Below are 42826 nucleotides of genomic sequence, written 5' to 3'. Positions count from 1 at the left end.
CCCAGCCGCGGCTCTCGGAGCCGTAGGTCGCCCACACGGTCGCGCGGTACTCGCCGAACTCGCCGAGGTCGGCGGCCGCCGGCGCCGCGCCCGTCCAGGAGCCGTCGGCCTGGCGGTAGAGCTGGTACCAGCGCTCGGCGCCGGAGGGCGCCACGACCTGCAGGCAGGCGTTGGAGGGGGCGGGCTTGAGGCCGGACGCGGCGGCGGACAGGGAGCCGCCCTCGTCGGAGAGGGACAGGCTCACGTCCGGGCGCGCGACGGAGGCCTTGGCGGTGGCCCAGCCGCGGCTCTCGGAGCCGTAGGTCGCCCACACGGTCGCGCGGTACTCGCCGAACTCGCCGAGGTCGGCGGCCGCCGGCGCCGCGCCCGTCCAGGAGCCGTCGGCCTGGCGGTAGAGCTGGTACCAGCGCTCGGCGCCGGAGGGCGCCACGACCTGCAGGCAGGCGTTGGAGGGGGCGGGCTTGAGGCCGGACGCGGCGGCGGACAGGGAGCCGCCCTCGTCGGAGAGGGACAGGCTCACGTCCGGGCGTTCAAACTCATAATTTGTAGAACCACATGGAAATGCTGAAGCGCCATTAAGCGTGCACCACGGTCGGACGGCCGTCTTGCCAAACAATGAATCTATATCATCAAGGTTAAACTGGCAGCCCCATTCATTTCCAGACTTACTACCCGAGAACCAGTAAGACGTGCCAGAAGGCGAAATGACCTCATAGGACACATAGGCCGGATCAACTGCCCAATTTGATGAAGTTATGTCAACAATGTTTCCGCTAATAGCAGCATTCGTAGAGGCACGATTATCTCCGAACGACTTTGAATCCACTCGAAAGGTCTCGCCATCACAGGTGACATATGCTTCGACTTGGAATACGCCGTATTCTTCATCAAGATCGAAAGATCCAGTCCAGCTATTATTGTGCTGATCGTATCCTTGAACCCAATCGACACGCCCGCTAGAAGACTTGACCATATAGCAGGCGTTAGTCGGATTACCCCCTGAAAACTTTGTAGCCAAATCAATATGCCTGGCATTCTTCTTGACCGTTAAAGAGCCCGAATACCAGCTGGATTTAGGAAACTGCGCAATAATAGCAGCGGCATCAGCCTCGCCAAGACGACGACAGCCGTCATCGGAAAAGTAGTTAGCGACATCGCCGGAATTCGAAATAAAGCCATGCTCAATTAAGATGCCAGGAATCCCCTGCTCGCGGGCGCATCGGATTACCGCAAACTCATCTCCCACTTGCATCTGGAAAACGCCGCGGTACGTAAGACCCATAGCGGCAAGGTTATTCATAACCTTATTGGCAAGCTCAACAGAAACCTGTGTATAGTCTGATCCATTTGCGGTGGGAGCGTAAACCTCAGCACCATGAGCAGCAGAGGAGCCAGAATTAATATGGAAGCTCACGAAAGCCTGCGCGCCCTGATCGATGCAGCGCTGAACGCGATAAAGAAAATCATTACCGGAATAATTGCCGTATTGCTCGCGGGCAAGAACAACCTTAAAACCATATGCCTCAAGCTTATTCTTGCATGCCGTCACAATCTTCCAGTTAAGATCGGCCTCGCTTTTGCCATTGCCCTGTGCACCGGGGTCAGATCCACCGTGACCAGCATCGAGAGCGATTACGCTAACGTTGCGAGCAGAGCGAGCTGCATAAGTAGAGACACCATCCGGAGAATCGGCGCACTCCAACGCCTGCTGAATAGACTGTGCCTCAACAGCATTTCCGTCCCCATCTGCATAATAAACAGATGTGCCCTCGGAGTTCATAGAGCTATCTACGACTGTGAACGAATAATCTCGATCAGAAAGATCGATCTTATGTTCAGTCCCATCTCCCTCTAGATAATACGAAATCGAAGTGAGGAAATAAGTATTAGCTTCGAGTTTTGCGCCAAAGGTAAAGGCGGCAGAATTATCAGCCGTAGCAGACGCGTCAACAGAGCCCTTTACGCCGTTGACACTCACATAGCCAAGCGTAGCAGAGGAAAGAACTTCGCCGTCATTTGGCGTAGCAAAAGCAATGACCTGATCAGCTCCAGAGGGAAGACTTGGGTAGGCCAGGTAAACGTATTGGAAGGTCGACTCGACCGAATCGACCTGTTGATCGGTCTTGACATCGCTTTCAGTTGCGCCCTGGCTCAACGAGTCGATAGCCTCACTATCCCCTTCAACCGGAGATTGGTCGACGGTGGCCTCGCTGCCTTCAACATCGTCACCGCGTGCAGCCACTCCGTCATCGCCTGCAGAAGCCACATTCGTCATAGCTTCAGCGGGCTGTGCCTCGTTCAACCCGTAAGCAGCAACTACAGGACTCATCAATGACGAAAACGTCAGAAGAGCGGTCAAAGAAAAAGAAGTTGCAGCACGTAAAACCTTTTTCATATTGAATCCCCAGTCAAAATGAATATCCATGTTGCAACATTATCCATCAATTATCTCTTCTTTTGAACAATTGTCATAGAAAGGAATCGTGTTGAATCAAGATGGCACGAACGGAGAGTCCCGGCTCGTTTGGTCACCTGCTAAATAAGCAACCCTTACCGTTGCCTTCACCCAAACGCAACTAAAACCGTTGCAAACGCAATTAGGTATAATCCTCTCAAATCGCCTAGAGAAAGTGTTTGAATGCTGACCGTAATCGTGCCTACTTACAATGCCGAGCCGTATCTTTCTCAGGCTATAGGCAGCCTATTAAAGGAAAAGAAAATTGAGCTGGAAATCCTCGCCATCAACGACGGATCCACCGACAACTCGCTCGCCATTATGCAAGATTTCGCTGCGCGCGACTCACGCGTTCGAGTGATCGATAAGGCAAACCAGGGTTACGGCGCAACCTGCAATCTGGGCGTTCGCGAGGCAAAGGGCGACTGGATTGCCATCCTCGAGCCCGATGACTGGATCGAGCCCGGAATGTACTCCGACGTGTTTGCCTTTGCCAAGCGCGAATTTGGCGATCCGAACAAGCTCGATATTATCGAGACCCCATATTGGATCATTCGCAACCCCGATACCCCCCAAGAGGTCAAACTACATTGCGCATATCGCGGTCGCATTAAACCACCTCGACAACCGTTCACCATTCACGACGCTCCACACCTGCTGGCCCACCATCCGTCCATTTGGTCGGCAATCTATCGTCGCAATTTCCTGATGCAAAACAATATCTGGTTTAAGGAAATCCCCGGCGCAGGCTGGGCCGACAATCCATTCCTTGTCGAAACGCTCTGCCAGGCAAAGGCGATCGCTTACTGGCCCAAGCCGTATTACTGCTATCGCGAGGAAACGCCCGAAAAGGCGGCCGCTCTGGCAAAGCGTGACCCCTTGATGCCGTTTAATCGCTGGAATGACATGGTCGATGTTCTTGAGCGGCTCAACGTCACCGACCCTGCCGTTTGGACACCGCAAATCACACGCGGTTTCACCTATATGGGCATCATGATTGAGCACACCGGAATTGAAGGGCACCCCGAAATCGAGCAGGCCATCCACAGGATGTTCGAACGCATGCCGCAAGAACTGGTATTTGCCAATCCTCGCGTTACTCCCGCGGCCAAAAAGCTCTATGCTGAGTATATGGGCATCGCCAATCCAAAAATCAGCTACTGCGCATACGCCAAGGACCTCGTGGGCGAAGGCTTGTATAACGTATGGAACAAGGGCCCCAAGCAGACTCTAAAAATGATCACATCGCACTTTGGTTCATACAACGCACGCGCTGGAAAATAGTCTGATGGGCAGCAAAGCAAGCAGAAATACCTCCATCGAGGCGCTGCGCTTGGTAGCGGTCGCCGGTATCGCGGTGTTCCATACCTTTCAGTGGACCTTCCAAGCCGTCTGCACCAGCCTACCGGAATACGCGCCGCTCGCTGTCTTCCCTTACTCCGGCGCGCTCGGCTTTATCAACCTGCTGGGCTGCTGGGCCAACGAGGTCTTCTTTATGATCTCGGGATACTTCCTTATTCCCTCGGCGGTACGCGCCCTCCAAAACGGTTCATCCGCGCAGGGTCTCACGCTTAAATCGCTTGATCGCCTCAAAAAGATCGTCTTGCCCACGCTCTTTTATTGCACAGCTTGCCTGCTTGTCTCGATGTACGTCTATCCCCTACCCGAAATCTCGCTACACGAGATTGGCTGGCTCACGATGGGCATCGAGTTTATCTGGGTCTACGCCGTCTCCGTATTGCTTGTCCCAGTGATTGCGCTGATACGACAGCGAATCAACAGCATAAGGGCCCCGTTTGTCGTAGCGCTCCTCGTGCTCACAACATTTGGAATCAATTGCTACATCGCGGCGACGACAAACGAAGCGGCCGGTATCGTTTTGTGGCGCAAGCTCATGAGCGCCGTTACCTACCTGGTCGCGTTTATTGCAGCTGGAGAAATGCGGTTTGCCCTCGAATACCACGGAAACGCATCTGGCGCTCAAAAATCCAAGATCGTACTCATCGGACTCGTTGCCGCCACCATCGCACTCGAGCTTCTGCTATCGGCAAATAGCCAGTACGACGCGCTCTGGAAGCTCTCCTACAAGTCCACTTCCGTCATATCCTTTATCTTGGCCACCGCATCCGTTGCCGCCGCAGCGCTCCATCAGCCGCGCCACGAAACCTCAGCCGCAGATAAGACAATCGTGTCTCTCGCCGCAGGAACACTCGCTTTCTACGCCGTACAATCGTTTACCTGCAATGTCTGGCGCCCCATCTTCGACAAGGCAATCTACACCATGGCGACAGGCATCCAAACGGGAGAGCCCCGTCCAGCCGCCGCCATTTTGCTCGGAATCCTTATGAGCCTTTGCCTCGCGCTTGCCCTACTCCTCGTGGATATCGTACGCAGGGCCGTAGTCGAGGCCATCAAGGCCCACATGAACAGCTAGACGTCCTTCTGACTCCTCAGACCACGAAGCGCGCTTACACCTGAAACAAATAAAATCGCGAAGACAATCGCCCAATTCTTGCAGCCAAATACCGGAATATGAACGATCGCATGGTCATGCATAACAACGAAATAACCCAGAACAACAACCAGAGGCAGTGCCATGAGCAGCGACTGGATCAACACCTTTCGACGACGACCGCCTTGCGCGCCGCCCCGTATCGAGCAAACGAGCACGGCAACCCAAATCGCCAATACGGCAGCAAACGAAACAAGACAAACGACGTTCGAGACCATCGCATAACCAGCTGTTGAGCAAATGGCAAACAGCTGCGGGCTCATGTAATAAAACGCCTTCAAAATCTGAGGCCAGTCAGCCTGGGGCAACAGTGACGAAGTCCCATGCGCAGACCAAAGGCCCATCTCGCCCAGAACGTTCGAAAAGACCTCGTCCCAGCCCAGCACAAATGCCGCGACAACCCATTTCATCGCCCAGGTAAACACAAACGAAAGCCCAAACCCAAAGAGCGCCTGCAGCATCGTGACGACGCAACGCTTGGGGCGCACACCCTTGGGGAGCGCAATGAAGGCGAAAAAGCAATGCAGGGCGACAACTGCGGCAGGAATCGTTAAAAAGTCAAGAAACGAAAAAACGGCGCCCGTCGCTATCGACCAAAGGACAAGGCGGCTTGTGAAAACCCGTGCGTTCGGGGCCAAGCCCAAACGAAGGCTCATGCAAGACATCATGATGAGCGCCACGAAGAACGAGATGCACAGCAGCAGATCACCGATAAAATTGAAAAACAGATTGGTCGAGAACAGCAGGATTGTAAGAAACCCCAACGTCAATGGCTTTGAAAATCGCTTCCGTAAGGCAACGTAAGCGCAAGCGGAGCCGGCAATCGCCAGAGCGGCCGCAGGCACCACGACAACGTCGATACCACCAATAAACAGGCAGACATTCGTAAGTAGCTGCCATCCATGCCAATACCGGTAGTACTGCTGATGCGTAATCCCGCCGGCTTTCGTAACGTCATCAATCTCGGCAACAGTCATCGTCTTAAACGGAGAACCTTGGTCCTTTTGCTGTGCGACTTCAATGATAAAGCGATTGTTATCAAAGCAAACAGGACCAGCTGCAACACGGTGGTCGTAGACATACATGTCAGACAACAGGGCAGAGGACTCCGAACCCTGCGCATGTGACTCGACAACGGGCCTCGGCAGGCAATTCGCCGCGGTATTGCTCAGGACAAATGCGACCTGAAAAACCAAAAACAGCAACATGACCTTGACGGGAAGGCTATCGGCAAAGGAAGCTAAACGAGTTTTATTCACAGGGCATCCAAACAGAAAGATCGCGTCCACAGGAATCGGCACCTACGTAATACCACAATGCGCGCTTGAAATCTCGCCACACGTCAACCAGGCTTGTAGCAAACGTTCTTGGTGATTAGCGGAACATTACCCGCGGGCGCCCGCCTACGCTTACAATAGTCGTGTCCCATGGGACACGTTGTTTATTCCGCAGGGCCGATATGCTGCCCACGCGAAAGGATATTCTCGTTCATGACTTCTACCCTCCCCGCTCCCATCGACAAGCTCGCCATCGTCGTCGTCACGTACAAGCGTCAGGAACTCCTGGCCAACCTGTTCGACTCTATGACCGAGCTCACGGCCGCGCCGTGGCGTATCGTGATCGTCGACAACGAGAATTCGTGCGAGACCAAGGCCATGTGTGCCGCATTCAACGAGCGCCTCGCCAACCTGTGGGGCATCGACGCCGATCAGCCCGACGCGCAGGGCGGCACCGACCGCGTCATCTACGCCCCGCAGCTCGAAAACGGCGGCGGTGCGGGCGGCTTCTCCGCCGGCACCAAGTGCGCCTATGACCTGGGCGCCCAGTGGTTTTGGGTGATGGACGACGACGTGCTCGTCATCCCGGAGGGCATCGAGCGCCTGGCCAAGTGGACCGACCGCTACGACGTCATCCAGGGTTCGCGCCTGGACTTTGACGGCGGCGCCTTCTTTTGGCAGTACCAGCTCATCCTTTCGCTTGGTATCCCCAACCCCATCGCTAAGTGGGACCTGGGCCCCGAGGGCTACCGCGCCATGAACCAGCTGTGCTTTGAGGGAGGCCTGTTCTCACGCCGTGTTGTCGACAAGATCGGCCTGCCCGACGCTCGTTTCTTTATCTACGGCGATGACGCCTGCTATGGCTATGTCGCCAGCCAACACTTCCCTGCCGTCGTAGTCGCTGATGTGGTGCTTAAGCGCGCCCGCGCCGTCTCTAACTGGGATATCGCCGGTAAGCGTCAGCTCAATTCCACCAGTGACACCAATCGCTACTACATCATGCGTAACCGCGGCTATTTGGCCCGCTACATGCAGATCTACGGTGATTACCACCCCATTTTGTTCCGCTTGGGCAATGTGGCGACCTTCTGCAAGGAGTTCATCCGCCTTGCCGCCGTCGACAAGTGCTTTAAGACCGGCATTCCGGCGCTGCGCCGTGGCATGAAGGATGCCCGCAAGATCGTACGCGACCCCAACTGGAAGCCCATGCCGCCCATGAAGGAAACCGAGTAAAGCCGGCCCTCCTATAACTTCTGACATGCGACGGCAACTCGTTGTCCATCAAAGCCAAACCCCCAGCGCATGCGGCCCACGGCAGGACGTGGCACGCGAATGTCGTCGAGACCGCTCCGCTCGATATCGAGCAATGCCTGTACCGACAGAAGCTCTAGGCCCAACGCATCGACATCGGGGTCGTACAGCATGCTGACCGAGATCAGCGGGCGGCTATCCAATATGCCAAGTGTATCCACCGCATCAAAGGTATTGGCAGTTGGAAATACTTGGAAACCCCCAAACTCCGAACCGTGCGCTCGTTTTGTAACGGGGTCGGCATACCCAGGCAACCCAAAACAAAGACCCTGCAGTGCCAAACGAAAAGCCAGCAGCAAATCCGACTCGTCTCCATCGACGCCCAAGTCATTAATAATTGCGTCCAAAGCTCGCCTAACTGCACGCTCGTCTCCGCGGCAAAGACCCTCTTGGAAATCGTCGATAGTCTCGGCACTCTCGGCAGCGCACTCGAACCATTCGATAATCACAAGACGCATCGCATACCGGAGCTCGTTATTGGGAAGGCGCAGGGCACGGGGCAGACTGCCGTCCGCCTGGCGATCAGTCGCATCTGTCGTCAGGAGTCCACTCAGATACAAATCGGTCCAAATACCTTCCGCTGTCCCGGCATCAGGCTTCACGGCGTCTATGCACAGCGGCGCCTCAACACAGCCATACGGATTAAGCAAATCAAACATTGCCGCAAGCCATCTTAAATCCCAGGCGCCCACAGTCTCGTTCAGACAATCGGCATAGCAACATGCATCAAAGCGCGTTGGCGGCAGGCAGCCCCGAGCCAAGAACTCAACCACACGAGCCGGGTTCGAACAATAGAACCCGCCAAACCGGTAGCCTTCGAACCATTCACGCGCGCAAGCCAGTCTGTCGCTCTGGCCAGTGTAATCTAGCAGAGCCCTGTTTTCGGCATCCGAAAAACCAAAGCGGCGATCGCACCAGCTCGACAAGGGCGAAGCTAAACAATACGGGCAGTTGCGATGCGCAAATGCCGCCTGTGCGGGGCCGGGTCGCTCCCCCATCAAGCAAACCAGCCGCAAAGAATCGACCGAGGAGACAATGCCCTCAAAGAGCAGGCGGTCAAGCAACTCGACAAAGCACGAGCCATAGGCGCCCTTCGCCTGCATATGATTCGTAAACGCCGCGTCATACCCATCAACCAGCAGCACAACCTGTTCATCACATGCCATACGGAGGAGCTCGATTAACACGCCAAGAGCCGAATCGATTTCATCAGAACCGGCAACACCGCGCGCTACGCGCTCGATATGGCGCACGTCGCTGCGCGCTAAATCGGGAACGTCCAGCAGCGGCAACAGACGAGCGCACTCACGAGCGACGACATCGCGCATGGCGGCCTCGGCATCGGCGCCTCGATAGGAGGAAGTAGAAAAATCCAAAGCAATGATCGGGTAGCGTGCATACTCATCACGATAGATGCCATCTTCTGCGTCCCATATTTGGCTACCGATGAACAGATTCACGCTCGACGAGCCGGGCACAGGACGCTCCAGATAACATTTGAGCATGGAGAGGTTCATACTCTTGCCAAAACCATGAGGCCGACAACAGAGCGCCACAGTCGATTCGCAATCTAAGATATCGGCAATAAACATGGTCTTATCAACTAAAACACAATGATCGGCGGCGTCGGCAAAATCATGAATATCAATCGGCAGAACAGCATTTCCACCGGGATTGAGCAACTTCACGTCAAAGGTGTTATCAATATCATACATTGCCTGTTCAGACACCGTTTTATCTCCCCTTTTAGAATAACGATGCCATTTTAGCGACCATCTTGATAACAATTTTATTGTTCAACAAATGATTCGGGTAACGGTAGAAATGACTCCATAAGGGGGCATAACAAAACGATTCGCAACAAATAGGGGTCCGGTGCTATCGCATCGGGCCCCTATTCGAATCGCGAAGGCAAAACGCTCGCTGAGAGCCTACTTTTGGGTGTCTTCCTCCGCAGCGTCTTTGTTTTGCTGGTCAAGTTTATGCTTACCGCTCACAATAGACGTAGCGCCCAATGTGGCCAAGCTCGCGCTGGCAAGGCTCGCCATCAAAATCAAGTCACCCGTCTTGGGCATGCTGCCCTTAGAGGACTCAGTCGTCGTGGCTGAAGCAGTCACAACCTTGGTCTTACCCTGGTTCTGGTCGGCGGCATCATCAACCAGGACCTTGGACCCATTGTCGTCCGTGTGCTTGCCATCCTTATCAAGGCGGGAATCCTTCGATTCCGCACCGTCTGATTCCGCGCCTTGGTCGGAATCAGACCCCTTAGACCCCTCGTCCTTCGAATCGCCCTTAGCGTCCTCGGTCTTTTCCGTAGCGCCCTGGTCGGAGCCATCCTTCTCGGAAGACGAGCTGCTGTTGATGCCAACCATCAGCGAGGAGCCAAACATGGAGCCAAGCTGTTCGCTCGCAGAGGGTTTGTCATTCGTCGACGAGTCGCTCGAACCGGCAGTCGATCCACCGGCGGAAGAACCAGACCCTGCCGTAGCATCTGCGGAATTCGAAGGCGAGGCAGACCCCGCGCTGCCGGCCGAAGCGACATCGCCGTTGCCATCGCTTGCTCCGGCATCGTTCGAAGGAGCATCGACGGTATCCTCGTCAGCACCATTGGTATCGGCACTAGACCCAGAGGGAGCAACGGGAGCGGCGGGCGCCGGAGTCACGGGTTCGGGCTCAGGCTCGACCGGCGGCGTCGCCGCGGCCTCGTCCTCGGTAATATAGACCAGGCAATCCTTAAGCTCGTTCTTGTAACGGTTCTTCCAGCCCTCGTGATATTGCGGCTGGCTCGAGTACTTACGGGCAACGTTATTGACCACGCTGCTGGAAAGCGCCGTCACAAACTCGCGGTCCGTCATGCTGTTAGAAAGGTTTGCCCAGCGGAAAAAGTCCTGGCAGCCATAGGTGCCGCACATGTTGGTGATGCTCCACACCATACCCTTGACGCAATCGGCGCGGCCAGAGATATCAATACCAAGCGCGCTCTTGAGCCAGGCCTCGGTCACCGCGTAATAGGAGTTGTATGCATATGAATCTTGCAGCGCCGAGAACTCAGCCGGATCGGCGTTATAGGCGCCCTGGAAGGCCTCCTGTGCAATGCGGCCCAGATCCGTCAGCTGACCGTTCGAATACATGGGGTTGCTTGCGTTGGAGATATCGCCCCCGCGGTCAATTGCAGACTTAAGCATGCCGTACTTGGCAGGATTGTAGTTATAGACCTGCTTCATAAACGGGACGAGCGACCAGCGTCGATCGAACTGGTAATAGCCCAGCGCGTTATAGCCGTCGCCATACGAAAAGCCCTGGTTATAGTTGCCGTGGCTCTCATACTTGGTAAAGTACTTCATCTCGCTGGTCACATTGACAAACGAGACGCCTTGGACCGACCTCAGCACGCCCGAGAAAGACTGCTGGGTATAAAGGCCCTTATCGATATCGGTGGCATCCGAGGCAACGCCCGGCGTGGGCTCATCCGCAGCAGCGGGCGCGGGCGCGGCAACGGCGCCAAACGAAAGAGCCAGCGTCAATCCGGCAACAATCGCAGAATGCTTGGGCTGCATAAGATCCTCCTTGCATTGGTGTAGTTAAAGTGCAGTTTGCAAAGATAGATTTAAGTATCGCAGCAAGACCGATGTCGTACAACAGCAACTCGACAAACGATAACGCCCTCCGCGAAATCTTAAGGAATTGCGCTCGAGTTACAGCTTGATATCGAAGTTAATCTCGGGCACGGCCGCCAGGTCGGCCAACGTCACGCCGTCGACGTACTTTTCAATCACGTCGTCCAGACCGCGCCAGAACTTCACAGTAGAGCACAGATCGCTGCGAGTGCAGTTGTTATCGATGCCATCGCATGCGACGGGCGCCGTGCTGCCCTCGACGGCGCGCAGTATATCGCCGGCTCGCACCTCGGCCGGGTCCACGGCCATCATGTAGCCGCCGCCCTTGCCGCGCACACTCTTGAGCAGGCCCGCCTTCATAAGCGGACGGACCAGCTGCTCCAAATACTTTTGCGAAATATGCTCGCGGTCGGCAATCTCGCGCAGGGCGATTTTGCCCTCGGCGTCACCGAGCGCCGCGATATAAATCATCAAACGGAGGGCATAGCGGCCCTTAGAAGAAATGAGCATACCTACCCTCCCGGTGCGCTTGAGACAAAATTATCAGCAGAGTTTGCCCCAGATGCCAAGCGTGTGGGACAGACGATCCCGATTATTATGTCCCACATCTGAAAAGTCGAGTGGATTAGTCGGGTTTTCCCTTGACTAACGCCGAACCCATAGTAACTTTATTCCGAGAAGATTCCTAGGGTTTAGTACACCCATGAGTACACCATAAACAGAGAGGGACAGCATGAGCGCAAATCCGCTGCTTTCCATCGAAGGTCTGACCGCCTCCGTGGACGAGAAGACCATCCTCCACAACGTCAACCTCAACGTCGCCGCCGGCGAGACCCATGTGCTGATGGGGCCCAACGGCGCCGGCAAGTCCACCCTCGGCCACCTGGTCATGGGCGACCCCGTCTACACCGTGCAGAACGGCCGCATCGCCTTTGACGGCCAGGACATCACCGAGCTCACCACCGACAAGCGTTCGCGCGCCGGCCTGTTCCTGAGCTTCCAGGCTCCGGTCGAGATCCCGGGCGTGCCGCTGTCGAGCTTTTTGCGCGCCAGCATCGCCGGCCGCCCCGGCCTGGAGATGAAGGGCAAGGAATTCCGCCGTCGCGTCAAGGAGCTCGCGGCCGAGCTCAACATGGATACCGCCTACCTCAACCGCGAGCTGGGCGTGGGCTTCTCGGGCGGCGAGAAAAAGAAGGTCGAGATGCTCCAGCTTCTGCTGCTGCAGCCCAAACTCGCCATCCTGGACGAGACCGACTCCGGCCTGGACGTCGACGCCCTGTCCACCGTCAGCCACGGCATGGACGCCTACCGCAAGAGCTGTAACGGTTCCATGCTCATCATCACGCACAACACGCGCATCCTGGAGCACCTGGATGTCGATCGCGTCCACGTTATGGTCAAGGGCCACATCGTGCGCGAGGACGACGCCTCGCTGATCCCCTGGATCGACAAGAACGGCTTTGAGACCTTCGAGCGCGAGGCCGCCGAGCAGCGCGCCCAGGCCGAGGCCGTCGCTGCCGAGCAGCAGGCGTAAAGGGGCGACGCAATGACCAAGAACCGCACCGAGGTCGCGGACATCGACCGCAGCCTCTACGACTTCACCTATGGCGAGGAGGGATTCGAGCGCCTCGACGCCGGCATCACGCCCGACATCGTGCGCGAGATCAGCGCCAAAAAGGACGAGCCACAGTGGATGCTCGACCTGCGCTTAAAGTCCCTCGAGATCTTCAATCGATTTCCCGACCCAACGTGGGGTCCCTCCATCGAGGGTCTGGACATGGACAACATCGTCACCTACGTCAAGCCCAACACCGACCAAAAGCACGACTGGGAGTCGGTGCCCGACGACATCAAGAACACCTTTGAGCGCCTGGGCATCCCCGAGGCCGAGCGCAGCTACCTGGCGGGCGTCGGCGCGCAGTACGACTCCGAGCTCGTCTACCACAACATGCAGGACACGGCGTCCAAGATGGGCATCGTCTACTCCGGCATCGAGGAGGCCCTGCACGACCCGCGGTGGGAGCCGCTCATCCACGAGAAGTTTATGACGCTCATCCCGCCCACCGACCACAAGTTTGCGGCCCTGCACGGCGCCGTATGGTCGGGCGGCTCGTTTGTCTACGTGCCCAAGGGCACCAAGCTCGATTTTCCGCTGCAGAGCTACTTCCGCCTCAACGCCAAGGGCGCCGGCCAGTTTGAGCACACGCTCATCATCGTCGAGGACGATGCCGACCTGCACTTTATCGAGGGCTGCTCCGCGCCCAAGTACAACGTGGCCAACCTCCACGCCGGCGCTGTGGAGCTCTTTGTGGGCAAGCGTGCGCACCTGCGCTACTCGACCATCGAGAACTGGTCCAAGAACATGTACAACCTCAACACCAAGCGTGCGCGCGTGGACGAGGACGGCGACATCGAGTGGATCAGCGGCTCCTTCGGCAGCCACGTGGGCTACCTCTACCCCATGAGTGTGCTCAACGGCCGCCGCGCTCGCTCGAGCTTTACCGGCATCACCTTTGCCGGCGCCGGCCAGAACCTCGATACCGGCTGCAAGGTCGTGCTCAACGCGCCCGACACCTCGGCAACCGTCGAGACCAAGGGCATCTCCAAGAGCGGTGGCATCCAGACCTTCCGCAGCTCCATCGTGGCCACGCCCAAGGCCGAGGGCTCCAAGGCAACCGTGAGCTGCCAGTCGCTGATGCTCGACGACCAAAGCCGCTCCGATACCATCCCCGCCATGGACATCCGCGCCAAAAACGTCGACATCGGCCACGAGGCCACCATCGGCCGCATCGGCGACGACAAGGTGTTCTATCTGATGAGCCGCGGCATCTCGGAGGAAGAGGCCCGCACCATGATCGTCAACGGCTTTGCCAACCCGGTCTCCAAGGAGCTGCCGCTTGAGTACGCCGTCGAGATGAACAACCTGATCAAGCTCGAGATGGAAGGAGCGATCGGATAATGAAACAGACCACGAACACGCCGAACGCATTTACGTCATCCGAGCTTCTGCAGTGCGACGTATCGGGAGCGACGAGCCCGACGACGCGTACTAAAGGTACGCGAGGAGGGTCGGAGCCCCGAGACGGCGTGCTGCAGGAGATCGGGGGCGTCAACGCGATGCCGGCCGCCACATGGGGTTGGCTCAAGATGAACCAGACCAAGCTTGAGCTTTCGGACGAACTTGCTGCCGCTCCCGCCGAGGCCGTTGAGGTCGAGGGTCTGGACGAGCAGATCCATGGCGCGGCCGACGCCTTCGACGCCGCCATGGAGGCCATGGCCGAGCGCTTCCCCGAGCGCCGCGCCTCTGCCCCCGGCGACGCCGCCGACCGCGCCCGCATCACACCCGAGACCGAGCTCGACGTGCCTGCCACTTCCGTCTACCAGGCCGGCGCTATCAAGCTCGAGGAGGAGCTCTCCCCCGCCGAGGCCTTCGAGACCGGCATGGGCGAGGCCGCCTACACCTATCTGGCCGACCACGCCACCAAGCGCATCGTCATCGATGTGCCCGCCTACGGCCGTGCCACGGTCACCGTGCGCGTGAGCGGCGTCGACACTGCCGCGGCCATCGCCGCCATCGACGTCGTTGTCCGTCCGCAGGCAACGCTCGACCTGCAGATCGCCCTGGACTCCCCCGTTGCCGGCGAAGGCGTCGTGGGCTCCGTGCTGCGGGTGTGCGCCCACGAGTACGCCACCGTCAACGTTGCCTGTACGCAGACGCTCGACGACAGCTGGATCGCACTCGACGACACCGGTCTGTTCCTGGACGAGGGCGCGCGCGTCAACGTGCAGCACACCGTACTGGGTGCCGGCGCCAGCGCCACCGGCCTTGCCGGCGACCTGCTGGGCGACACCGCCAAGGTGACGATCGATACCGATTACCTGGGTGCCCGCCAGCAGGTGCGCGACTTTAACTACGAGCTTCGTCACCGCGGCCGCAAGACCGAGTGCGAAATCGATGCCAACGGCGTTCTGACCGGCACGTCCAAGAAGGTCTACCGCGGCACCATCGATCTCGTGCACGGCTGCAAGGGTGCCGTCGGCACCGAGCGCGAGACGGTGCTCTTGGCCAACAAGGGCGTCGACAACAAGACCGTTCCCGTCATCCTCTGCGACGAGGACGACGTCGCCGGCAACCACGGCGCCACCATCGGCCACGTCCGCGACGAGCAGCTGTTCTACCTCGCCTGCCGCGGTCTTGACCAAAACGCCGCCGAGGACCTGTTCATCCGCGCCAAGCTGGAGGACGCCGCACTTTCCGCCGCCGACGAGCGCATCCGCGCCGCCGTCGTCCGCTTGGGCAACAACCTGATCGATAACTTTGAGGAGGAGCTCGCATGATCGACACCGAGCACGTTAAATGCGATACCTGTACTGCCCCCGAGCCCATGGAGTTCGACGCCAGCGATGAGGCCTCGCGCGGCTGGCCTACCGTCGACATCGAGACCAATCCCTACAAGGCGCAGTTCCCGCTGTTCCAGCAGCACCCCGAGATCGCCTTCCTCGATAGCGCCGCCACCGCGCAGCGCCCCGCCTGCGTGCTCGACGCCGAGCGTGACTTCTACCAGCGTATGAACGCCAACCCCCTGCGCGGCCTGTACTCGCTGTCCGTCGAGGCCACCGAGGCCATCGCGAAGGTGCGCCAGCAGATCGCCGACCTCATCGGCGCCTCCCAGGCTAATGAGATCGTCTTCACCCGCAACACGAGCGAGTCGCTCAACCTGGTCGCCAAGAGCTTTGCGCCCACGGTGCTCGAACCCGGCGACGAGGTCGTCATCACCATCATGGAGCACCACTCCAACCTGATTCCGTGGCAGCAGGTCTGCCGCGAGACCGGCGCCAAGCTCGTCTACCTCTACCCCACCAAGACCGGTCAGCTCACGACCGAGGAAGTGCTTGCCAAGGTTGGCCCCAAGACCAAGATTCTGGCCGTGGGTCAGATCTCTAACGTGCTGGGCGTCGAGAACCCGGTCAAGAATCTCGGCAAGCTCGTGCACAAGTACGGCGGCTATCTGGTCGTCGACGGCGCGCAGTCGCTGCCGCACATGCCGGTCGATGTGGCCGATCTGGGAGCCGACTTCTTTGCCTTTAGCGCGCACAAGGCCATGGGCCCCATGGGCATCGGCGTGCTGTGGGGCAAGATGGATCTGCTCAACGCCATGCCGCCCATGCTTACCGGTGGCGAGATGATCGATTCGGTCACCGAGCAGGACGCCGCCTGGGCGCCCGTCCCCGAGAAGTTCGAGGCCGGCACGCAGGACGCCGCCGGTATCTTCGCCACGGGCGCGGCGCTTGATTACCTGGTCAACACGGTGGGCTACGAAAACATCCAGGCCCGTGAGCAGGCACTCGTCCACTACCTGATGGGCGAGCTCATGCAGCTCGACTTTGTCCAGATCATCGGCTCCATCTATTGGGACAACCACCACGGGGTCGTGAGCTTTAACGTCAAGGGCATCCACCCTCACGACGTCGCGAGCATCATGGACATGGACGGCGTCTGCATCCGTGCCGGCCACCACTGCGCGCAGCCGCTGCTCACCTGGCTGGGCGTCGAGAACCTTGCCTGCTGCCGCGCCAGCGTGGCCTTCTACAACGACAAGGCCGATATCGATAAGTTCATCGCCGGCCTGTATCACGTTTGGAGCACGTTCAATGGGTAATCTGTACACCTCCACCACGTTTATGGAGCACAACTCCCACCCCGACTACAAGTACGAGATGGATGCCCCCACGCACGAGCACGACGGCATCAACCCCAGCTGCGGCGATGAACTCACCCTGCAGCTGCGTGTCGAGAACGATGTAATCGAGGAGGCCTCGTTTACCGGGCACGGCTGCGCCATCAGCCAGGCCAGCGCCGACATCATGGCCGACCTCATCACGGGCGAAACGGTCGAGGAGGCTCGTCGTCTGGCAGGGCTTTTCCTCGCCATGATCCGTGGCGAGGAGCTCTCCGAGGAAGACTTGGAAGACCTAGACGAGGCCGCTCAGCTCCAGGACATCTCACACATGCCCGCCCGCGTCAAATGCGCCGAGCTCGCCTGGCGCACCCTCGACGGCATGCTCAAGGGTCAGGCTAACCAGTAACGGATGCCCCGAATCCAAGGTTTTTGATTGCCGAGCCGCCCGATACGGGCGGCTCGGCTTTTTCATAACGAGCGCACGCGCAGCCACGCTTCCGGCGCCCAATCTGTCATTTATCGCACGGCCAACCGCAAGCACAAGCGTTTTTCACAGTACCAAAGGCTTGCCACAGGGCCACGGGGCACGCCGAGCAAAGCGCCAGGCACCGTCCTACTAGGCTCCGGCTCGCCTCCTGCCTGCCGCAGACGGGTCCCATAGGGTGCGGCGTGCATTTTTGCGAGTTTTCAGCACGCCAAGCTATGTGCATACAAATCACGAGCATAAATTAGCGCCTTCGGGCGCGTATATATTGCGTTTTAGAACAGGCATTACGGTCTACGGGGACGCAAACGCGTGCTTCGGGGCGTATCGGCAGACAAATAATTGTCTCGGGGCCCGCAAGTTGCAACGTTATAGTAGTTCCGACAGCACTACGATGCTGAAAACTCCGCTTTTTGCACGGCGTGGACGGGGGTAGGCACGGGCAAAACCGGACTGAGCTATTGTTTTATGCAAGACGGCAATCATTCTATGCATATTTAGAAGTGTAGTTAACGTCCAAGCATTTAGAATGATGGTCCCAGTGGGCAGACAGCCCTATCCCAGGCTGTCATCAGTCCGCACCGCCGTTCGAGCACGGGCGCGCACAATACGAGAAGCGGTACTTTTGCTTATCCCCGTATACCGCTCAATCTGGCGCACCGTAAAACCAGCATCGTGCAAGCCAAGAATAACGATATTGCGCTGCGCCGGCGGCGCCGCTTTAACCCTCTGGAGCGCAACCCCGCATCCCTTCGCCAACTCATCGGCAAAGGCGCGCCGCTCCAACTCCATCTCTACCAAATCGCGCATCGCCGGATCGCCGCCGTCGGGCGTCGAAAGCGAATAGGCAATAAAGGCTTTGGCAGAACCAAAAAGCTCAAGCACGCAAGAAGGATCGGAAAATACCCTCGTAGCATCTGCCTCGTCACCGTCGTAAACGCGCAGATGTTCCGCAAAGCTGCTCCAGGGATACCGCTCAGTTAGGTTGATGCCCGCATCCTGCGGATTGGCGTGAACGGAGCGAACAGCCTCCATCACCTGCCGATCGGTATCGAGCGAGCGGCGCTCAAAACGTTCCCGGAACAGGCAGCCCGAACGCCCGGTACGCCTATTGAACCGACGAGCATACGTCAACAGCAACCGTTGCATGGCTGCACTCATATTGTCCTCATAATCCAGAAGTACCAGATCCACATGGTCGCCCATGAGGCACCACGCCACAATCGTTACCTGGGCATCGCGGCAGCAGTCGCGCATCAGCTCCAAAAACTCCCACCGGTCCTCGTCGCTCTCAAAGATCAGCTGACTGCCCATACCGCGGGCACAGACATGGTAAAAACCGGTGATCGTTTTCCAAACACGCTGCATGGCGCTCCCTTCGCCGGGACCTGCTTACCATCCAATACATCACGATTGAAACGTGCCATCAAAACATTCACGCAAAATGGCACCCGTCGACGGTAAAAGGCGGCAAACCAACGGCGAAAGGCATCATAACCACAGGCTAGACACCGCAACATGGGCAAGAACTAACCAATAACTTGACCAGAACTGACCCCCTATAACGTATCGCATAACCGCAACCAAGCTTGTTAAATCGTTTCAATTGAAAGTTCCGCGCTTCTCGTTACGAAAACTGCGCCGTTCGCCGAATATTCCGTGCATTTCGCGGTATTATAGGGGCTGCATGTCATGTCCCTTTCGAAGGGTCGCCCGGCAATCACCAGCCACGACCTCCAGACGGGACGCCAACACGATAGAGAGGAGAGGCATGCAGTACTCACAGGAAGTGGAGAACATGTGCCCCGTTGCCAAGGGTGCATACCACGGCCCCGCACCCATCCCCGAGGAGGGCAAGTGGGTCCAGGCTAAGGAGATTTCCGACATCTCCGGTCTTACGCACGGTGTGGGTTGGTGCGCACCTCAGCAGGGCGCCTGCAAGCTCACGCTGAACGTCAAGGACGGCATCATCGAGGAGGCCCTCGTTGAGACCATCGGCTGCTCGGGCATGACCCACTCTGCTGCCATGGCTTCCGAGATCCTTCCCGGCAAGACCATCCTCGAGGCCCTCAACACCGACCTCGTCTGCGACGCCATCAACGTTGCTATGCGCGAGATCTTCCTGCAGATCGTTTACGGCCGCAGCCAGACCGCGTTCTCCGAGGGCGGCCTGCCCGTGGGCGCCTCCCTCGACGACCTCGGCAAGGGCCTTCGCTCTCAGGTCGGCACCATGTTCGGCACCAAGGCCAAGGGCGCTCGTTACCTCGAGCTCGCTCAGGGCTACGTCACCCGCATGGCTCTCAACGACAAGAACGAGATCATCGCGTTCGAGTTCCTGAACCTCGGTAAGTTCACCGACGCCGTCAAGGCCGGCAAGACCCCCGAGGAGGCCATCGCTGGCGCCATGGGCCACTATGGTCAGTGGGAGAACGCTGCCAAGTACATCGACCCGCGCACCGACGAGGAGACTCACTCCGTCGCCAGCGTGTTCCCGGTTCACGAGTAGAAAGGGAGGGAAATAACTATGACTGTTACGTTCGAAGGTTACGAGCGCCGCGCTGACAAGATCAACAAGTGCCTGGCCGACAACGGCATCGCCTCCCTCGAGGAAGCTCTGCAGATCTGCACCGACAAGGGCTTCAACCCGCGTGAGATCGTCAACAACACCCAGTCCATCGCCTTCCAGAACGCCGAGTGGGCCTACACCCTCGGCTGCGCTCTCGCTGTCAAGCGTGGCGCCAAGAACGCTTCTGAGGCTGCCGCCATCATCGGCGAGGGCATCCAGGCCTTCACCGTTCCCGGCTCCGTCGCCGAGGACCGCAAGGTCGGTCTGGGCCACGGCAACCTGGGCGCTATGCTGCTCTCCGACGACACCGAGTGCTTCGCCTTCCTGGCCGGCCACGAGTCCTTCGCTGCCGCTGAGGGCGCTATCGGCCTGGCTCTGAACGCCAACAAGGCTCGTAAGAAGCCGCTGCGCGTTATCCTCAACGGTCTGGGCAAGGACGCCGCCCAGATCATCGCCCGCATCAACGGCTTCACCTATGTGAAGACCCAGTTCGACTACTACACGGGCGAGCTCAAGGTCGTCGAGACCATCCCCTACTCCGATGGTCCCCGTGCTGCCGTTAACTGCTACGGCTCCGACGACGTCCGCGAGGGCGTTGCCATCATGTGGCACGAGAACGTCGACATCTCGATCACCGGTAACTCCACCAACCCCACGCGCTTCCAGCACCCCGTCGCTGGCACCTACAAGAAGGAGCGCATCGAGGCTGGCAAGAAGTACTTCTCCGTCGCTTCTGGTGGCGGCACTGGCCGTACCCTGCACCCGGACAACATGGGCGCCGGCCCTGCCTCTTACGGCATGACCGACACCATGGGCCGTATGCACTCCGACGCCCAGTTCGCCGGTTCTTCCTCCGTGCCTGCGCACGTCGACATGATGGGTCTCATCGGCATGGGCAACAACCCCATGGTCGGTGCCACCGTCGCCTGCGCTGTCGCCGTCGAGGAGGCCCTCAAGGCCTAATCGCGCCCGCGCGATGCTCATATAGTTGAGCTTCGGAGCCGCTATCCACCCGGGTAGCGGCTCTTTTTTATTCCAAAACAGCCAATCGCTTTGGATTGCTCCACGAAAACGGCCCATCTACTACGTTTAACCCGCGCAGGTCGACCATAGCTGGGTTTTTTGAAAATCAATAAGCCGTCTACCTGCGGTTTTAATTTTGTAATTCTCGGTATGGTTGGGGGTGACCGCTCAAACGTAGTAGATAGGCCCATTTCGTGGCGAGCGGATCGACCCGAGGCGCAGGACAGCTCGTAAAGCCCCGTCTCAAATTGACTACTCCAAAATAAATGTCCGATATATCAGTTGCAGCGAAATATGAGATGCCCGAAGACGAAGCCAGCGAATGCGTATGACGTCCACCTGCCATATTCGCCCTTTACCGAATAGCGCGGCCTTTGCATCGCATTAGTCGATCACCCATGCGAAAATGCGCCGGACGAGAAAGGAATCCGATGGAATCGACTGATGTACTGGTAATAGGATCTGGCATTGCGGGCCTTTGTGCCGCCATAGAAGCGGCACGCGCGGGCGCAACCGTTGCCGTCGCAAGCGCCGGCAAGACCATGAGCGGATCGAGCTTCTTCCCGGGCACCTGGGGCCTTGGCCTTATTGGCCCCATCGACGAAGACGACGAACAGGATCTCATCGACACCATCCAAGCCGTCGGCGGCGGTGTCGCCGACCCTACGCTCGTCCAGACGTTCGTCCACGGCATTCCCCAGGCCATCCAATGGCTCGAGCAGAATCTAGGTGTTGAGCTCCAGCGTCCGCAAAGCGCCGAGAGCGCCCAGCAAAAGCAATTTATCCCCTGCTTTGACCATAAGACACGCAATTGGCGCGGCCTTACCCGCAAGCCCCTTGAGGACGCGTGTGCGGCCCAGATCGAGTCTCTCGGCATTCGCCTGTTCCCCCGCCACGAGCTTATCGACCTTGTTGAGGACACAACCGGGAAGATTATCGGCGCCGTACTCTACGACCGCACAAACGAGCATCTCGTGCCTATGGCAGCCAAGGCCACCATCATCGCTGCGGGCGGCACGGGTGGCCTGTTCGAGCGAAGCCTCACTTCCGCCGACGTGCTCAGCTCCTCGCAGGCCATCGCGCTGGCACACGGCGCAACGCTCACTAATATAGAGTTCATGCAGATGATGCCGGGCTTCATCGAGCCCAAGCGCAACCTTGTCTTTAACGAGAAGACCTGGCGCTACGTACATGTAGACCAGCCGGTCGATATCGCCGACGACAAGCTGGACGATCTGCTTGAGCAACGCTCCGGATATGGTCCCTTCACCTCGCGCTTGGCCTCCCGCGCCATCGATCTTGCCATCGATCAAGCGGGTACCGAAGGTCTGGCGCTCCACTACGATTTCCCCCGCGAGGACGTCCCCGAGTTTGTGCAGACCTTTGCCACCTGGCTACAAGACGAGCACGGCATCGCGCCGACCGACGAGATGCGTGTGGCGATGTATGCCCACGCCGCCAATGGCGGCATCAAAATCGACAAGACCGCATACACGGGCGTTGAGGGCCTCTATGCCTGCGGCGAGGCGACAGGCGGCATGCACGGGGCCGATCGCATTGGTGGCCTGTCAAGCGCCAACGGCATCGTGTTTGGGCGCATCGCGGGCGCCTCGGCAGCCCAAGCAGCACAGAATGCACCTGAGATGGCCCCAAAGGCGGATGTCGCCCTCCCCCAGCATGGCATTGCCACAACAGACGCCGAGCGCCTGACCCGCGGCCTTAAGCACACGATGAGTACCTATTGCATGATCAACCGCACCGAAGGGGGCCTATCCAAGGCACTACACGAGCTTGAGGGCTTGAAGACGGAGGCAACGACCTTGAGCACACAGAAAGCTCAGGACAGCGAAATCGCAGCCCTCGCCCGCCTGCAATCGCAGATTCAACTAGCACAGGAAATGGTCAAAGCCATGCGCAAACGGACCGTAAGCCTCGGATCGCACTATCGAGCGGACTAAACTGGACACCCATCTAAAGCAGAACACAACTAATCGACATCTATGGGCCCCGTGAGCTCGAGGTGGCACGGGGTCCATTCGTGTCCGCACGGCAGCGTATCCTTATTCTGAATACAGAGCAGGCAAAGCCCGCACAGTCAATAGACCAGCGGGGAGGAGATATGGACAGTCGTGATATCGAGAAGTGGCGTGTCAAACTTGATAGCTCCGCCAATGTGGAAGACGGCGTTGAGTATTGGCTCGCACGCGATTTAATGGAACCCCTTGGATACGCCCAATGGCGCAATTTTGAGACTGCAATTAAGAGGGCAATGGCATCGTGCGAAGTCAATGAAATGCCTGTTGCTTCCTATTTTGTTGAAACCAGCAAAATAGTACCTACAGGAATAGGACAAAAAGCAGTCAAAGACTATAAGTTAACGCGCTACGCATGCTATTTAATCGCCCAAAACGGAGACCCAAACAAGCCGGAGATCGCACTCGCACAGGCGTACTTCGCCGTACAGACACGCCGTCAGGAGCTCATAGAGCAGCGCTTCGCAGAGATTCAGCGCTTACAGGCGCGCCACTCTCTAACCGATTCAGAGAAACAGCTCTCGAGTATTGCGTTCAAACGCGGCGTGGACCCCAAAGGATTCGCGATCATCAAGTCGAAGGGCGATGAAGCGTTATTCGGCGGCAGAAGCACGGCGGAAATGAAGCAGCAGCTCGGCGTACCCAAGAGCGCGGCATTGGCGGACAGATTAGCCGATGTCCTCATCAAAGCAAAGGACCTTACGAACTCGATGACGGCCTTCAACGCCGAGGAACACGACCTGTACGGTCTGGACCAGATCAAGCAAGAGCACGTCGAGAACAACACAAGCGTACGTGGCAGCCTCATCGACCGTGGAATTGTCCCCGAGAATCTACCGCCTGCCGAGGATACAAAGAAGCTCGAACGTCGCGTGAAAGCAGACGAGAAAAAACTCAAGGAGGGCACAGACGGATTCACCGACCCCCAGGGCAGGCTCGACTTGTAAAGCGTCTGTGCCCTTTCGGGTTCGACCCATGTATGGTTAACAAAAAAAGCAACCAGCCTAAGCCAGTCGCTTTAACATGCTTTGGTGGGCCGTCAGGGGGTCAGCCTGCTGCGCAGGCGGCCGCTGCGGCGCTTCGCGCCTTGCGCGCTGCGCTGGTAAATGCTCACGCATTTCCTCAGCTCCGCGCCCTTTCGGGTTCGACCCATGTATGGTTAACAAAAAAGCGACCAGCCTAGGCCAGTCGCTTTAACATGCTTTGGTGGGCCGTCAGGGGGTCGAACCCTGGACCTTGGGATTAAGAGTCCCCTGCTCTACCAACTGAGCTAACGACCCAAAGCTAAAGTCCGTAGTGGCGGACTTTAGAGGAGATATCGTGTGGTGGGCCGTCAGGGGGTCGAACCCTGGACCTTGGGATTAAGAGTCCCCTGCTCTACCAACTGAGCTAACGACCCGATATCAACACGAAGCAAGAACTGGGGTGGGTAAAGGGACTCGAACCCTCGACCTACGGGACCACAACCCGTCGCTCTAGCCAACTGAGCTACACCCACCGTGTCCTGTGCGCTTCGCGCTCGACTATTATTGCAAGGAACGCCACGCGACGCAAGCCCCAATTTTCAAGAATTTTGAAAAGAGTTTTTCGGATCCATTTCGAGCAAATCCCACCGGTTCCATAGGAGTAAACTTGCCCCACCCCGATGTTCGAAAGGACAAGCATGAAAGAACTCTCCAATCGCACGGCAACGTTTACCGATTCGGTCATACGCCGCATGACGCGCATCTCCGATATGTACGGCGCCGTCAACCTCTCGCAGGGCTTCCCCGACTTTGATCCCCCAGCGCAGCTGCTCAAGAGCCTGAGCACCATCGCCACCGACCCTAAGCCGCTCTACCACCAGTACTCCATCACCTGGGGCTCCCAGGCCATGCGCGAGGCGCTTGCCGCCAAACAGGAGCACTTTATGGGCATGCCGATCGACCCCAACCAGAACATCGTGGTCACTTGCGGCTCCACCGAGGCCATGATGGCTGCCATGATGACGGTCACCAACCCCGGCGACAAGGTCGTCATCTTCTCGCCGTTCTACGAGAACTACGGCGCCGACACGATCCTTTCGGGTGCCGAGCCCATCTACGTGCCGCTCAACCCGCCCACATTCGACTTTGACCGCGAGACACTCGAGGCTGCCTTCCGCGACAACGACCCCAAGGCCATCGTCCTGTGCAACCCTTCCAATCCCTGCGGCAAGGTCTTTACGCGCGATGAGCTCACCTTTATCGCCGATCTCTGCAAAAAGTACGACGCCTACTGCATCACCGACGAGGTGTACGAGCACATCGTCTACGCGCCCCACGAGCACGTCTATATGGCCACGCTGCCCGGCATGTTCGAGCGCACCATCAGCTGCAGTTCGCTATCCAAGACGTACTCCATCACCGGCTGGCGTCTGGGTTACACCATCGCCCCGGCCCAGATTACCGAGCGCATCAAGAAGGTCCACGACTTCCTCACTGTGGGTGCCGCCGCTCCCCTGCAGGAAGCCGTTGTCACCGCCCTCAACTTCGACGACAGCTATTACCAGGAGGTCCTCGATCTCTACACAGCCAAGCGCGATCTGTTCTGCCAGGGGCTCGATAGCATTGGTCTTGAGCATAACGTGCCGCAGGGCGCCTATTACGTCATGATGGACATCTCTGAGTTTGGCTATGACAGCGACCTCGACTTCTGTGAGGACCTCGCGTCTAAGGTGGGCGTGGGCGCCGTGCCCGGATCGAGCTTCTTCCGTGAGCCCGTCAACCATCTGATTCGCCTCCACTTTGCCAAGCGAGACGAGACGCTTAACGCGGCACTGGAGAACCTCAAGTCGCTACGCGATAAAATCAAGCCGCGCGGGTAAGGACGGCCCGGCAACTAAAGCACCCAAAGAAGCCCCGCACCGCACGCGCGTTGTGGGGCTTCTTTTTATAGCGCTTTCTTAATTTGTTTAAAGCGCTATACTTTAGTCACGGAGTAACTCGTCCCAGGGGGAGGAATACTATGGCAGAGCAGCAGCTTATCGGAGCGCTCGAGGCCGGCGGCACCAAGATGGTCTGTGCCACGGGCTATGCAGACGGTACGGTTCTGGAGCGTGAGCAGATCGCAACCACGACCCCGCAGGAGACCGTTGAGGCCGTCAACGCATGGTTTGCAAACAAGGGCATCGCCGCGCTGGGCATCGGCGCCTTTGGCCCCACCGCAGTCAACCCTGCCTCGCCCCAATACGGCAAGATCTTGGAGACGCCCAAGACGGCATGGCGCTACTTTGACCTGCTGGGCACCATCCAAAACGAGCTCAATATTCCCTGTGGCTACGACACCGACGTCAACGTCGCCTGCCTGGGCGAGGTCAGCTTTGGTTGCGCCCAGGGCCTCACCGACGTGGTGTATCTGACCATCGGCACCGGTGTGGGCGCCGGCGTGCTCTCGGGCGGCCAGCTCGTGCACGGCATGATGCATCCCGAGGCCGGCCATATCCTGGTCACGCGCGACCCGGGCGACACCATCGGCGAGCACAGCGGCTGCCCCTTCCACGACAACTGCCTCGAGGGCCTCATCGCAGGCCCCGGCATTAAAAAGCGCTGGGATGGCAAAAGCGCCGGAGACATGGCCGATGACCCGGAGGCCATGGGCCTGCTCGCAGGCTACCTGGCACAGGCGCTCATGACCTACACGCTGTGCTATGCGCCGCAAAAGATCATCATCGGCGGCGGCGTGGCCGACCACACCCCCATCGTGCCGCTCGCCCGCAAAAAGTGCGCCGAGATGCTCAACGGCTATATCGTCACGCCCGAGGTCAACGACATCGATACCTTCATTGTCAACAACAGCCTCGAGGGTAAGCAGGGCATCATGGGCTGTCTGGCCCTTGGCGCACAGGCGCTCCAGTAAAGGGTGCACCAACGACACACGGTATTGCCGGGCCCGTATAACGCGCAGACAACGCTATCGCGCCCTGCAGGGCCCCCAAACGCACAAGGCCGCCTAGGACCAAGCAAAACGTCCTAGGCGGCCTTTCTGGTGCATACAAGCGATCGGAGGAGATATCGGAGCACGACGCCGGTAGCCGCTCCGCAGCAGTCAATCATCACGTCGGTGATCATGCCGGCGCGCCCCGGCACAAATAACTGAATCGTCTCGTCGATTGAGGGGACCAGCAACAGAAAAACCACCGTGGGAAGCAGTCTGTCAAAAGTGCGTCGACCCTCGATATCAAAGGCATGTGTCACCAAAACACCGAGCACCATATACTCGGTAAAGTGTGCGCACTTGCGGACGACAAAGTTGGTTACCCATTCATACGGCAGGCTCAAGCTATGCAGAAACCCGCGGACGTCCTCCATGATCGCCAAGCTCAGTGAGCCGGACCCCGTGCCGGGAACCAGTGAATTGCCCCAGATCAGCAACACCATGGCGCAGGCCGCAACCGCCCACTTACGATCGATCTTAATCATGCAGAACTAGGCCTCGGCACGTAGCGGCGTAAAACTGGCGGTACCGCCCTCGATAACACTCAAATAGGCACGGCCCGTACGCTTGGCGGTAGAGGACTGCAGGCGCTCGATCTCTTCCTCAAGGATCTGATTGACGCGCTCATGGCGACGGTTTTCCATAACGCCGGCGGCGATAGCCTCGGCGCGCTCGATACTCTCGCGCGAGATACGCGCGGTATCCTCGGGAAACACGGAGCTGTGGCGGCCGACATAGACGGGAGCAACCGAGACAGGTGAGGCTGCAGGCGTGGGCATCGGCGCGGGGGCGGGCTCGGCGACCTCGGCCATGATCGCCATGGCGGCGGCCCACATGTCCTCGTGGCCCGAATAATCGGCCATGGGGATATCTTCCTCGAGGGAGGCATCGGGGAGACTGTCGGTATCCACGCGATTCTGGGCATCGATAGAGGCAGTGATGGCGGCGGGCTCGTCCAAATCGGCGAGATCCACACCCTTGGCATCGGAAATGATGGGCATGCTGGCGAGCTTGGCGTTGTACGGCACCGCCTCCGCGGCCTGCATTTGGGCCGAAGCGCCCCAAAGCGAGCTTTCGGCAGCACGACGAGCGGCGATGGTCTCCTCGTCGACAACCAGGGGCTCATCGGCAAAGGGGTCGGCGACAGGAGCCGGCTGAGCCGCGCCCTGCTGGCCGGTCGAAGTGGCCGCCGCGGCAGAGGCGTACGCAGCCGAAGAAGCACCGTTATAGGCGGCATTGTTGGCAGCGTTGGCCACAAGCGCCACGAAAGCTGCAGTGCTGCCCGCAGGGGCGGCATGAGAGCCCGAGACGGCACGTGCGGCAGCAGCGATGTCGTCGCGGTTATAGGAGCCAGTCTTTTCACCGTTTGTGAGCTCGTCAATTGCGACCTGGTAGATATCGCGCGAGCGAGCGGGATCGCAGCTAACCGGCGAATCGTCGTCGAGCATGCTATCGATCATAGCCCAGGCATCGGCCTCGTCCATGGCGTTGGCGGCACGGGCGATGGTCGGAACGCCATCATCGGCATGACGGCGCTGAAACGCGCCGGTCAGACCGGAGAGAAGCGAAGAGGATTGACCCTGCTCGTCCAAAGTGACAGGAGCAGCAGCCCGGGGAGCGGCCTCCTCCTGCTGAACGGGAATCGAGGCGGTCTTGAACTCGTTGTAGGTCCGACTAAACTGAGCGGCGCCGCCCACGGCATCGGGCTCAAACAGGCGGCCATCGTGCTCCGCACGATACTCAGAGATACCCAGCGAGGCGGCATAGATACCCACGCCGGCCACTGCGCCCACGGCAAAGGGAACAGCACCCGCGACAACCGTCTCGTTGATTGACGAAAACGGCAGTGTAGCGGCATACACGACCACGGGTGCGGCAAGGCCGATCCCGCAGGAAAGTCCGGCAAGGACTGCTCGTTGTGTTGCATCAGAAGAAGCCATGAGCTCTCCCCATCTTCCAGCACCCAAATCGCATCATTCAGTTGGCTGCGCGAGAGAAGATGAAGCGGGGCTATGCCCCAAAGCAACGGTATAAGGTTCGTTTCATCTGCGTTTTCCGTCGCGAAGCTTATCTGCTATTATGCGAAACCCCCTTGGGGATTGCAAGCGACGAAGCGGAATTGAAACGGGAAAATCGCTGCTTGCCGGTCGTAAGGTCAATAATCGTTGGCGAGCGGCTATACGAAAAGGGCCAGGATCTAAACCCCGGCCCTTCTGGCATGTCTATGGTTGCTGTCGCATGCAGCGGACAAACTAGAACGTCTGCTCGTAATCGCTGTGCTTTTTGGCCGAACGCACCAGGAACTCCTGGTTGGTATTGGTGCCCTTGAGGCCCTTGATAAACGACGCTGCCGCGCGCTCGGTGTTATTCATGCCGGCGAGGATGCGGCGCAGGCCAAAGACAAACGGGCGCATTTGCTCGTCGACCAACAGGTCCTCGTTGCGCGTGCCCGAGGCAACGGGGTCGATGGCCGGGAAGATGCGGCGGTCGGCCAGATCGCGATCGAGCTTGAGCTCCATGTTGCCGGTGCCCTTGAACTCCTCAAAGATGACCTCGTCCATCTTGGAGCCGGTATCGATAAGGGCGGAAGCAAGGATGGTGAGTGAGCCGCCGTTTTCGATATTGCGGGCAGCACCCAGGAAGCGTTTTGGCGGATACAGGGCCGCCGAATCGACGCCGCCCGAAAGGATGCGGCCCGAGGCGGGCGCCGCCAGGTTGTACGCACGGGCAAGACGCGTGATGGAGTCGAGCACCACCACGACGTCGCCGCCCAGCTCCACGATGCGCTTGGAGCGCTCGATGACGAGCTCGGCCACGCGGGTATGGTTGTCGGCGGGCATATCGAAGGTGGAGGCCACGACCTCGCCCTCAATGGAGCGCTGCATATCGGTGACCTCTTCGGGGCGCTCGTCGACGAGCAGGCAGATGAGGTGCACCTCGGGATTGTTGATCGAGATAGACTGGCAGATCTTCTTGAGAATCGTAGTCTTACCGGCCTTGGGCGGTGACACGATCAGGCCACGCTGGCCCTTGCCGATCGGCGACACGATATCGATGGCGCGACCGGTAATGGAATCCTTGCCATGCTCCATGCGCAGCGGCTCATTGGGGTAGACCGGCGTGAGATCGCCGAACTTGGGGCGGTTACGGGCCTGCTCAGGATCAAGACCGTTGACGGTCGTAATTTTGGCGAGACCGGCACGCTTGTCGCCGCCGCGCGAGGGACGAAGCGAACCCTCGATCACGTCGCCCGTGCGCAGACGCGCGGAGCGGATGAGGTAGGCGGGCACGAAGGCGTCGTCATTGGACTTCATGTAGCCGTGGGCATGGATGATGCCGGAGCTGTCCGGGCGAATCTGCAGGATGCCCTTAATATCGCGGAAGCCCTCGGCCTTCGCGGCTGTGGTGTAGATCTCCTCGACGAGCTCGGCCTTCTTCTTGCCGGTCGTCTCGATCTCGAACTCCTTGGCCTTCTCGCGCAGCTCGGCGACCTTCATGGCCGCGAGCTCCTCGCGCGAAAGCGTTGGCTCGGTCGGAGCTGCGTTGCGCTCCTTGTTGCGCTGTTTGCGATCGCGCTGGCGGCTGCGGCGGTCGTTGTTACGATCATCCTTGCGCTCGCTGCGCTCATCGTTACGCTTGTGCTGACGGCGGTTGGGGCGGGAACCCTCTTCGGCCTCAGCGCTCTCGACGGCAGGCGTCGTGGGCGCATCGGCGGTCGCCGGGGTCTCGCCGTCCGACTTAGCGTCGGACTCGGGCTGTTGCTCAGCATCCCCCTGCTGTTCGGCAGACTTGGTCTTGGAAGATTTCTTGCGCGTGCGCTTGGGCTTCTCGCCTGCCGAGCGATCGGCGCCCTCCGTCTCGGGAGTCGTGTCGACACTCACCTCGGTAGACTCAGCTGCCGCAGATTCGGCGCCGGACTTCGCCTCTGCCTTAGCTGGGCGTTTGGCTGCGGTGTGACGGCTGCGCCCGGGACGAACGTCGGCAGACTCGGCAGCGGCAGAAACGGCGACCTCAGGAACATCAGCACCCTCGGCCGAAACCACGACAGCCGCTGTAGGCTCGACGAACGCCGGGGCATCTTGGACAGAAGCCGCGGCAGCGGCCGCCTTCTCCGCCTCGACAAATGCCTTGGGCTTGCGGCCGCGGCGATGCGGGCGCAAAGCAGGATCGACGACAAATGCACCGCCGGCCTCGGCAGGCACGACAGACTCAGCAGAGGAAGCGTCCTCCTCCGCCACAGAGCGAACCGGGGTCTCGACGGCATCGGACGAAACCTGCTCGGCAGCCTGCTGGACCTTGGCCGCCGTGCGACGGCGCGTGCGCGGAGCCGGCTTTTCTGCTACCTGCTCGGGAGCCGGAGCCGAAGGCGCCTCGGGGGCGGACGGAGCCGCGAGTTCGGTCAGAGCCGCAGCATCGCGCTCTGCGGCACGACGGCGAGCACGAACAACCTGGGCTTCGCTGATCTGCGCAAGCGCGCGGGCCTGCGCAACCTCATCTGAAAGCGGCGCCGAAACCTCGGCGGAAACCGGGCGCTTGGCACGCGTCGTGCGCGTGGTGCGGCGTTTGGGCTTTGCAGCCTCATCGCCATCCGCAGCGGGCTTGGCCACACGACGCGTGCGCTTGGGCTTCACGGGCGCAGCCTCCTCCCCGGTAACAGGTGCGACGGGAACAGGGTTCTCACTCGAAGCCGAGGCAGCGTTCTGGTGTGTCTCGGGGACCGACGCCTGCGACGGTACGGGTTTCGCGATCTGGTCCAACGCAACCGGTGCAGTGGGAGTGGTTTGTGCCGTGCTTATTTCATTTTCTTGCTGTTGATCAGACACAGTGTTTGCTCAACTTTCTTTTAAAGCCCTGTGATCACATGCTCCCTGCATAAACCTTCAGGGCGGCTAAACAGTCTAGCTCCGTTCAAAACACAACGGGCATCATTGATCTGTATCGAGATGATTGCGTCAAATACGCAGCGTTAGTGTAACACAACCGCCACCACCTGCAACTTAGTCATTAGACGTTCTTATACAACTGGTCAAAAGGGACACTCTCCCTCAAAAGCGCTTCCTCTGTCGCACCAGAGGAGTGAAGCCGTGGCATCCGGAATAGCCGCGCCACGAAACGCGCCTATCTACTACGTTTGACCCGCGACCCCTGACCATCCCCTCGATCTTCCTAAAATCGCAAGCCCGATACCTGCGGTTTTAATATCGTACTTTTCGGCATGGTTCGGGGTATGCGACTAAACGTAGTAGATAAGCCCGATTCGTGGCGGACGGTTTCGCACCGCTCTCCCACCGGACAAAAATGATCCGTTTTCCTCCGTCCCCAAGGGGTCGTTTTCAAAACGATCGCGGATTACGGTGCAAGAACGGCGTAAGCCAACCATACCCTGCATTTTTAATATTTGGCAAGCCGTCTACCTGCGATTTTATTTTCGCTGCTGTTGCTATGGTCGCCAGGCAGCGATTCAGCCCCGTAAACCGGTATAGTTGCGTTTTTGTAGCATTTTCCAACACGCCAAAAAGCCCCGCCAAACGCAAAAAGCCCGACCTCCGCATGAAGATCGGGCTTATAGGGCTCAGCAAAGCCAAACCTACACGGTCAAACGACCCGTAGATTACATCTGCTCGGGTGCAGAAACGCCAACCAGAGTGAGCACCAGGGCGAGCGTCACGCGGACGGCGTCGCAAGCGGCCAGACGGGCGCGTGAAAGCTCGGGGTCGACGGGACGGCCCTCGCTCGGAAGCACCTGGCAGGCAGCGTAGAAGCTGTGGAAGTCGCCGGCGAGCTCCTCGGCAAAGTGCGTCAGGCGGAACGGGGCGCGGTCGCGAGCACAGCTGGCAATGAGGTCGGTGAGCTCGTTGAGCTTACGCGAAAGGGCAAGCTCGGTGGGGTCGGTCAGCAGCGAGTAGTCGACGTTCTCGCCGATGGCCTTGGCGGCGACGGCCTTCATGCCCATCTCGTCAGCCTGCTCGGGCGTAACGTCAGCGGCACGGCGCAGAATGGAGCACACACGAGCGTGAGCGTACTGCACGTAGTAGACCGGATTGGAGTTATCGCGCTTCTTAACGGCCTCGATGTCGAAGTCGACCATCTGGTTGGAGCTCTTGGAGATGAGCGTGTAACGGGCGGCGTCGGAACCGACCTCGTCGACGAGCTCCTGCAGGGTCACCATGGTGCCCTTGCGCTTGGACATACGGACGGGCTTGCCGTTGCGCAGCAGGTTGACGAGCTGGCCCAGCAGAACCTCGAACTTGCCGGGATAGCCAAGAGCGTCGCAGACACAGCGGACGCGGTCGATGTAGCCATGGTGGTCGGCGCCCCAGATGTCGATGACGTGGTCGACGCGCTGGAACTTGTCCCAGTGATAGGCGACGTCGGAGGCGAAGTAGGTGTACTCGCCGTCGGACTTGATCAGAACGCGGTCCTTGTCGTCACCCAGGTCGGTGGAGCGGAACCACAGGGCGCCGTCCTTGGTGTAGAGGTAGCCCATCTTGTCGAGCTTCTCGAAAGCGCGGTCGACGGCGGAGGTGCCGGCGGTCTCGCCCTCGGTGTCCTTCACGTACAGCGAGCGCTCGGAGAACCAACGATCGAAGTCGCAGTTGACGGCATGGCAAAGGTCGCGCATGTTGTCGACCATCTTTACATAGCCGCGCTCGCGGAAGCTCTCCATGCGCTCCTGCGGATCGGCGTCGACCCACTTATCGCCGTCGGTGCGCCAGAACTCGGCGGCCTCGTCGATGATGTAGTCGCCGCCGTAGGAATCCTTGCCCAGAGTCTCGGCAAAGTTGTCCTGATACGGATGGGTCTCGGGATGCTCGTCGTTCTCGTCGGCAACAAAGGCATCGCGGTCGGCAATCAGCAGCTTGTGAGCCTCGTCGATATCCACGCCCTGCTTGGCGATGATATCGGCAAGCTGCATATAGCGCGTGCTGATGGAGTTGCCGAAGGTGTTCATCTGAGAGCCGTGGTCGTTGATATAGAACTCACGCTGGATATCGTAACCGGCATGGTCCATAACACGGCAGAGGGAGTCGCCCAGAGCGGCCCAACGGCCATGGCCAATATGCATGGGGCCGACGGGGTTGGCGGAGACAAACTCGACCTGGGTCTTCAGGCCGCCGCCGACGTTGGACTTAGCGAAGTCCATGCCCTTCTCGCGGGCCTCGCCGAAGATGGCATTCTTAACGGAGACGGAGAGGTAGAAGTTGATGAAGCCAGGGCCGGCGATCTCGACCTTCTCGATCGCGGGATCCTCGGGCATATGGGCAACGACGGCCTCGGCGATCTTGCGCGGGGCGCAGTGAGCCAGCTTGGCGGACTTCAGGGCCATGGTGGAGGTCCACTCGCCATGAGAAGTGTCAGCCGGTCGCTCGATAGCGCAATCGTCAAGTTCAAATGCGGAAAGGTCGCCGGCCTCCTGGGCCGCAGCAAGCGCAGCGCGTACCAGCTCTTCAATCTTCTCGGGCATAGATCCTCCTTGTGTTAAAGCCCCCGAGCTCTTGGTCACTCGTAGGGCAAAAGCCAGAGTTTGCAGCACTCTAACACAAGCGGTAACTACTGTCGTAGGGTAAAGTCAATCGATATTGCATATGCACAAAATTGACTACAGTTGTCGCAAGGCCATTCAAAGATGGCGGTCTGCCTGCTGATTGTGCACCCGCCGAAAATGCATAAACATCTGCATGGGCAGCTCAGAATATCGAATACTCTTACCTATCGGATTTGTGTGCTTTTCCTGCATAAAGTAAGGGTTTGCGCACGTCAGCGTGGTATTCTAGACATACGTAAATTCGTATAAGTAGGAGGTAGCATGTTCTCAATCGGTCAACACGTCATTCATCCGGGTCAGGGAGTCTGCACCGTCGTCGGTTTTAGGGAAGACACACCGCAGCCCATGCTGTTGCTCGAGACCAAGCAGGGACATGCGCAGACGATCCTCATGTACCCCGTGGCGCAGGCCGACCGTCTGCATGCCGCCATCTCCCAGCAAGATGCCGAGCACCTGCTGAGCCACTACGACGAGCTGGAGTGCGACACCTTTACCGAGCGCAACAGCTCGCTCGAGGAGACGCACTTTAAGCAGCAGCTCAAGCTGGGTGCGCCCGAGACGGTCCGCGTGGCAAAAACAATGATGCACCGTATTCGCCAGGCCGAGGAAGCAGATAAAAAACCCAGCTCTTACTACATGCGCGTACTCAAGGAAGCCAAGCGCCGCTCCATCGAGGAGATTGCCGTGGCCTTGGGCGTCACCGAGGAAGACGCCGAAGCCCGCCTAGCCCAAGCCGCCCTCAACTAACCTGCCAAAAAGGGACAGGTTAGGCCTGGAAGGTGTCGCGGTCGGGCGCGAAGGACTGCATGGCCGCGATGGTACGGTCGAAGAGCTCGGGGAGCTCCCAGCCCAGCATCTCGGCGCCCTGCGTAATCACGTCGCGCGAGCAGCCGGCGGCAAAGCGCTTGTCCTTGAACTTCTTCTTGAGCGACTTGGTCGTAAAGTCCATGACGCTCTTGCTCGGACGCATGATCACGGCAGCCCCAATCAGGCCGGTAAGTTCGTCGCAGGCAAACAGGATCTTTTCCATCTGCAGCTCGGGCTTGGGCAGCGAGGTGTTGAAGTCCGAGGTATGCGTCTGGATGGCGCGGATGAGCTCGGGCGATGCACCCTCGCTCTCCAGAATCTCGGCCGCATAGATGGTGTGGTTCACGGGGTCGTCCTCATGCTCCTCCCAATCCAAGTCGTGCAGCAGGCCGACGATGCCCCAAAACTCCTCGTTCTCGGGGTCGAACTCGCGCGCAAAGTAGCGCATGGTGCCCTCGACCGTCTCGCCGTGGGTGATGTGGAACGGATCTTTGTTGTGCTCGTTGAGCAATTCGAACGCACGGTCGCGGGTGATTCCGGCGGAAAGCGTCTGAGACATGGCAATACCTCCAGGTGAGTCGGTGCTAGGACACGGTGTCACTATCGTATATCGCCGCGGTTCAAGCCGAAAGGTAGAAAAGGCATACGGAGAAAAAAGCCGGGCGAACGCGTCGCCCAGCAAAACCGCAGATAAAACCTGCCAAAATAAACCTGTCCCTTTTTGGGAGGTTTAGGGGCGGACCTGGCCGGTGCCGCGGAGCTTGTATTTGTAGGTGGTGAGGGCCTCGGCGGCAAAGGGGCCGCGGGCGTGGAGCTTTTGGGTCGAGATGCCGATCTCGGCGCCCAGGCCAAACTCGCCGCCGTCGGTAAAGCGCGTGCTGGCGTTGGCATACACGGCCGAGGCATCGATCTCATCCAAAAAGCGCTCGCAGGCGTCCGCATCCTCGGCGATGATGGCCTCGGAATGCATAGTGCCATAGCGATTGATGTGCGCGATGGCCTCGTCCTCGTTCGCCACGACCTTCACGCTCATCTCGAGCGCCAGGTACTCGCGGCCCCAGTCCTCCTCGGTCGCGGCCACGTAGTCGTCGCCCTCGGCAAGACCGGCGTCGGCGCATGCGGCACACGCGGCCTCGTCTCCGTGAATCAGCACGCCGTGGTCGTGCAGAACGGCCACGACCGCCGGCAAAAACGAATCTGCCACGGCGCGGTCCACAAGCAGCGACTCGGCGGCGTTGCACACGCCCACGCGCTGGGTCTTAGCATTGACGATAATGTTGAGCGCTTTATCAAAGTCGGCCGACTCATGCACGTAGATATGGCAGTTTCCCGTGCCCGTCTCGATAACCGGCACAAGCGACTCGCGCACGCAGCGCTGGATCAGGCCCGCACCGCCACGCGGAATAAGCACGTCGACGATGCCGCGAAGCTTCATGAGCTCGCCGGTGGCCTCGCGGTCGGTGGACTCGATCATCGAGATAGCCTCGCGCGGGAAACCCTTGGCCTCGAGCGCATCGGCCAGCAGTTCGGCAATCATGGCGCACGAGTGATAGGCCAGCGAACCGCCGCGCAGAATACAGGCGTTGCCGGTGCGGATGCAGATGCCCGCGGCATCGGCCGTCACGTTGGGGCGCGCCTCATACACCATGGCGACCAGGCCCAGCGGCACGCTCACGCGGGTGAGGTCCACACCACTTGCAAGTACGCGGTGGTCGAGCACGCGGCCGACAGGATCGGGCAGCTCAGCGAGCTTCTCCAGGCCGGCGGCCATGCCCTCGACGCGCTCGGGCGTCAGCAGCAGACGGTCGAGGAGCCCCGCCGAGGTGCCCGCATCGCGCGCAGCGGACATATCGAGCTCGTTGGCGGCGACGATGGAATCGACGCCATCGCGCAGCGCCGCGGCCATGGCGCGCACGGCCTCCTGGCGTTGCTCGTCGCTCGCCGTGGCAAGCGAGGCCGACGCTGCCTTGGCGGCAACGGCAAGATCGTGGACATACGTGGCTATATCGACCGACATGGGCGGCCCTTTCTCTTAGAAGTTTGCCAACCATGGTAGCCGATTTATGCGCATCCTCGCTGGCGGCGGTAGAATTGGTCAACCCGAAACACCGCAACGAACGGGAGTACCGCATGGCCCTCATCACTTCGTACCACGTCCCCGGCCTCTATGTCGAGGACCACAGCATCGACGTCCCCTTGGATTGGCGCGGCCTGGAGCCAATGCTTTTGGCCTTCGGCAGCACCATGCGCCGCGGCGCCATGCCGGCGCCCATCGCCGGCGCACCCGAGAGCATCAAGCTTTTCTACCGCGTGGTTTGCGCTCCCGACCGTATCAACGACGACCTGCCACTCCTCCTCTTTTTGCAGGGTGGCCCCGGCGGTGAGAGCCCGCGTCCGCTGTCGCCCACAAGCGACGGCTGGATTGAGGAGGCCGTCAAGCATTTCCGCGTCGTCCTGCCCGACCAGCGCGGTACCGGGCGCAGCAGCTGTGTAGACGGGCGCACGATTGCCGCACTGGGCGAGCGCGCCGAGGCGGCAGGCTCCGATGCGGCCCGCTCGCAGGCAGACTTCCTCAAGCGCCACCTCGCCAGCTCCATCGTGCGCGACTTTGAGTACCTGCGCCTGGTGGGCTTTGGCGGCAAGCCCTGGGTCACACTCGGCCAGAGTTACGGTGGCTTTTTGACGTTGAGCTATCTGTCGCTCTTCCCCGAGGGCGTGGCGGCGAGCTTTACCTGCGGTGGCATTCCGCACGTACCGGCGAGTGCCAGCGAGGTCTACGCGCACACCTTCCCGCGTATGGCGGCCAAGACTCAGCAGTATTACGACCGGTACCCCGCCGACGTCGAGCGCGTGGCGGCCCTGGCAGATGCCCTCGAGGAGCAAAAGCCCACACTGCCCGACGGCTCGCCGATGACGGTCGAGCGCCTGCAGCTCATGGGCAGCGACTTTGGCATGAAGCCGAGCTTTGAGCGCATGCACTGGATTATCGACCACGCGTTTGTTAATGGCGACGGCACGTTGAGCTGCGGCTCATCGGTATCCGACAGCTTTTTGATGCGCGCCTTCGAGCGCACCAACACGCGCACGAATCCGCTGTACTGGACGCTGCAGGAATTCATCTACGCCGATGGCGACACGATGCCCATTGGCTGGGCAGCCGCCGAGGAAAAGGCCCATCGTGCCGAGTTCGACACCCTCGCGCGCCCACTCATGTTTACCGGCGAGGCCATGTTCCCGTGGATGTTTGAGCAGATGCCCGAGCTCAAGCCCTTCAAGCCCGCCATGGACCTGCTGATGGAAGACACCAGCTGGGACAAGATCTACGACCCGCAGCGCCTGGCCTGCAACGAGGTGCCGCTCCAAGCCGCGGTGTATTTCGACGACATGTACGTGGATTCGGGCCTGCAGCTCGACACGCTCAGCCGCGTGGGCAACTCACACGCCTGGGTGACGAACGAGTTCGAGCACGACGGCCTGCACGGCAGCGTGGTGTTTAAGCACCTCTTCGACGAGGCCCTCAACCGCGGAGACCTGCGCCAGATCTTCTAGCAAAGGAGTGTCCCCACCGGCCGGCACATAAGAAACGCCCCCAAGTGCCGAATTCCCGAGCGCCGGATGACGCCCTTCGCCACGAAAGCGGCCCATCTACTACGTTTCACCCGCATGGCCCAACCAGATGCCATTAATAAAGAAAACCGCAGGCGTTCTACCTGCGGTTTTCTTTTTGCATTTCTTGGTATGGTCACCGATATCCCATTAAACGTAGTAGATGGGCCGTTTTCGTGGCAACCAGATCGGACATGAGCGCGGCGGGGCAAAGTTACCCCGGTAATTTCGCCCCGCGTGCATTGCAGATCGAAGGCGCCCGGCGTCGAGGCCTAAGCAAAGACGATCAAGTTGTCTCGGTGGATCGCGGGCTTCTCGGCCAGGTCTGCCAGCAAGCGGTTGCCGGCAATCTGGTCCTGGCGGCGTCCGGCTGCAAGCTCCAGCACGTCCGAATCGGCCTCGGCGATACCGCGGGCGACAACCATGCCGCTCGGGTCGCACACGTCGAGCACATCGCCCTCGGCAAACGTGCCATCGACCTCGCGAATACCCACCGCAAGCAGGGAAGAACCGCGGCTGACCAGCGCTTTCGCGGCGCCGTCATCGACCGTCACCGAGCCATGCGCCTTGTCGCCCAGTGCAATCCACAGCTTGCGGGGCGCAATGTCCAGGCGCTCCGCCGGCGGATCGAACAGCGTGCCCACGCTCTCGCCGCGGGCAAGGCGCACGAGCGCATCGGGCTCCTCGCCCGAGCAAATCACGCTCTGAATGCCCGCCGTCATCAGGATGCGGCTCGCGCGGATCTTGGTAATCATGCCGCCTGTGCCAACCGATGTGGAAGAATCGCCCGCCGAGGCAATGATCTTGGCATCGATCTTATGCACGACCGGGACGAACTCGGCCGTGGGGTCCTCGTGCGGATTGGCGGTATAGAGGCCATCGATGTCCGAGAGCGTCACGCACAGGTCGGCAGAAACCAGGCAGCCCACAAGCGCCGCCAGCGTGTCGTTGTCGCCAAACTTGATCTCGTCGACGGTAACGGTGTCGTTCTCGTTGACGACCGGCACCACGCCCAGTTCCACCAGACGCAGCAGCGCGTCGCGCGCGTGCAGATAGGACGTGCGACGGGCCGTGTCGTGACGCGTGAGCAGCACGAGCGAGGTGAGCAGGTCGCGCGCATGGAACTCCTCGTCGTAGGCCGACGAGATGATGCACTGACCGGCCGAGGCGCAGGCCTGCAGGCTCGGCAGGTCACCGACCGGTTTGCGGTCAAAGCCCAGCACGGGATAGCCACAGGCAATGGCGCCCGAACTCACCACGACCAGACGCCAGCCGAGTTTGCGCAGGGCAGCAGCCTGATCGGCAAGCCCGCCGATAAAGGCGCGGTTGACCTTGCCATCGGCGCCCACCACCGTGGACGAACCGATCTTTACCACCATCGTTTTATAAGAAGTCGTCATACGTCAAACCAATCAACTGTTGAGGGTTCGGGCGAGCTGACGGCCGAGGGAACGTAATTCCACCCTACACCCAAGAAAATTAGCGAGCCCAGGGGAAGGCAGAAGCCGCGGCCATGTTCTTGCGCACGAGCTCGTCGCGCACCTGCGCCAGGCCCTGCTCCATGCCCACCACATAGGTCTGCGGGTACAGGAAGCGCTTGTAGACCGGATCCAGATGGTCCAGCGCCCAAGCGCAACGCTCGCGTGCGGCCTCGATGCTCTCGCGCGGGGCAACAGCGCTGCCGTCGCGCACGATCGGCGCCAGCAGCTCGCGATACTCAAGCTCGGACACGTCGGTCACCAGGGCGGCATCGTTCACGGCCACGAGGGTATTGCCGCGCGCGGCGCCCTCCCCCGCCAGATGGTCCTCGTCATAGATCATGTCGCAGACCGGGCCGCCAAAGCCGTCGTAATAGCGGCGCACGCGCTGCACGCCCGGAATCGTGCGCTTGTAGGGCTGCTCGGAGAGCTTGACCACCGGCGTCCACGGGTCCATCTCGCTCGCACGGCGGGCGGAAAGCTTGTACACGCCGCCCAGCGCCGGTTGGTCGTAGCAGGTCGCGAGCTTAGTGCCCACGCCAAAGCTATCGATGGGCGCGCCCTGGTCGAGCAGCGACTGAATCGTGTATTCATCCAGATCGTTGGAAACCGAGATCCCCACATAGGACAAGCCCTCGGCATCAAAACGGCCGCGGACATACTTGGACAGCTTGGCGAGGTCGCCGGAATCGATGCGAATGGCCGACAGACGCTCGCCCGCCGCCTCCATCTCCTTGGCAACCGTAATGGCATGCTCGCAGCCCTCGCGCACGTCGTAGGTGTCGATAAGCAGCGTGCAGTTCTTGGGGCTCGACTTGGCAAAGGCACGGAAGGCCTCGAGCTCGGAATCGAAGCTCATCACCCAGCTGTGCGCATGCGTGCCAAAGACGGGAATACCGTAGCGGCGACCGGCGAGCACATTGGACGTAGAGGAACAGCCGGCAACGTAGCTCGCGCGCGCGACGGCCAGACCGCCATCGGGACCCTGGGCGCGGCGAAGGCCAAACTCGGCCACGGGACGGCCGTCCGCCGCCAACACCACGCGCGCCGTCTTGGTGGCGACAAGCGTCTGGAAGCCGACGATGTTGAGCAGCGCCGTCTCGAGCAGCTGGCACTCCAGCGCGGGGCCGGTGACGCGCACCATGGGCTCGCGCGGAAAGACGAGCTCGCCCTCGGGGACGGCGTCGATGTTTACATGCGCACGAAAATCGCGCAGGTAGTCGAGGAATTCGGGCTTGAACATCGCGCCGCCGGCCGGGGCCTGGAGCGAGGCGAGGTAGTCGATATCCTCGGGCGTAAAGCGAAGGTTCTCGACCAGCTCGGGCAGCTCGGCGGTGCCGCACATGACGGCATAGGCGCTGCCAAACGGATGGTCACGGTAAAACGCCGTAAAACAGCCCTGCTCATTGGCCTTGCCGCTCTCCCACAGGCCCTGGGCCATAGTGAGCTCGTACAGATCGGTGAGCATTGCAATGTCGGTGGGATGCGAGATGTCGGTCAAAGCCATGGGGCGACCTTTCGGATGCGTTGTGCAGAGGTTGAGGGTTGGACGAGAGCAGAGCATGCGGACATGACGCCCGATGCAAATCGGTTAGAGCAGGCCCATGCTGGTCATGATCGTGTAGCCCATAAAGACGACAAACGCGACCAAGGCGAGCGCGATGATGATCTTTTGAGCCGGGGCCATACCGGGGATCTCGCCCTCGGCCGTGGGCTCCTTGGAAGTGACCATGCGCTGGGCAAACGTCATCTCGTCACGGCTCGGCTTGGGCTCGGCGGGCTTGGAGCGGGCGGCTTTTTTAGACTGAGGTTTGGGTGCAGCAGGCGCAGGCTCGGATGCGGCCTTGGCAGCGGCCTCCTCGGCCTTCGCATGCTCGGCGCGCAGGGCGGCCAGCTCCTCTCGCTCGCGACGAGCCTTTTCCTGCTCCTCGCGGCGGGCCTTCTCGGCGCGGAGCTCTTCCAACTCGGCGCGCTCCTCGTCAGACAATGGTTGGGACTCAAGCTCGGCCATGGTGCAGCCCTTTCTTTCAAAAAAAGCCGCCGACACAATGTCGACGGCTTATCAAATCCAAGGGTGGAGACGAAGGGAGTCGAACCCTCGGCCTCTGCCATGCGACGGCAGCGCTCTCCCAACTGAGCTACGTCCCCAGGACAAGTTGATATTTTACCTACGGCTCGCCAGCTGTCAACGCCCAATACCCAGTCTTTTTGGGACGGGGCTTTTTTGACTACTTTTCGGATGGTAGCTCGACCCCCACCGGGAGCAGTCTTTTTGGGACGGGGCTATTTTAGCTACCCAGGCAGATAGCGAAAACGATTTGGACGATTAACGGCAGGGGCAGCTAAAATAGCCCCATTACAGTTTGAGTCGTCCGAAAGGGCGGCTCTTTTCCGTTGCACGGCTATACGATTGAGCCGTACCGGTGGTCGCTGGCCGACCGCCCCGGACGGCCGTCAGCCCCTGCCCCGTAGAGGG

General features: G+C 59.8%; 31 protein-coding genes and 4 tRNA genes. 16 read left to right on the top strand and 19 right to left on the bottom strand.

From position 1 onward, the window contains the following. A partial coding sequence (locus tag FYJ40_RS08010; RefSeq protein ID WP_154577088.1) for an N-acetylmuramoyl-L-alanine amidase occupies nucleotides 1-2425 on the bottom strand: 2425 nt, incomplete at its 3' end. A 213-nt stretch (nucleotides 2426-2638) separates the two neighbouring features. Here FYJ40_RS08010 and FYJ40_RS08005 point away from each other — a divergent pair. Beyond that, a complete protein-coding gene (locus FYJ40_RS08005) occupies nucleotides 2639-3739 on the top strand; it encodes a glycosyltransferase (protein WP_154518310.1) in 1101 nt (366 codons plus the stop codon). A gap of 4 nt (nucleotides 3740-3743) precedes the next feature. Beyond that, nucleotides 3744-4889: an acyltransferase gene (locus FYJ40_RS08000; protein ID WP_154518307.1), complete on the top strand. Its 1146-nt coding sequence runs from the start codon at nucleotides 3744-3746 to the stop codon at nucleotides 4887-4889. Here FYJ40_RS08000 and FYJ40_RS07995 read toward each other — a convergent pair. Further along, complete coding sequence (locus FYJ40_RS07995) at nucleotides 4886-6256, bottom strand: hypothetical protein (protein WP_154518304.1); 1371 nt, start codon at nucleotides 6254-6256, stop codon at nucleotides 4886-4888. The genes FYJ40_RS08000 and FYJ40_RS07995 overlap by 4 nt on opposite strands. Before the next feature lie 201 nt (nucleotides 6257-6457). Between FYJ40_RS07995 and FYJ40_RS07990 the strand changes: the two genes are divergently transcribed. After that, nucleotides 6458-7477, top strand: coding sequence for a glycosyltransferase (locus tag FYJ40_RS07990; protein WP_154518301.1), 1020 nt, complete (start codon nucleotides 6458-6460; stop codon nucleotides 7475-7477). Nucleotides 7478-7488: 11 nt separating this feature from the next. Here FYJ40_RS07990 and FYJ40_RS07985 read toward each other — a convergent pair whose 3' ends face one another. The 3 genes from FYJ40_RS07985 to FYJ40_RS07975 all read right to left on the bottom strand — a co-directional run bounded on the left by FYJ40_RS07985 (nucleotide 7489) and on the right by FYJ40_RS07975 (nucleotide 11682). Next, the gene (locus FYJ40_RS07985) at nucleotides 7489-9285 is read right to left on the bottom strand and encodes an AAA family ATPase (protein ID WP_154518298.1); all 1797 of its coding nucleotides are present in this window, start codon (nucleotides 9283-9285) and stop codon (nucleotides 7489-7491) included. 201 nt (nucleotides 9286-9486) lie between these two features. Further along, entirely contained in the window at nucleotides 9487-11112 is a 1626-nt protein-coding gene (locus FYJ40_RS07980; RefSeq protein ID WP_154518296.1) for a hypothetical protein, read from the bottom strand. A 138-nt stretch (nucleotides 11113-11250) separates the two neighbouring features. After that, nucleotides 11251-11682, bottom strand: coding sequence for an Rrf2 family transcriptional regulator (locus FYJ40_RS07975; RefSeq protein WP_154518293.1), 432 nt, complete (start codon nucleotides 11680-11682; stop codon nucleotides 11251-11253). Between the two features lie 223 nt (nucleotides 11683-11905). Between FYJ40_RS07975 and sufC the strand changes: the two genes are divergently transcribed. From sufC to sufU, 5 genes are read left to right on the top strand one after another with little or no spacing between them, the layout of a single operon-like run. Beyond that, nucleotides 11906-12706 (top strand): Fe-S cluster assembly ATPase SufC, encoded by an 801-nt coding sequence (gene sufC, locus FYJ40_RS07970; protein ID WP_154518290.1) that lies wholly within the window; start codon nucleotides 11906-11908, stop codon nucleotides 12704-12706. Between the two features lie 12 nt (nucleotides 12707-12718). Next, complete coding sequence (gene sufB, locus FYJ40_RS07965; protein WP_154518287.1) at nucleotides 12719-14131, top strand: Fe-S cluster assembly protein SufB; 1413 nt, start codon at nucleotides 12719-12721, stop codon at nucleotides 14129-14131. Continuing rightward, the gene (locus FYJ40_RS07960) at nucleotides 14131-15510 is read left to right on the top strand and encodes a SufD family Fe-S cluster assembly protein (protein ID WP_229770731.1); all 1380 of its coding nucleotides are present in this window, start codon (nucleotides 14131-14133) and stop codon (nucleotides 15508-15510) included. The genes sufB and FYJ40_RS07960 overlap by 1 nt, the downstream gene beginning before the upstream one ends. Then, nucleotides 15507-16832, top strand: a complete 1326-nt coding sequence (locus FYJ40_RS07955) for an aminotransferase class V-fold PLP-dependent enzyme (RefSeq protein ID WP_229770730.1) — start codon at nucleotides 15507-15509, stop codon at nucleotides 16830-16832. The genes FYJ40_RS07960 and FYJ40_RS07955 overlap by 4 nt, the downstream gene beginning before the upstream one ends. After that, nucleotides 16825-17259: a Fe-S cluster assembly sulfur transfer protein SufU gene (gene sufU, locus FYJ40_RS07950; protein ID WP_154518284.1), complete on the top strand. Its 435-nt coding sequence runs from the start codon at nucleotides 16825-16827 to the stop codon at nucleotides 17257-17259. Before FYJ40_RS07955 ends, sufU begins: the two co-directional genes overlap by 8 nt. A gap of 633 nt (nucleotides 17260-17892) precedes the next feature. Here the strand turns inward: sufU and FYJ40_RS07945 are convergent. Next, on the bottom strand, nucleotides 17893-18705 hold the full coding sequence (locus FYJ40_RS07945; protein ID WP_154518281.1) for a transposase: 813 nt from the start codon (nucleotides 18703-18705) through the stop codon (nucleotides 17893-17895). A 403-nt stretch (nucleotides 18706-19108) separates the two neighbouring features. On the opposite strand from FYJ40_RS07945, the gene FYJ40_RS07940 reads away from it, so the two are divergent. From FYJ40_RS07940 to dinD, 4 genes are all read left to right on the top strand, one after another. Continuing rightward, nucleotides 19109-19843, top strand: coding sequence for an iron-sulfur cluster assembly scaffold protein (locus FYJ40_RS07940; RefSeq protein ID WP_006235554.1), 735 nt, complete (start codon nucleotides 19109-19111; stop codon nucleotides 19841-19843). A gap of 18 nt (nucleotides 19844-19861) precedes the next feature. Continuing rightward, nucleotides 19862-20866, top strand: a complete 1005-nt coding sequence (locus FYJ40_RS07935; protein WP_154518278.1) for a GGGtGRT protein — start codon at nucleotides 19862-19864, stop codon at nucleotides 20864-20866. Nucleotides 20867-21357: 491 nt separating this feature from the next. After that, nucleotides 21358-22884, top strand: coding sequence for an FAD-dependent oxidoreductase (locus FYJ40_RS07930; RefSeq protein WP_154518275.1), 1527 nt, complete (start codon nucleotides 21358-21360; stop codon nucleotides 22882-22884). A gap of 161 nt (nucleotides 22885-23045) precedes the next feature. Further along, nucleotides 23046-23906, top strand: coding sequence for a DNA damage-inducible protein D (dinD, locus tag FYJ40_RS07925; RefSeq protein ID WP_154518272.1), 861 nt, complete (start codon nucleotides 23046-23048; stop codon nucleotides 23904-23906). Nucleotides 23907-24163: 257 nt separating this feature from the next. Here the strand turns inward: dinD and FYJ40_RS07920 are convergent. The 3 genes from FYJ40_RS07920 to FYJ40_RS07910 all read right to left on the bottom strand — a co-directional run bounded on the left by FYJ40_RS07920 (nucleotide 24164) and on the right by FYJ40_RS07910 (nucleotide 24457). Further along, a tRNA-Lys gene (locus tag FYJ40_RS07920) sits at nucleotides 24164-24239 on the bottom strand. Nucleotides 24240-24282: 43 nt separating this feature from the next. Then, a tRNA-Lys gene (locus FYJ40_RS07915) sits at nucleotides 24283-24358 on the bottom strand. Nucleotides 24359-24380: 22 nt separating this feature from the next. Beyond that, nucleotides 24381-24457, bottom strand: a tRNA-His gene (locus FYJ40_RS07910). A gap of 165 nt (nucleotides 24458-24622) precedes the next feature. On the opposite strand from FYJ40_RS07910, the gene FYJ40_RS07905 reads away from it, so the two are divergent. Next, a complete protein-coding gene (locus tag FYJ40_RS07905; RefSeq protein ID WP_154518269.1) occupies nucleotides 24623-25804 on the top strand; it encodes a pyridoxal phosphate-dependent aminotransferase in 1182 nt (393 codons plus the stop codon). Nucleotides 25805-25944: 140 nt separating this feature from the next. Continuing rightward, nucleotides 25945-26835: an ROK family protein gene (locus tag FYJ40_RS07900; RefSeq protein WP_154518266.1), complete on the top strand. Its 891-nt coding sequence runs from the start codon at nucleotides 25945-25947 to the stop codon at nucleotides 26833-26835. 113 nt (nucleotides 26836-26948) lie between these two features. Here FYJ40_RS07900 and FYJ40_RS07895 read toward each other — a convergent pair whose 3' ends face one another. The 4 genes from FYJ40_RS07895 to argS all read right to left on the bottom strand — a co-directional run bounded on the left by FYJ40_RS07895 (nucleotide 26949) and on the right by argS (nucleotide 34378). Then, nucleotides 26949-27398: a VanZ family protein gene (locus FYJ40_RS07895; RefSeq protein ID WP_154518263.1), complete on the bottom strand. Its 450-nt coding sequence runs from the start codon at nucleotides 27396-27398 to the stop codon at nucleotides 26949-26951. A gap of 6 nt (nucleotides 27399-27404) precedes the next feature. Beyond that, nucleotides 27405-28853 (bottom strand): hypothetical protein, encoded by a 1449-nt coding sequence (locus FYJ40_RS07890; protein ID WP_154518260.1) that lies wholly within the window; start codon nucleotides 28851-28853, stop codon nucleotides 27405-27407. A 312-nt stretch (nucleotides 28854-29165) separates the two neighbouring features. Beyond that, nucleotides 29166-31544 (bottom strand): transcription termination factor Rho, encoded by a 2379-nt coding sequence (gene rho / locus FYJ40_RS07885; protein WP_370513639.1) that lies wholly within the window; start codon nucleotides 31542-31544, stop codon nucleotides 29166-29168. 980 nt (nucleotides 31545-32524) lie between these two features. After that, nucleotides 32525-34378 carry an arginine--tRNA ligase gene (gene argS, locus FYJ40_RS07880; RefSeq protein WP_154518257.1) on the bottom strand — a complete coding sequence of 618 codons (1854 nt, stop codon included), beginning with the start codon at nucleotides 34376-34378 and terminating at the stop codon, nucleotides 32525-32527. 342 nt (nucleotides 34379-34720) lie between these two features. On the opposite strand from argS, the gene FYJ40_RS07875 reads away from it, so the two are divergent. Beyond that, nucleotides 34721-35206 carry a CarD family transcriptional regulator gene (locus FYJ40_RS07875; RefSeq protein ID WP_154518254.1) on the top strand — a complete coding sequence of 162 codons (486 nt, stop codon included), beginning with the start codon at nucleotides 34721-34723 and terminating at the stop codon, nucleotides 35204-35206. 19 nt (nucleotides 35207-35225) lie between these two features. Here FYJ40_RS07875 and FYJ40_RS07870 read toward each other — a convergent pair whose 3' ends face one another. Next, on the bottom strand, nucleotides 35226-35825 hold the full coding sequence (locus FYJ40_RS07870) for an HD domain-containing protein (RefSeq protein WP_154518251.1): 600 nt from the start codon (nucleotides 35823-35825) through the stop codon (nucleotides 35226-35228). A 171-nt stretch (nucleotides 35826-35996) separates the two neighbouring features. Further along, complete coding sequence (locus FYJ40_RS07865; RefSeq protein WP_154518248.1) at nucleotides 35997-37283, bottom strand: glutamate-5-semialdehyde dehydrogenase; 1287 nt, start codon at nucleotides 37281-37283, stop codon at nucleotides 35997-35999. Between the two features lie 113 nt (nucleotides 37284-37396). Here FYJ40_RS07865 and FYJ40_RS07860 point away from each other — a divergent pair, with 113 nt between their 5' ends. Beyond that, nucleotides 37397-38815 carry an alpha/beta fold hydrolase gene (locus FYJ40_RS07860; RefSeq protein ID WP_154518245.1) on the top strand — a complete coding sequence of 473 codons (1419 nt, stop codon included), beginning with the start codon at nucleotides 37397-37399 and terminating at the stop codon, nucleotides 38813-38815. Between the two features lie 329 nt (nucleotides 38816-39144). Here the strand turns inward: FYJ40_RS07860 and proB are convergent, their stop codons facing one another. The 4 genes from proB to FYJ40_RS07840 all read right to left on the bottom strand — a co-directional run bounded on the left by proB (nucleotide 39145) and on the right by FYJ40_RS07840 (nucleotide 42498). Next, nucleotides 39145-40272 carry a glutamate 5-kinase gene (gene proB / locus FYJ40_RS07855; protein WP_154518242.1) on the bottom strand — a complete coding sequence of 376 codons (1128 nt, stop codon included), beginning with the start codon at nucleotides 40270-40272 and terminating at the stop codon, nucleotides 39145-39147. A gap of 79 nt (nucleotides 40273-40351) precedes the next feature. Further along, nucleotides 40352-41857, bottom strand: coding sequence for a nicotinate phosphoribosyltransferase (locus FYJ40_RS07850; protein ID WP_154518239.1), 1506 nt, complete (start codon nucleotides 41855-41857; stop codon nucleotides 40352-40354). A gap of 84 nt (nucleotides 41858-41941) precedes the next feature. After that, nucleotides 41942-42361, bottom strand: coding sequence for a hypothetical protein (locus FYJ40_RS07845; protein WP_154518236.1), 420 nt, complete (start codon nucleotides 42359-42361; stop codon nucleotides 41942-41944). A gap of 64 nt (nucleotides 42362-42425) precedes the next feature. Continuing rightward, nucleotides 42426-42498: transfer RNA gene (locus FYJ40_RS07840), tRNA-Ala, on the bottom strand. Nucleotides 42499-42826: the final 328 nt, after the last annotated feature.

It is taken from the genome of Collinsella sp. WCA1-178-WT-3 (M1) (assembly GCF_009696325.1).
Taxonomy (GTDB): Bacteria; Actinomycetota; Coriobacteriia; order Coriobacteriales; family Coriobacteriaceae; genus Collinsella.
Note: the sequence above shows the minus strand (reverse complement) of the source record. Positions and strands in the feature narration are given on the sequence as shown.

Coding starts and splice junctions, on each gene's coding strand:
- FYJ40_RS08005 (WP_154518310.1), top strand. CDS start 2,639: ATGCTGACCGTAATCGTGCCTACTTACAATGCCGAGCCGTATCTTTCT.
- FYJ40_RS08000 (WP_154518307.1), top strand. CDS start 3,744: ATGGGCAGCAAAGCAAGCAGAAATACCTCCATCGAGGCGCTGCGCTTG.
- FYJ40_RS07990 (WP_154518301.1), top strand. CDS start 6,458: ATGACTTCTACCCTCCCCGCTCCCATCGACAAGCTCGCCATCGTCGTC.
- FYJ40_RS07980 (WP_154518296.1), bottom strand. CDS start 11,112: ATGCAGCCCAAGCATTCTGCGATTGTTGCCGGATTGACGCTGGCTCTT.
- FYJ40_RS07975 (WP_154518293.1), bottom strand. CDS start 11,682: ATGCTCATTTCTTCTAAGGGCCGCTATGCCCTCCGTTTGATGATTTAT.
- sufC (WP_154518290.1), top strand. CDS start 11,906: ATGAGCGCAAATCCGCTGCTTTCCATCGAAGGTCTGACCGCCTCCGTG.
- sufB (WP_154518287.1), top strand. CDS start 12,719: ATGACCAAGAACCGCACCGAGGTCGCGGACATCGACCGCAGCCTCTAC.
- FYJ40_RS07960 (WP_229770731.1), top strand. CDS start 14,131: ATGAAACAGACCACGAACACGCCGAACGCATTTACGTCATCCGAGCTT.
- FYJ40_RS07955 (WP_229770730.1), top strand. CDS start 15,507: ATGATCGACACCGAGCACGTTAAATGCGATACCTGTACTGCCCCCGAG.
- sufU (WP_154518284.1), top strand. CDS start 16,825: ATGGGTAATCTGTACACCTCCACCACGTTTATGGAGCACAACTCCCAC.
- FYJ40_RS07945 (WP_154518281.1), bottom strand. CDS start 18,705: ATGCAGCGTGTTTGGAAAACGATCACCGGTTTTTACCATGTCTGTGCC.
- FYJ40_RS07940 (WP_006235554.1), top strand. CDS start 19,109: ATGCAGTACTCACAGGAAGTGGAGAACATGTGCCCCGTTGCCAAGGGT.
- FYJ40_RS07935 (WP_154518278.1), top strand. CDS start 19,862: ATGACTGTTACGTTCGAAGGTTACGAGCGCCGCGCTGACAAGATCAAC.
- FYJ40_RS07930 (WP_154518275.1), top strand. CDS start 21,358: ATGGAATCGACTGATGTACTGGTAATAGGATCTGGCATTGCGGGCCTT.
- dinD (WP_154518272.1), top strand. CDS start 23,046: ATGGACAGTCGTGATATCGAGAAGTGGCGTGTCAAACTTGATAGCTCC.
- FYJ40_RS07905 (WP_154518269.1), top strand. CDS start 24,623: ATGAAAGAACTCTCCAATCGCACGGCAACGTTTACCGATTCGGTCATA.
- FYJ40_RS07900 (WP_154518266.1), top strand. CDS start 25,945: ATGGCAGAGCAGCAGCTTATCGGAGCGCTCGAGGCCGGCGGCACCAAG.
- FYJ40_RS07895 (WP_154518263.1), bottom strand. CDS start 27,398: ATGATTAAGATCGATCGTAAGTGGGCGGTTGCGGCCTGCGCCATGGTG.
- FYJ40_RS07890 (WP_154518260.1), bottom strand. CDS start 28,853: ATGGCTTCTTCTGATGCAACACAACGAGCAGTCCTTGCCGGACTTTCC.
- argS (WP_154518257.1), bottom strand. CDS start 34,378: ATGCCCGAGAAGATTGAAGAGCTGGTACGCGCTGCGCTTGCTGCGGCC.
- FYJ40_RS07875 (WP_154518254.1), top strand. CDS start 34,721: ATGTTCTCAATCGGTCAACACGTCATTCATCCGGGTCAGGGAGTCTGC.
- FYJ40_RS07870 (WP_154518251.1), bottom strand. CDS start 35,825: ATGTCTCAGACGCTTTCCGCCGGAATCACCCGCGACCGTGCGTTCGAA.
- FYJ40_RS07865 (WP_154518248.1), bottom strand. CDS start 37,283: ATGTCGGTCGATATAGCCACGTATGTCCACGATCTTGCCGTTGCCGCC.
- FYJ40_RS07860 (WP_154518245.1), top strand. CDS start 37,397: ATGGCCCTCATCACTTCGTACCACGTCCCCGGCCTCTATGTCGAGGAC.
- proB (WP_154518242.1), bottom strand. CDS start 40,272: ATGACGACTTCTTATAAAACGATGGTGGTAAAGATCGGTTCGTCCACG.
- FYJ40_RS07850 (WP_154518239.1), bottom strand. CDS start 41,857: ATGGCTTTGACCGACATCTCGCATCCCACCGACATTGCAATGCTCACC.
- FYJ40_RS07845 (WP_154518236.1), bottom strand. CDS start 42,361: ATGGCCGAGCTTGAGTCCCAACCATTGTCTGACGAGGAGCGCGCCGAG.